Source organism: Marisediminicola sp. LYQ85, from assembly GCF_046600695.1.
GTDB lineage: Bacteria > Actinomycetota > Actinomycetes > Actinomycetales > Microbacteriaceae > Marisediminicola.
The window spans coordinates 1,255,587-1,312,798 of record NZ_JBKIWO010000001.1; the positions used below are offsets into that span (position 1 = coordinate 1,255,587).

Here is a 57,212-nt window from a genome sequence, read left to right on the forward strand (position 1 = left end):
GCGACGGCTGAGCTGAGCCCGCTGCGCTCGCACGACGAGTTCGCGGATGACGGGGTCCCGAGGAAGCGGTCTGGTCATGGTCAACACTCCTTCACATGGGGGTGAGTGATTCGGATCGGCGACGATCCGTGTTGACTGATAGTGGCATACCGCTCGCGGCGGAGGTGGGTGCGGATGACCGTATGCGCCATATCGAAACAAAGATTTCACGAAATCCGCTCTGTGGGCGGTGTTCCACCACGGATTCACGCGTCTCGGGCCGGATCCACACCGTCGGGCGGATTGATGCCGTCGACTGGACACGGATCATCCGTCGGCGGGCCCGGGCAATCGCGCGCGACGGGTTCGCCCGCTCTCGTCGATCGACCAGACCCTCCCCCGCGCGCCGTCGAGGGGAGGCGGCGCGACCGTCGAGCGGGCGAGTGAGCGGTACTCGCTCGACGAGCAGTGATCGAAGACGAGGGTCACGCGCCCGCGCATCGCGCTCAAAACCGCTCCCGCGGCGAACCACTGCTCCGGCTCTCCGATGACGATCGAGTGCACTCCCGCGTGCTGCACGTCGATGTCACTTCCGGGGGCGTCCGGGGAGGCCGTGTTCGTCACGCGCGGCGGGCGAGCATCACGCTCTGCTCCGACGACGGACGCGAGGTCGACGACCCTCACCCCCTCGACGCCCGCGAGGCGCCGACTCATCTCGGCCCGGCGCGTCGTCACGACGGCCGTCGTCCGCGCCCGGTCGAAGGCGATCTCGTGCACATGATGGGCGACCGGGACCGCGGGCGGGCCGTCGTGCACGATCTGAACGGCGTGACCTCGCCAGATTCCCCGGCCGGGGTTCGCACGGCCGTCGTAGTCCTCGCTGCGGCCGCCCCACAGCACGTGTTCGTGAGCTGAGCTCGCGCGCAGCAGGAGGGTCGAGCCGCACAGAGCGACGAGAGCGGAGATCGCGGGACTCGCGCGCTGGGCGCCGAGCGCCACGTGGATCGACCACCGCGCCCCCGACCGGATGACGGTCGCGAGTCTGTCGACGAACTCCGCCTCGTGCTCGCGCCCGAAGGATGCGATGAGGGCGTCGAGGTCGTCGACGACGAGGAGCGCGGGGCGCTGTGACCCCTCGGCGATCGCCGCCGCCAGTTCTGACACGACGTCCCACGCCGCCTCGGTGTCGGTCTCGACCCAGAGCCTCTCCCCGGTCACGGGTCGCAGGGCGCGGAGGGCCGTCGTCTTGCCGGAGCGCGCCGAACCGAGCACGAGGAGCGCGCCGTCCACCTCAGCGTGCCAGCGGGCCGCCGGTTGATCCTGTTCCTCCGGCACGTCGAGGAGCCCGATCGTGCTCGACCCGGCCGGCTCGTCGTCGTGACCCGACCCGAGCGCGCGCACCTCGTCGATCGAGATCCGGCCCGGAAGAGGGTCGCACCACGGCCTCCTCGGCCGCGCCGACCCCGGCCAGGCGGCCCGAGCGCGGGCGATGTCCGCGTCGGAGGTCGAGGCGACGTGCACGGTCTCGGGGGGCTCGAGCGCCGCGCTCACGAGTGCGCGGCCCGCGGGTCTGCGGGGCAGGGTCGCCGCATCCGGAGTGCCGACCACCGCCGAGCTGTCTGCCGCGCTCGTCACGCGCAAAGAGATGCGCAGCGAGCAATTGGCCATGATCGCGTCTTTGAGAGAGTGGGCGGGGCGCTGAGTGCAGAGGATGAGGTGGATGCCGAGCGAGCGCCCCCGTGCGGTCAGATCGGTGAACAGGTCGTGCAACTCGACGAAGTCGCGGGCGAGGGCGGCGAACTCGTCGACCGCGATCACGAGTCGGGGAAGGGCCGTCGACGGCGGCACAGCGTCGATCGTCTTCGCCCCGGCGGCGAGCAGGGCTCGCTCCCTCACGTGGACTTCGGCTCGAAGGCTCTCGAGGGCTCTTTTCGCCGCCACCCGATCGAGATCGGTCACGACTCCGACGCAGTGGGGCAACCCGCGCACGGGATCGAACGCCGCGCCGCCCTTGAAGTCCACGAGAAGCACCGTGACGCACGCCGGCGGATAGCTCGTGCACATCGAGACGATCCACGAGACGAGTAGTTCGCTCTTGCCGCTTCCCGTCGTGCCGCCGATCACGGCGTGAGGGCCGTCGTGCACGAGATCGACGATCCAGGGTTGGGGCTGGCCGTGAGGCGTCGACCGCACACCGATGGCGCACGCGAGGGTCGCGGATGCCGCGGTCCCGGAGCCGGTGCCGGTGCCGGTATCGATATCGGCGGGAATCCCCGGCGCCGCGGCGCGAGCGTCCGCGAGTCCCACGACGGTGGGCAGCTCGCGGATCGCGCTCGCGCCGGCCTCGCTCTCCCACCGTGAGCGCAGAGAGCGCGCGAACGCGACGGCTTCGTCGACGCCCACGAGATCGAATGCGACCTCGGTCGGCGCGTCGCCGCCACCACGTGACGGAACCACCACGACACCACGGTCGATCACGGCGCCCCGGTGAGCGCGGCGCGACTCGAGCAGGATCCGGGCGGCAGTCCGCGGCACCCCGGGCGTCGCGTGCCCGGCACCCGGTCGCGGCACGAACACCGCGACGAGGTCCGCTCCCCCGCCGGACTCGCGTGATGACCGCGCCGTTGCCGTCACGGTGATCACCGTCATCGACAGACCCCGAGTCCGTGTGCCTGTCGGCTCGAACGCCACGCGGTGCGGCCCCTCCCGGAGCCAGTCCCACTCCCCCTCGGTGTCGCCCGAGACGGCGATGACGGCGCTCGCGGGATCGACCCGGTGCAGAATCCGCGCGACGATCGCGCGAGCCACCGCCGTCGCGACGATCGGGCGCGCGAGGATCGCGATCCCCGCGCTCGCGTCGACGACGACGGGAGCGCGTTCGAGCGAGCCAGCAGCGCGCCGGAGCTCGTCGATGAGGGGATCGCCGGTCGTTCGGCGGGCGGCACTCGTCTCGATCTTGATGGTCGATCGGATGATCCCCGCACCCACGGAGACGAGCAGCGGCCCCGGCCTCCCGTCATCGAGCGGCGGGGGGCGGAAGTGATCGAGCGGGGGCCACGCGCCGTCATCGTGCCGCTCGCTCGTGACGACGGCGTGAATGGGAGCGTGCTCCGCGAGCAGTCGTGCCCGCTCGGCGTCGTGAGCGCTCTCGATGTGCTCTCGCGCGAGCTCGGACTCGAGAGCGAAGCGCGCGCGGTCCATCCGACGGGCGCGTGCGCTGGACCACCGGGAGTCGGCGAAACTCGCGAGCGCCACGAGAGGCCCGAGGGCGGCGAAGACGAGCGCGAAGGGCGACGAGGTGATCGACCAGATGACGAGCGATCCCGCAACCGGTGCCACCGTCGCGAGGACCGGAAACGTGTACGGCGCGCTCTCGACGACGGGATCGGGGAGCACGACGGTATCGGCGCTCACGACCCCGGTCGTGCGTCGGAGGGCCGGAGACACTCGCGGCTCCGGCGTCGGACCCGGGCGCGCGAGGCGGGAGTGGGGAGAACGCACTCACCCAGTGGAGCGGATGACGCGGTGCATTCCCTTCGAGTCGCGCCAGCCGGCGGAATCCGTCGACAAGCGCGAGGGACGGGAGGGGAGGTCAGCTGACGATGAAGAACTGCTCGCCGATGTCGATGCGCGTGCCGCGTTCGATCCGGTAGCGTTTTCCCGCGTCACAGCGCACGGCGGGGCGCTCGGGTTCCCGCACGACGGACCCGTTTCCGGAGTAGCGGTCGCGGATCCAGACGACACCGGACTCCTGACCGATCTCCAGGTGTGTCTTCGACACCGACCTCGACGGATCGAGCACCCTGACGATGTGGTCGAAGTGCTCGCCCGGCTCGGGGCGCGGGTTGCGGCCGACGAGCGCGGACCCCGTGATCGTCACACTCTCGCCGGTACTGAACTGCAGGATGAGTCTCTCGCCACCACGCCGGGACGACACGATGCGCGTCGCCTCGAGATCGTCGATGTCGTCTCCGTCGTCGCTCGACGGAACGAACGGGGCCGCTACAGGAGCGACGAACGGTCGAGGGGTCGATCGCGAGGGGAGGGAGGGGGGAAGGCGGGGAGGATCGGCGGGCGGTGGGGGCTGGATGAGCGGTGACCCCGCAGAACGTCGACCGGAATCCGCGCGGGGTGCGCGTTCAGGAGCTGGCTCCGGTGCGGGCTCGGGCGCAGGTGTAGGTGCAGGTGACCGCTCGGACCCGGCCGGGTCGACACGATCGCCTGCCGCCGCGCGGTCGTCTGCCGCCACTCGACGCACCCGCAGCTCGCCGGGGTCGATGATCGCCGTGTCTCCCGCGCGGGACGATCCGAGACTCGACGCGCGAACGACATGACCGCACTCACCGCAGAAGATGTCGTGCACCCCGACGGGTTCGCCGCATCGCGAACACGTGTCGCCCGCGGCGGTGGATCCCGCGTCGTCCGGCGGGCTGAGGATGAGCCCCCCGATCGTTCCCCGTTCGGTGGCGACAGGCGGGCGGCCGACAGCGCGGGAATCGGCGGCGCTCACCGAGCGTCCGCACTCCCCGCAGAACAACGCGCCCTCGGGCACCTCGTCACCGCACGCTGCGCACCTCATCTGCTCCGCCTCGGCTCGTCTGTCGTGCGCGCGCCGCGTCGAGAATCGAATGACCGCAGTGACACCGCCGCGGCGAAACGCTCGCGACGGGTGAGCCCCCGATCCAGATCCGCTCGCAATTCGTCCACCGCGCGCCACACCTGATCAGCATCGATTCTACTCGCCCCGGTGGGCGAGAAGACCGCGCGGTCCGCTGCGGCGGCGACGGCGCCCGCCTGTCCCCCGGGCACGACGGCGGCGAGTTCCGACCGCGTCGCCGAGGCCGGAGGGTCGAACCCGTGATCGACGACCGCGTCTTCGAACTCGCGCCACCCCGCGGTCACCGCCTCGACGGGTTCGGCACTGCGGCGGCGCAGAATCCGCCGGCGCACCTTGGCACCCACGATCGCGAGGAACGGAGCCGCGATGATCGCGGCCGCCACGAGCAACCACGCGAGCACCGTGCCGGCGAAAGCGAGCCACGCGAGCACGCCGTCATCCTCCTCGGTGTCGTCGTCGAGGGTGTCGGGAGGCACCTGATCATCGAGCTGATCCTGGTCGTCGACAGGCGGTTGCACGGGTGACTGCGGCCGAGCCACCTGCGTGGGTTCCTCGACCACTTCGTCGGGGATCTCGCGCTCCAGGGGGGTCGGGTCGAGCGTCACCCACCCGTTCTCGGCCGTATCGACCTCGATCCACGCGCTCACGTCGTCGCCCCGCACGACCGTCGTCGCCGACGTCACCTCGGGAACGAATCCCATCACGACGCGCGCCGGGAAGCCGAGTTCGCGGGCCATGAGAGCCGCCGCGACGGCGTACTGCTCTTCGTCGCCCACCATGGGGGTCGCCGTGAACAGCTCGGTCAGTCGATCGGCCGAATGACCCGATCTGCTGAACGGCTCGTCGTCGCCCACCCCGTGGCTGACGTATCCCTCCGCACGAAGCCCGTCGAGCGCCGCCTCGAGGCGGTCGCCCGCGCTCTCGACACCGTCGACGTAGCGGTCGAGCGCCACGGAGAGTTCGTCGGGAAGGGCGGTAGCCCGAGGCAGCGTCGCGGTTCCCGGCGTGAGGTCCGAGACATCCGCGGACTCGGAGCCCTTGGGGACCACGCCGCTGAGCGCGTACCGGTCGCCGTCGTCGAGCTCGGCGAGCGACGCGGCCGTGCCCGAGTTGTCGTTGTAGTAGAACGAGTCACGGAGCGCTCCCGCCCCCGCGCCCGTGAATCTCACGCTCTCGAGTTGCCCGACGGTCGGAACCCAGACGCCCTCGTACGCTCCGATCGTGACCTCGATGTCGACGGGGTCGCCCTCGACTGCCGACTGATCGAACTCGAACGGCACGAGAGAGAAGGTTCCCGAGGCGCTCGCGACGCGATCGCTCCCGACCGAATAGGTGATGCCGTCGTAGCTGTCGAGGGTCGCGATGCGGAGGCGATCACCCTGCTCGAGCCCGTCGACGCTCGCCATCTCGGTCGACGCCGCACCCGGCTCGAGATACCTCCGGAATGCGCTGAGCGGGCTCGGGTAGTCGCGAGGGTCGAACGGTTGCTCGACCGCGGTGCGCACGACCTCGCGTTCCGCCGTCGGCGGCACGGCCGTCGCGGCGGCGACCGACCCTCCGGCCGCGACCGCGATGATCGCGACGGCCGCGAGGAGAGTGCGCATCGGCACGGGGCGCACCGACGCGGCCGAGTTCTCGCCGGATGCCGCGCTCCGGCCGACGATGGACCGGCGCGCGCGTGACCACGTGAGCCAGAGCAGAGTCGCCGCGGTGAGTGCGAGGGCGAGCACGAACGGGAGGAACGCGACGGCCGATCCGAAGGCGATTCCCGTGAGGAAGAGCACGACGGGACCGAGAGCCGCCCACGCAGGCTTCGTCGACCGGAGCGCGACCGACATCGTGATCGTGACGACGAGGAGGGTGAGGAGGAAGACGGGCACGAGGAGGGCTTCGAAACTGCCCACGGGGAGCGTCACCGTGACGAGCTGCTTCCAGCTCGTGGCTGTTCCGACGGCGAGATCGCGCAGACCCTGCAGGGTCGGGAAGACGCCGTAGAGCGCCCGACTCGGCACGGCGAGGGGCACTCCGAGAACGGCGTAGGCTCCGACGACAGCGAGTCCGACGACGTGGGCCGGCAGCCGATAGACGGCGGCCGTGACGGCGATGACGGTCGCGACGACCGTCGTCACGGCGACGACGAGAACGAACTGGAACGACTCGTAGACGGGCCAGAACGCGGTCGCGGCGATCGCGACGCACAGCCACGCGAACGCTGTGGTCGTCGCGATGTAGGCGCGATCGATACCCCGTCGCCGTCTCACGCCGCCGCCGATCTCGAGAGCGATCGCTGCAGGTCGTCGAGGTAGCCGATCGTGAGCACCGTGAGCCCCGCGATCCGGCGCAGTCCGGGGCTCGCCTCGGGGTCGCACACGACCGCGACGACCTCGACGTCGAGAGCGAAGTGCACGGATGCCGCCCGCAGTTCGCCGACGGTCGGCGTCGACCCGCACACGAGGAAGGCGACGGAGATGCCGGGCACCGAGTCAGCGGCGAGGGCCGCCGTGTCGAGCATCCCGAGCGCGGATTCCTCGCGCTCGACCCCGGAGAGCGAGTCGAGGAGTCGTCGGGGGCTCGCCGCGGGGAGGCTCGTGATTCCGAGGACCTTGCGCTTCGCGAACGCGGGGGTCACGTCGCCGACGACGACCGCGACGTCGCGCGCGTCGCGGATGGCGCGGAGTCCGAGTGACGCCGCCGCGCTCACCGCCATCTCGAATTCGCCGACGTCGGCGTAGTCTCCCGTCGACAGGCTCAGCGCGACGACGAGCCTGCTGCGCCGGGTCTGCTCGAACTGCCGCACCATGTGGGTGCCGGTCTTGGCCGTGCTCTTCCAGTGGATGTAGCGGCGCTCGTCTCCGGGCACATACTCGCGCAAGGCGTGGAACGACACATCGCTGTTGGTGAGGTCTCTCGTCGGTTTGCCCTCGAGATCGCGGATGAGGCCGGTGCTCGTGCTCGGAAGCCGCACGGTTCGCGGGTGCACGTAGAGCTCGCGAGCCCCCTCCCACACGATGTCGCGACGCACGAGTCCGAGAGGGTCGGCTCGAACCGAGCGCACGGGACCGATCGAGACGATTCCGCGTCGGGAGCTCGGAACATCGAAGCGGTGCTCGAAACTGCCGCCGCCCGCGATGCTCGGAGTCGCGACGGCGACGACGCCGTCGCCCACGGGGATCTCTATCTGTGTGCCGAGCACCCGTCGCGACGCGGGGTTGCGCACGACGATCGTGCCCGCCGCGGGATCACCGACGACGACGTGGTCGATCGGCGTCTCGATCTCGATCGTGACGGTCGTGCGACCGATGAGGTAGATCGTCGCGACCGCGAGCAGGATGACGCTCGCGAACCCGATGACGACGAGCTCGAGCCACCCGAGCGCGTATCCGGCGAGGAGGGCGAGCGGGGCCACGACGGCCATCGCCCATCCGAGGGGTGTCACGACATCCGCGATGCCGTGGGCGGCGCGACCCAGGGCGGTGCGTGTCGCGCGAGCCGATCGCACGAGCGCGACGACGATGTCGGCGAGGAGCCCGGTGCGGTCACCGACGATGCGCGATCGCGCATTCGTGAGTCCGGCGGCGCCCCCCGGGGTCGCTGTCGCGCCGTCGACGCGAGAGCGGGTGAGGGGGGCCGGGAGTGCGCTGTCGTCGGCGCGTCGCTGCTCGGTGATGCCCTTCGGCGTCACACCGCTTGCCGATCGCTCGGCGGAGGGGTCTCGAGGAGCAACTGACTCACGATGCTCGCGGTCGTGACCCCGTCGAACTCCGCCTCGGCGTCGAGCACGAGGCGGTGGGCGAGCACCGGTTCGGCGAGCACCTTGATGTCGTCGGGAACGACGTAGTGTCGCCCCGACGCCGCCGCGAGGGTCTTGGCCGTGCGGATGAGCGCGAGCGCACCACGCACCGAGACGCCCAGCCGCACCTCGACGGCGCCCCGACTCGCTTCGACGAGGCGCGAGACGTAGTCGTTGATCGACGGGTCGACGTGCACCGTGCGCGCGAGGGCGGCCATGCTCGTGATGGTCTCCGAGGTCGCGACGGCGGGCACGACGGTGTCGTGGGCGCGAGCGCCTGCCCCCTCGAGGATGCGGATGGTCGACGCGTGATCCGGGTAACCGATCGAGGTCTTCATGATGAAGCGGTCGAGTTGTGCCTCGGGCAGACGGTAGGTGCCCGCTTGCTCGATGGGGTTCTGGGTTGCGATCACCATGAAGGGCGATCCGACGTCGTGGGTGACGCCGTCGACCGTGATCCGCCCCTCCTCCATGACTTCGAGGAGCGCGGACTGGGTCTTCGGGCTCGCCCTGTTGATCTCGTCCGCGAGCACGATGTCGGCGAAGATCGGTCCGCGGTGGAAGTCGAACGACCCCGAGCGCTGGTCGTAGATGCTCACTCCCGTGATGTCTCCGGGGAGCAGATCGGGGGTGAACTGGATGCGACTGTTGACGCCAGCGACGGTCTGCGCCATCGCCCGCGCGAGCGACGTCTTGCCGGTTCCGGGAAAGTCCTCGAGGAGGAGGTGGCCCTCGGAGAGCAGGGCGGTGAACGACAACCGCACGACGAGAGTCTTGCCGAGCAGCACCGACTCGACGTTGGAGACGAGTCTCGTGAAATTCGCTGCGAACCAACCCGCTTGTTCGGGAGTCATCGTCATGAGGCCGTCTTTCGTCGTTCGTCAGGTGCTGTCTTCATCGTCACTGTCGCTGTCGCTGTCGTCATCGGCACTCCGCTTCGTCGTGTCCCTCGTCGCGGAAGCTCTCGCCGCCGTCCACGGTCACGACGGCCTGCACTCGTGCCCGGGTGACCCCGGTTCCGAGGAGCGCCGGATCGGGCACGATGGCACTCGCGTCCGTCGACTCGACCCATGCGCTCCAGTCGCCCAATACTCCCCCGTCGTTGAACTGATAGAGGTAGCGCACCGCCGGGCTCCCCGCGTTCCGGGGGGCCGACGCGGTCGGCGTGCTGCCGGGGCTGCACGAGACGAGGGAGGCACGAGCGTTGATCGGGGTCAGGGTCTCCCCGCTCGAGGGCGCGCCGCAGAAATCGGCGCTGCTGTCACGGCACCCGCGGAACTCCACCGTCTGCGGTGCGCCGTAGACACTCGCGTTCGCGGCCGATGTCAGGAAGCTGCCGGCGCTCACCGACGTCCACGGTCCGCCGCCCACTCGAGCCTCGAAGCGCGCCGTGATGCCCGTCCCGCCCGTGAGTCCGTCGACGCGGATGTCGAGCTGGCCCGCTCCCGGGGTTCCCCCGTTGGCCGCGAGGGCCACCGAAGCGCTCGGGGCGCCCGGAGCGACCTTGCTCTCAACCGCGCCGGAGACCGTCGGCGTGCAGAACAGCCCGTTGTCGGCGTACACGACGTAGACGTATCTCGAACCGTCCCGAGCCGCCGAGTCGACCCAGCCGGACGCCACTCCCGCAGCACCCGAAGCGACCCCGGGGTGGTCCGCTCCCGAGGCACACGAGCTCGGAACGGTCTGATCCGGGGCGAACTGCCCGACGGAGTAGTCCACTCCCGGGGCCCCGTTCGGCGAACTCGAGCCCCACGTGACCCGGATATCGCCGGAGCGGCCCGTGAGGACAGCCGACACCCCGCCGGTCGTCTGCGACGGCGGACCGACGGTCGTGACCGGGGCCGAGGAGGTGCGGCGCCAGTCGGCGTCGCTGATCACTTGCGCCCGGTTGAAGGCGTAGACGGTCGCGACGTATTGCGTGTTCGCCGCGAAGGAGCGATCGCCGCTCGTCGTGATCGACGTCGTCCCTCGCGACGCGGTCGTCGTGTAGTCGACTCCCGGCCCGGTGACGCGCACGGTGTAGCCGTCGACATCCGTTCCCCTGCTCGGTCGCGGCACGGCGGACCAGGAGATCTGCAGCGCCCCACCCGACGGGTTCGACGCTGACGGTCGAGCGGTCACCGACGTCGGCGCAGCGGGGAGGTAGTCGGCCGCGAGGAGCTCGCTCGCGGGGCTCGACTCCGATTCGCCGATCGCGTTCCTCGCGACGACCGTGAAGGAGTAGCGCGCGCCGGGCTCGAGGTCGGTCAGCACGCACCGGAGCGCCGTTCCGCAGTCTCGCGAGTAGCCGCCGTTGCTCGAACTGCGCACCTCGTATCCCGCGATGGGCGAGTTGTTCGATTGCGGCGCCGTGAGTCGCAGGGTCAATTGGCCCTCTTCGTAGCCGCCGTCGGCCCGCGTCGGCGCGACGGGGGCGTCGGGGACATCCTGAACCGAGATCCGCACCCGCCCGAAGACGTACCGGCTCTCGTCTCCCGTGACGTCGGCGACCTCGTACTGCAGGTTCGTATCGATCGGTGCCGCGGCGTCATCGACGGTGACCGAGAGACGGCTGTTGTCCGCGCTCGGAGTCACTCGCACGCCGTCGGGCAGCGCCGCACCCGACAGGCCGCGGATCGAGACGACGCGTAGGGGCTCCCCCGGGAAGGGGTTGGTCGCGGAGTCGTTCGCGAGAACGTCGACGACCGTCGTGCGGCCCCGCGGTGCGACGACCGAATCGGATGCGGGTTGCGCAAGGGGCCGCGTCGATCTCACGACGGCGAGCTCGATGCGCCCCGACCGCCCCTCCGAGACCTCGTCGCGCACGCCGACCGCGAGCGACGCTCGCGAACCCGTGCGGGCGTCGGCATCCGCGGTGATCTCGAGGCTCGACCCGGTGATCCGGAAGTCGAAGCCCTCGGGCGGCGCCGAGACGACGGAGTAGGCGAGTTCGTCTGTGTCGTCGGGGTAGGGGTAGGTCGTGAGCCTCACGAGGTCGAACGAGCGCGATTCGCCGGGTTCGAACTCGAGACTCGCTCCCGCGAATACCGGCGGCTGGTTCTCGCGCGGAGTCACGGTGATAGGCAACACGATCGTCGCCTCGCGACCGTCGGGATCGTCGGCGTCCTCGCCGTCGGTCACCTGGAACGAGATCGAGGCGGGGCCGAAGAAGGTGTCCTCCGAGGTGAACCGCAGGGTCGTGCCGTCGACGACGAGCTCGGCACCGTCGGCGTTCGTCGCCTGCACGGATGCCGCGTCGACGAGCCGCACCTCGCGACCCCCCGCCGCGATGACGTGGTCGTTGATGTCGATCTCGATCGTCTCCTCGCTCACGACCGAGAGGGCGGACGCCGTGCGATCGAGCTGGGGAAGCGAGTCGTCGAGCCCGGGAACCCGAACGAAGGCGTAGGCGACGATCGTCGGGTCGTCGGGGTTCGCGACCGCGAAGGGGATGATCTGGCGCTCGTCGGCCACCTCGACGGTGATGCGGTCCCCGTCGGTCACGACGGCGTTCTGCTCGAACCCCGGGAGGAGTGAGACCTCGAGCGACCGGACACTGCCGTCGGCGAAGAACACGTTGCGCAACACATCCACCGTCACCTCGTCGCGATCGAGGATGTCGGACAGACCGAGCACGGTGTCGCTCGCGACGGGGTACGACGGCGGGGCGTCGGGGTCGACGACGACGGTGATGAAGTTCGACTCCGAACCGCCGAGCTCGTTCTGGGCCGTGTAGACGAGCCCGTAGCGCCCCGGTTCCTCCGGCGGGGTCACGACGACGACGTCACCGTCGATCTCCGCGACGATGTCGTCGGTGTTGGCCTCGACCGCGGCGACGCTCAGAACACCGCCGTCGGGATCGAAGTCGTTCTCGAGGGGGCGGATCGACACGGTCTTACCCGGGGCGATCGTCACTTCGTCCTCCACGGTCACGGGGTTGCGCACCGTGTCGGTCGCCGGGCTGATGCCGATGCGCACGGTTCCCGTCGCGCGAGCACCGAGGGCGTCGATGACCGTGTAGCTGAACTGATCCGTTCCCGCCGAATACTCGCCCGCTAGGTATTCGATGTAGTCGGGCCCGACATCGGTGACCGAGCCCTTCTCGGGGCTCGACTCCTGGCCGAGCAATTGCACGGAGTCGCCGTCGGGATCGATTCCCGCGAGGGGGATGCGCGCCCGCACGGTCTCGCCCGCAGAGACCCGCGCGACGACACGCGAGGGTGTCGGCGCCTCGTTGGTCGACACGACGACCTCGCGCACCGAGATCGCCACTTCCGCTTGAGCCACTTGCCCGTCGGGACCGGCGACCTCGTAGACGACGGTGAAGTTGCCGGTGTCCCCGGGGGCGAGGTATCTCAGCACGCTCCCCGACGCGAAGACGAGTCCCGACTCGCGCGGCAGATCGGTCACGAGCATCGGGTTGAGGGTGAGCTCCTCGTCGTCGGGGTGCTGGTCGTTCGCGAGAACCGGGATGTCGACGACGTCGCCGACCCGAACCGTGATGCTGTCGTCTGCTGCGATGGGGGGCTGGAAGCGCTCGGGGGCGGGGATCTCGACGACCGTGATGGTGCCGTCGGCGCTCGCGAGGCCGTTGGTGATGCTGTAGCCGAGCGTCACGGGGCCGTCGTCGAGAGGCGCCGTGAGGGTCACGCGAACATCGCGCTGATCGATGACCGACGCCGCGACACCGGTCCCCGGTCCGCCACCCGAGGTCTCCGTCACGAGGAGCACACCCCCCGCGGGGTCGATGTCGGTCGAGGCCACCGGGAGCGTGGCGCTTTCGAGGGTCCGCACGAAGACGGTCTTGGGAATCGTGATGGGCGTCGAACCGGCGTCGGGAGGCGCTTGCACGTCGACGCGCACCGTGCCCGTCGCCGTCTCGTCACCATCGGTCACGACGTAGTCGACGATGTGCGAGCGCACTTGCTCGCTCGTGAAGGTGAACGAGCCCGAGTTCGTGGACAGGTCGACCGTCGACCCCGACTTCTCGGGAACACTGCTCAGTCGGAGCTGCCCCGTGCCTCCCCGCACGTGGGCGAGTGGACGGATGCGGAGCTCCTGCCCCGCGTAGGCGACCACCGCGAACGGATCCGCGACGATCGGCACGTCACCGCGATCGCGCACCGTGAGCGCGATCGAACCCGACCCCACATCGGTGCCGTCGGTCACCGAGAGGCCGACGGTCCGCGAGGATCCGGATGCCCCACCCTCCTGGATGACGACGGTTCCCTCGGGCTTGAACGAGACGAGGTCGGGTGCCGCGGTCGTCGCGCCGGCGAGATAGAAGGTGTCGCCGTCGGGATCGACCCAGTCACCGAGCACCGCTCGCGTCACACTCGCGCCGCTCGCGACCGACGCGGTCGTCGAGCGCACTTGCTCCGGGGCACCGTTCTCCTCGGGCGACCTCACGGTCACGGTGACCGTCGCGGTCGCCGTGCCTCCGCGACCGTCGGAGATCGTGTAGCCGAACGTCGCCGATCCTGTCGCGGTGCTCTCGAGGGTGATCTGCAGGCGTTGCCTGTCGTTGATGACGTCGACCCTGCCCAGTTCGGGATCGAGCGGGTCGACGGCGTCGATCACGAGCACGTCGCCATTGGGGTCGTAGTCGTTGAGAAGCACGGGCAGAACGCTCGCGCGGCCCGGGCGCGCTCCGAACTCGTCGTCCACGGCGACGGGCGCGACCTGCTCCGTCTCGAACTCCGGCGGCACCTCGTCGTCGTTCTCCTCGACCTCCCGGTCGTCGGTCGGATCCGCGATGAGCTCGGCCCAGTTGTCGATGAGCTCGCCCGACGACTGCACCGCCCACGACGCCCCGCCCTGAGGGTCGTTCAGAACGAGATGCCGCCCGTTCTCGACGAAGGCGAGAGACGTCGACCCGCTCGGAACCGATGCGAGCGCGAACTCTTCGGCGCCGTCGCCGCAGTCCCGCCACAGCGAGCCGTCGGTCCACGCGGCGAATCGGCATCCGTTCGAGACGACGGGGACGACGGCCGCGCCGGCTCTGTCCTCGACGAGTTGTACAGGGTCACCTCCCGAGAGGGGGATCGAGATCAGCCCCCCGTCGAAGCCCACGAGCACCGCGGAACCCGTCGAGCTCGCGTTCTGCACCACGGCCGTGCCCTCGCCGACGAGCGGCTCGAGGTCGACCTCGCCCGATTCGAGAAGCATCGTGTTCGAGTTCGCGTCGAGGAGGGCCCAGCGGTCGCCCACGGTCGTGAGGGAAAGCTCGCTCGAGGCGTCACCGAAGTCGGCGTCCCACGTCTGCTCGACAGCATCCGTCTCGCCCGCGTCGAGCGTGTAGACCTCGCGCGCGTCGCTCGAGAAAGCCGCGAGGGTGCCGTCGGTCTCGAGTGACACGAGGGAATCGGCGCCGAGACTGAGGTCGGGCTCGACCTCGCTGTCGAAGGAGGCGAGATCGGCGATCGAGCGGATCCACACGCCTCCCGTGGGCGGACTGTGGATGACGATGGTGTCGCCCTCGAGCAGAACCTCGGGTGCTTGCGGCGGCAGCGGAATGCTCTCGACGATCTCGGCGCTCGCGGGGTCGATGATCCCGAGCGTCGCGTTGGCCCCGTCGGCGACGAGCACCGTCGCTCCCGACTGCAGCACATCGAGCTGGTTGCCCGGTGTCTCGACGACGGTGTCGAGCGCCGCGATCTGGGTGTTGGCCCGGCCCACCACGCTCTCGCCCCCGTTCGCGACCCACACCGAGCCGTCGCCGAGGTCGAAGCGCTGGGCCTCGTATCCGTCGGAGACCACGGCGAGGGTACCGACGAGAGCCGCGATGACGACTCCGCTCGCGACCGTCCACCCGAGCGACCTGCTCATGGCGGGTCGCCGCCTATCCATGTTCGCGCCGCACTAGCTGAGGTCCACGCATTTCTCGGCGCTCTCTTCGCCGTTCTTCCCGTCGCGATTGACGGCGACGACGATGCACACGCGGTCTTCGCCCATCGACGCGACCGTGAAGCGCGGGCTCGACTGGATGCTCGACGTCTGATCGGACGTCGTGATCTGGTAGCTGTCCGACGGGCGGAGCCCCGGGTCGTCCCATGAGAACTCGACGGATGTCGCCGTCGTCACCGCAGCGATGTCGGTCACGCGCGGGATGTCGTCCGACGCCGAATCGAGGAGGGTCGCCGTCGTGACTCCGCCGACCGCGAGAACCGCGACGACGACGGCGACGATCGCCCAGGTCACGGAACGAACGCCTGTGCGCCCGAGGCCGGTCTTCGTCGCGGTGCTCCGCGAGGCGGGTCCCGAGACCATCGAGGTGTCGGGGTTCGACTCGACGGCGATGCCTCCGCGCGCGGCAGCGCGACGTCGAGCGCGTCGGTCGGACGCCGCGGGAACGGATGTCGCGGCCGCGCGGATGAGCGTGCGGTCTTCCGAATCGGTGACGGTCGTGAGGGCCCAGTCGTCGACGGCGACCTCGACCGCGGTCTGGTTCACGCCGAGTTCCATCTCGACCGCTTGAAGCTCGCGCACGATCTCGATCATCGCACCGGGGCGGTCTTCGGGGCGTCGCGACATCGCACGGTGCAGCACTCGCTCGAGACTCGCGGGCACATCCGGTCGACCGATCGGGGGCACCTTCGCTTTCGCGACCCGCGCCATGAGGTCCGCGGACTTGTTCGACCCACCCGCGACCTCGAAGGGAGAGCGTCCGGCGAGCAGCGAATAGACCGTCGCACCGAACGACCAGACCTCGCTCGCGATCGTGCCCGCGGTGTCGTCGCGCAAGACCTCGGGGGCCGACCAGGGGATCGACATGCCGATCGCCTCGACCGTGTCGGACTCCCCGAGGGTCGTCGCGATCCCGAAGTCGGAGAGCACGGGGTGGCCGTACGCGGTGGTCAGGATGTTGGACGGCTTGATGTCGCGATGAAGCACGCCCGCGCGGTGCGCCGTCTCGATCGCGCTCCCGACCTTGATGGCGATGCGGAGCACCTCGGGCACGGGGATGGGCTGCTTGCGATAGCGCTCCGTGAGCGACGACGAGCAGAACTCCATCACGAGGTAGGGGCGTCCGTCGGACGACACACTCGCGTGATAGACCGTGAGGATCGAGGGATGCGCGCTCAATTGCGCCATGACGTTGGCTTCGGCCTTGAACATGTCCCGCACGTGGTCGTCGACCACTTCGCTCAGCATGACCTTCACCGCGACCTGACGCCTCGGCATGTTCTGCTCGTAGAGGAACACGTCGGCGAACCCTCCCGAACCGAGGAGGTGCACGTGTGTGAAGCCCGGGAGGACCGGGGGCGTCGACGGCAGACGTCTGGCCATTACGCCCCTCCGCCTCGTGTTGCGTCGGCGCACCACGACGATCGTCGCGAGCACACCGACAGGTCCCTCATTCTACCGACGGTGCGGTTGTGCGACCCCGGTGGAGGGCCGGCGCGACCCGCGCGCCGACCCCCAGAACGGGGGTCGCGACATCCGCGTCCGCTCAGTCCGACGGAGTCTGCTTCGGAAGCGTGTTCTCGAGTTCGAACTCCCCCGTCGAGACGCTCGACACGATGTCGACGACGACGCTCGTGATGTTGTCGCGGCCACCCGACTCGAGGGCGGCGGCCACGAGGGCCTCGGCGGCGTCTTGCGGATCGGGGCCCTCGGCGAGGAGGTCGGCGATCTCGTCGTCATCGACCTCGCGCGTGAGTCCGTCCGAGCACACGAGCAAACGGAGGCCGGCGCGCACGGGGATCATCCACAGGTCGGCGACGGGGAGCGCGTTGAATCCCACGGCGCGCGTGATGACGTTGCTGTCGGGGTGGAACTCGGCATCCTCTTTCGAGATGAGGCCCGCATCGACGAGCTCCTGCACGACCGAGTGGTCGACGGTCACTTGTTTGAGCTCGCCGTTCTCGAACTGGTAGACCCGGGAGTCGCCGATGTTGAAGACGGCCCAGTAGGCCTCTCCCCCGTGCACCGTGAGCACGGCGCCCGTCGCCGTCGTGCCGACGCCCCGATCGTCGTCGTCCGCGGCGAGCGCGATGTCTTCGGTCGCGAGCTTGAGGGCCGTGAAGATCTCCTCAGGTTCGGCGAAGTCCTTCGAATCGACCTGTGAGAGGCGCGTCACGACCGCGCGGCTCGCGACGTCGCCGGACGAGTGCCCGCCCATGCCGTCGGCGACGACGAAGAACGGCGACTGCGCGAGGTAGCTGTCTTCGTTGAGCTGACGTTTGCGACCGATATCGGTGGCGGATCCCCAGGAGAGCGACAACGAGTCGTCGGCCGTTCCCGGGATGGTCAGGGTGTGTCGCCCTGAGCGGCCGATTTGCGTCAAGGAAAGAGCCTTTCGAGCGGGGGGTCTGAGGGTCGGACTCTCTCCATCGGGAGGATCTCGATGACGTTCTCGTCACCGATGTCGATGAGAGTCCCGGGGACGGCGACGATCGAGTCCCCCGGGCCGAGAGCCACTCGCACAGCTCCCGGAGAGGTCACCAGCGTACCGTTCGTCGACCTCAGGTCGGTGACGACGACGGACGCCCCCTGTCGTTCGAGCCTCACGTGGGTCGACGAGACCAGTTTTCCCGGCGACGTGACGGTCTCGAGCACGGGGACCACGTCGTCGACCACGCGGGGCAGACGCGGTGCCCGTCCCACGAGAACAGGGCGATCGAGTGATCGCGCGGGGCCATCGTTGAGACTCCACCGGTACGCGGCGATCGGGGCTCGCGAGTCGTCGATCCTGCCCGGCGGCACGCGGGTCGCAGACCGCGGAACCGGCACCACGGGCGGGAGCGGAAGCGGGGACGGAACCGGAACCGCGGTGGAAACCGGCGCGACGGCAGGTCGGATGACGGTGTCCTCGTCGAACTCGGCGGGGGCACCGGTGCCGCGCTCGGTGCCCGGCGCTCGCGGCACGAGAACGGTGTCGTCGTCGAAATCGGCTGGCCGCATCCGATCAGCCTACGGTCGGCCTACTCGCCGATGTACGACATCACGTGCTTGACGCGCGTGTAGTCCTCGAATCCGTAGGACGAGAGGTCTTTTCCATACCCCGAGTGCTTGAAGCCACCGTGGGGCATCTCGGCCACGAGGGGGATGTGGGTGTTGATCCACACGCACCCGAAATCGAGGCGTTTGGCGAACCGCATCGCGCGACCGTGATCGCGTGTCCAGACCGACGACGCCAACCCGTAGTGCACGTCGTTGGCCCACCGGAGCGCTTGCGCTTCGTCGGTGAATCTCTGCACCGTGATGACCGGGCCGAAGATCTCGTTCTGGATCGCGGCGTCGCTCTGCTCGAGTCCGGTGACGACGGTCGCCTCGAATAAGTAGCCCCTCTCACCCTGCCTCCGGCCGCCGACGGTCACGTCGGCGTGCGCGGGCAGGTCGTCGATGACCGATCGCACGCGACCGAACTGGTCGGCGTTGTTGAGCGCTCCGAAGAACGCCCGCTCGTCGTCGGGGGCGCCCGTGCGCGCGTTCTCGCCGGCCCACGCCGTGAGGGCGTCGACGAAGCGATCGTGCACGCTCTCGTGCACGAGCACTCGCGTCGCCGCCGTGCAGTCCTGGCCGGCGTTGAAGTATCCGGCGATCCCGATCCCCTCGACGGCCCTCTCGATATCCGCGTCGTCGAAGACCACGACGGGCGCCTTGCCTCCGAGTTCGAGGTGAACCCTCTTCAGATCGGATGCCGCGCTCTTCGCGACCTCCATCCCCGCGCGCACCGATCCGGTGATGGAGACCATCTGCGGAGTCGGGTGCTCGATCATCGCCGCCCCCGTCGTGCGATCGCCCGTGACGACGTTGAGCACTCCCGGGGGAAGGAACTCGGCGGCGACCTCGGCCAGGAGGAGCGTGGACTGGGGGGTCGTATCGCTCGGTTTGAGCACCGTCGTGTTTCCGGCCGCGATGGCGGGGGCGAACTTCCAGACGGCCATGTTGAGCGGGTAGTTCCACGGCGTCACTTGACCCACGACGCCGACGGGTTCCCTCCTGATGAAGGAGGTGTGGTCTGCCATGTACTCCGCCGCGGCGCGGCCCTCGAGGTTGCGCGCCGCCCCCGCGAAGAAGCGGATCTGGTCGACCGAGAGCATGATCTCGTCGGCGACGAGGGTGGCTCGGGGCTTGCCGGTGTCGAGCGATTCGAGGTCGGCGAACTCGTCGGCACGGGCTTCGACGGCGTCGGCGATCCGGAAGAGGGCGAGCTGGCGCTCCGCTGGTGTCGACTCGCTCCATCCGTCGAACGCCGAGCTCGCCGCCTCGTAGGCCGCGGCGATGTCGTCTCCGCTCGACACGGGCGACACCGCGTATGCGTCTTCGGTCGCCGGGTCGATCACCTGGAAGGACGACGTCGCCCGCGCCTCGACGTACTGCCCACCGACGAAGTTCTTCAGCTCTCGAGTCATGCGACCAACGATAGCCACGAGCCGCACACGACGCCAAGGTGGAACACCACTGATTTCGTCGTCGAATGGTCTGTGTAGTGCGGATCCGCTTGATGGGCGCCCCTTGCACTGACACAATCGGATCATGCCATCATCAAGCCGCCCGCCGGGACCCAAGCCCGCGCAACTCGACGACGTGTCGAAGGGGATCATCGAGCAACTGCAGACCGACGGTCGCCGGTCGTACGCCGAGATCGGCAAGGCCGTCGGGCTCAGCGAGGCGGCCGTGCGGCAACGGGTTCAGAAACTCACCGACTCGGGGGTCATGCAAGTCGTCGCCGTGACCGATCCCATGCAGCTCGGATTCTTCCGCCAGGCGATGATCGGGGTCCGCGTCGCGGGCGATACGACGAAGGTCGCCGAGAAGCTCAGCGAGATCGACGCCGTCGACTACGTCGTCTTGACGGCGGGCAGCTTCGACATCCTCGCCGAGATCGTGTGCGAGAACGACGACGAGCTCATCGAACTCCTCAACAAGCGCATCCGCAGCATCGAGGGCGTGCGCTCGACCGAGACCTTCGTCTATCTGAAACTGCAGAAGCAGTTCTACAACTGGGGAACGCGATAACCATGACGACGACGGAGACTCCCGCACTGCCCGCAGACGGCACGCCGTCGGACGCGGAAGCAATGCTTCAGCAGAAGGCCAAAGACCACCTGTGGATGCACTTCACCCGGCAGTCCGTGATGGAGGAGGGCCACGGGGTCCCCGTCATCGTCAAGGGTGAGGGACATCACATCTGGGACAGCCGGGGCAAGCGATATCTCGACGGCCTCAGTGGACTCTTCGTCGTCAACGCGGGCCACGGTCGCAAGAGACTCGCCGAGGTCGCGGCCAAGCAGGCGGAGGAGCTCGCGTTCTTCCCGCTGTGGTCCTACGCGCACCCGTCGGCGATCGAACTCGCTGATCGTCTCGCGGGCTACGCCCCGGGCGACCTCAATCGCGTGTTCTTCTCGACGGGGGGCGGTGAAGCAGTCGAGACGGCGTTCAAGCTCGCGAAGTACTACTGGAAGCTCCAGGGTCGCCCGACGAAGCACAAGGTCATCTCCCGTGCGGTCGCCTACCACGGCACACCCCAGGGCGCCCTCGCCATCACCGGCATCCCCGCGATGAAGGAGATGTTCGAGCCCGTCACCCCCGGAGGCTTCCGCGTTCCCAACACCAACTTCTACCGCGCGCCCGAGCACGCCGACGACCTCGACGCCTTCGGCCAGTGGGCGGCGAATCGCATCGAGGAGATGATCCTGTTCGAGGGGCCCGAGACGGTGGCCGCGGTCTTCCTCGAACCCGTTCAGAACAGCGGCGGATGTTTTCCGCCCCCGCCCGGATACTTCCAGCGGGTTCGCGAGATCTGCGACACCTACGACGTTCTGCTCGTGAGCGACGAGGTGATCTGCGCTTTCGGTCGCATCGGCGAGTTCTTCGCGTGCGACGCCTACGGCTTCGTCCCCGACATGATCACGTGCGCGAAGGGGATGACGAGCGGTTACTCCCCGATCGGCGCGACGATCGTGAGCGACAGGATCTACGAGCCGTTCAAGCACGGAGACACCGCGTTCTACCACGGCTATACGTTCGGCGGTCATCCGGTGTCGGCGGCCGTGGCCCTCGCCAACCTCGACATCTTCGAGGAGGAGAAACTCAACGAGCGGGTTCGACAGAACTCGCCGGTCTTCCGATCGACCCTCGAGAAACTCCTCGACCTCCCGATCGTCGGCGACGTGCGCGGAGACGGGTACTTCTTCGGCATCGAGCTCGTGAAAGACAAGGCGACGAAAGAGACTTTCGACGCCGACGAGTCGGAGCGACTCCTGCGGGGCTTCATGTCGAAAGCGCTCTTCGACGCGGGGCTCTACTGCCGTGCCGACGATCGCGGCGACCCTGTCGTGCAACTCGCACCGCCGCTCACGACGGGGCCGGAGCAATTCGACGAGATCGAACAGATCCTGCGGTCGGTGCTCACGGAGGCGTGGGCCAGGCTCTAGCGCAGAGGCACCCCGTGAGGTGATGCGCGCGGCATCCGGGTCACGCGAAGATGCGGGAGATCTCGGCGACGTCGTCCACGGAGGGCGACCACGCCGTCGACGCGGTCGCATTGGCGATGATCTGCTCGGGGCTCGTCGCTCCCGCGATCACGCTCGTGAGGCCCGGCTGGGCGAGCAACCACGCGAAGGTCGCCTCGAGCATCGTGACGCCGCGATCCGCGCAGAACACCGCGTAGGCGTCGAGGACATCCCACGGCGCGTTCTCGAGGATGTGCGGCCGGGTGTGCATGATCCGACTGTCGGCCGGCCCGCCTGAGCGTGAGAACTTACCCGTGAAGAGGCCGTTGTAGAGCGGGAAGTACGGGAGGAAGCCGAGGCCGTATGCCCGGACCGCGGGGAGCACGTCGCGCTCCACCGATCGCTCGAGCAGGCTGTATTCGTTCTGAGCCGAGACGAACGGTGTCGCCCCGCTCTGTCTGGCCACGAATTCGGCTTCCGCGATCTGCCAGCCCGCGAGGTTCGAGTGGCCGAGATAGCGGATCTTGCCCTCGCGCACGAGATCGTCGAGGACCGAGAGGGTCTCGTCGATCGGGGTGATCGGATCGGGCGTGTGCAGCTGGTAGAGGTCGATCCACTCGGTCTGCAGGCGGCGCAGCGATGCCTCGACGGCAATGCGCACGTAGCGACGCGACGCCCGCGCACCCCAGTCCGGCCCGTTCGCCCCCTGCATGTCGAGGCCGAACTTGCTCGCGAGCACGATGTCATCGCGGCGACCCGCGAGGGCCTTGCCCATGAGCGTCTCGCTCAGGCCGCGCTCCCCGCCGTAGATGTCCGCGGTGTCGAAGAGGGTGACCCCCGCGTCGATCGCCGCGTGCACGACCGCGTTCGTGCCCTCCTGGGTCTCGGTGCGCGTCTTCGGGCGTCCGAAGTTGTTGCATCCGATCCCGATCGTCGACACGACGAGGCCGGAGCGACCGAGCGGGCGGTAGTCGATGTCTGGCATGGCTCCAGCGTAGATCGCGCGGGGTCGGTGGGGCAGTGCCGGTGGGGACGTGCCGGTGGAGACGTGCTTCTTCTCCTCCCCGGTCGCCCTCCGCGGTGCACGACTCGCGATGTCCGATTCCCGCGATCCGCTGGTGTCGGGCGCGGCTACAGTCGTGCACATGACGACCACGATCTCCGCTCCCGAAAGCGGCTCCGCTCCCACCACAGGTTCTCCCGGCGAGTTCTTCGTCGCCCGCATGTCGAGCCCCCTCGGCCGCATCGAGGTCACGAGCGATGGTGAGGCTGTGACGGCTCTCGCGATCGAGAGCGGCGGCGCACTCCCCCACGACGGTGTCGACGACATCCCATGCGCGGTGCTCGATTCCGCGATCGCGCAACTCACCGAGTACTTCGCGGGCGAACGCACCACCTTCGATGTGCCCGTGGCGCTCGAGGGCACCCCGTTCCGTCGGGCCGTGTGGGAGCGACTGCAGGCCATCCCCTTCGGGGAGGTCGAGTCCTACGGGAGCATCGGCCGCGCGACGGGCCGTCCGACGGCGGGGAGAGCGGTCGGCGGCGCCATCGGAGCCAACCCGGTGCCGATCATCGTCGGGTGCCATCGCGTTCTCGCGACGAACAAGAAGATCACGGGGTACAGCGCCGGCGACGGCGTGCCCACCAAGGTCTGGCTCCTCGACCACGAGGGCATCGCCCACCGTTAGCGGCGCGCGGTCACCGAGCCGACCCTGCCACCGTGTTCGCGACCGCGAGATTCAGTTCACCCGGGCGGTCACCGAACTCGAGGTCGATTTCCGAGGCTGCCGCCCACGCGAGCAGCGAGTCCGTGTTCGCGTGGTCGATGCCGGCCTCGAGGATGCGCCGCACGAACTGGCCCTTCCCTTTCTTGTTGAAGTGGTTGAGGGCCCGGCCGACCCCGTCCTCCCCGCGAGCGACGACCCTCACGAACCACCGATCGGCGCCGCTTGCGAGCGGACCCATCGAGGAATACGACTCCGACCTCAGGTCGAGCACGAGCCCCGACGTCTGATCGAGGATGTGGGCGAGAGGCTCCCGCCACACCGACGCGAGAGACGAACCGGGCAAGCGCGAGTCGTGCGATAGACGATAGGCCGGAATGGGGTCGAGAGCACCGACGAATCCGAAGAGCGCCGAGTGGATGACGACGGCCTCTCCCGCGAGAGAACGCGCCTCGCTCGAGAGGGATGCCGAGTCGAGCGCGTCGTAGAGAACACCCGTGTAGCGGTCCACAGCGGCCATCGTGGCGCTCGACCCGAGGGCACGATTGCGATCGACCTCGACACGCTGCCCCGCGCTGAGCTTGAGAGCGGTGAGACCGCCCGAAATCGTGCGCGACACCGCGCGCAGACGCGCGATGGTCGCGCGCCGCACCGGCGTCAACTCGCGGTAGCTCAAGGCGTCGAGCGCGAGCCGCCGGTCGACGTCGCCACCGTCGCGCTTCGTCTCCGACGGAGGCAACAGAATGAGCATCGTCGTGCGGCGGATATTCGAGAAAGCGACGGCTCAGTCGGTGAGGAAGGCGAGAGCCGCCTCGGCGTTCGCCTGCACCGGCGCAGAGGTGTCGAGCGTGATGCGCTTGACCGCGGCGCTCGCACCCGTCCACTCGTCGTACTCGTCGAGGCTCTGCTCGACCGCGTGCCAATTGGGCTCGCCGGCGTGCGGCAGATTGCGATTGCGCGCGAGCAGTCGCGTGCGATGGAGTTCGCTGTCGGAACACGTCACCTCGACGAAGCGGAGCTCCGTGCCGTGCTTGCGGGCGAGGTCGACCCACTGCTCCCGAGCGGGCGCGACGGCGTTGACCGCGTCGACGACGATGCTCTGACCCGCGCCGAGCACAGACTCGGCGATCGTCTCGGCGACGAGATAGGCGGCGAGACCGGTCGGTTGGTCCTGCGCGATGCCCGCCTCGAGGATCGCGGCTTCGATCGGATCGACCGACACGACGGCGGCGCGCAATTGCGAGCCGATGAGCCCCGCCATCGTGCTCTTCCCCGTGCCGGGGAGTCCCGCCATCGCGATGAGCATGGGCTATGCCCGAACGAGTGCCGCGTTGCGCGCGACGATCGTGACGACATCCTGGGCCACCGAGAGGAAGCCGTCTTCCGCATTAGCGGTGATCGTGCTCCCGCCGACATCCGACACCCGCACCTCACCGGCCGCGAGGATCGCGAGGAGCGGCTCGTGACCCGGAAGGATCCCGATCTCACCCTCGGTCGTGCGTGCGACGACCATCGTCGCGCGGCCGGTCCAGATCTCCTGGTCGGCCGCGACGACGCTGACAGTCAGTCCGCCGCGAGCGGAGACGTCTGCCATGACTAGTCGTTCTCTTTCTGGATCTGAGCCCACTTCTCTTCGACGTCGGAGATCGATCCGACGTTGAAGAACGCCTGCTCGGCGACGCTGTCGAAGTCGCCCTTGACGATCGCGTCGAACGACTCGATCGTGTCTTTGAGCGGAACGGTCGATCCCTCGACACCGGTGAACTTCTTCGCCATGTAGGTGTTCTGCGAGAGGAACTGCTGGATGCGGCGTGCGCGCGAGACGGTGATCTTGTCTTCTTCGCTGAGCTCGTCGACACCGAGGATCGCGATGATCTCCTGCAGTTCCTTGTTCTTCTGGAGGATCTGCTTGACGCTCACGGCGACGCGGTAGTGGTCCTCACCCAGGTAGCGGGGGTCGAGGATGCGGCTCGTCGAGGTGAGCGGGTCGACGGCCGGGTAGAGGCCCTTCGACGCGATCTCGCGGCTGAGCTCGGTCGTCGCGTCGAGGTGGGCGAACGTCGTGGCCGGCGCGGGGTCGGTGTAGTCGTCCGCGGGAACGTAGATCGCCTGGAGCGACGTGATCGAGTGACCACGCGTCGAGGTGATGCGCTCCTGCAGGATGCCCATCTCGTCGGCGAGGTTCGGCTGGTATCCCACGGCCGACGGCATACGACCGAGCAGAGTCGACACCTCGGAACCGGCCTGCGTGAAGCGGAAGATGTTGTCGATGAAGAGCAACACGTCTTGCTTCTGCACGTCGCGGAAGTACTCCGCCATCGTCAGCGCCGAGAGGGCCACGCGAAGACGGGTTCCCGGCGGCTCGTCCATCTGGCCGAACACGAGCGCGGTCTTGTCGAAGACGCCCGCCTCTTCCATCTCCATGATGAGGTCGTTGCCCTCACGGGTGCGCTCACCGACACCGGCGAACACCGACACACCACCGTGGTCTTGCGCGACGCGCTGGATCATCTCCTGGATGAGCACGGTCTTGCCGACACCGGCACCACCGAAGAGGCCGATCTTTCCACCCTGAACGTAGGGGGTCAGGAGGTCGATGACCTTGATACCGGTCTCGAAGAGCTCGGTCTTCGACTCGAGCTGGTCGAAGGCCGGGGGCTTGCGGTGGATCGGCCAGCGCTCGGTGATCTCGATCTTCTCACCGTTCATGGTGCCGTCGGCGTCGGCGTTGAGCACCTCGCCGATGACGTTGAAGACCTTGCCCTTGGTGACGTCTCCGACGGGGACCGAGATGGCGGATCCGGTGTCGCGCACCTCCTGGCCGCGCACGAGACCATCGGTCGGCTTGAGCGCGATGGCGCGCACGAGGTCGTCGCCGAGGTGCTGCGCGACCTCGAGCGTGATCTCGGTGGCGTCACCGTCGATCGTGATGGTCGTCTTGAGCGCGTTGTAGATCTCGGGGATCGAGTCGTGGGGGAACTCGATGTCGACGACCGGTCCGGTGACGCGAGCGATGCGTCCGACCCCGGCCGGGGTCTCGGTCGAAACCGGCGCGATTGCGGTGTCAGTCATTGCTACTCATCTCTTCTTCTTAGGTCTCTGTCTACTACTTGGACGAGCTCAGGGCGTCGGCGCCGCCCACGATCTCGGCGATCTGCTGGGTGATCTCGGACTGGCGGGCGTTGTTGCGCAACCGCGTGTAGTCCCGGATCAGGGTGTCGGCGTTGTCCGACGCCGACTTCATGGCCTTCTGACGAGCCGCGTGCTCCGATGCCGCCGATTGCAGCATCGCGTTGAAGATGCGGCTCTCGATGTAGACGGGCAGGAGCGCGTCGAGCACGTCTGTCGCGTCGGGTTCGAAGTCGTAGAGCGGAAGCAGCTCGGTGTCGTCGGGTTGCTCGACACCCTCGACGACCTCGAGCGGAAGCAGTCGGACGACCTCGGGAACCTGCGTGACCATGCTCACGAAGCGGTTGTAGACGATGTGGATCTCGTCGACTCCGCCCTCGGACGCCGGCTGGATGAAGCGCGCCACGAGGGCGTCACCGATCTCCTTCGCGGTCTCGAACTGCGGCTGATCGGTGCTCCCGATCCACTGCTGCTCGGACTCACGACGGCGGAACGCGAAATACGCGACCGACTTGCGACCGACGAGGTAGTACACGACCTCTTTGCCCTGGCTGCGCAGGAGAGCCGTGAGCTCTTCGGCTGCCTTGATCGCGTTGGAGCTGAAGGCACCCGCGAGTCCCCGGTCCGACGCGAAGATGACGACCGCGGCGCGCTCGACCTTCTCCGGCTCCGTCGTGAGGATGTGATCGGTGTTGGAGTAGGTCGCGACCGCCGAGACCGCTCGCGTGACGGCACGCGAGTATGGTCCCGACGCGGCGACACGCTGCTGCGCTTTCTGGATGCGCGAGGCGGAGATCAACTCCATCGCCCTCGTGATCTTCTTGGTCGTCTGCGCAGATTTGATCTTCTGCGTGTAGACCCGGAGTTGTGCTCCCATATCAGCGGCGACCCTTGACGATTTTCTCCTGGTTCACGTCTTCTTCGTCGGCAGACTCGAACTCTTCCTTGCCGACCGAGGCGAGGGACTTGCCTTCGCCGGTCTGGAACTCGAGCTTGAACTTGTCGACACCCTCGCCGAGGGCGGTGACCGTCTCGTCGCTCAACACGTTGGTCTCACGGAGCGTCGAGAGCACGTCGGTGTTGCGACCGAGGTAGTCGATGAGCTCGCGTTCGAAGCGCAGGACGTCGGGAACGGGGACCTCGTCGAGCTTGCCGTTGGTTCCGGCCCAGATCGAGACGACCTGCTCCTCGACGGGGTACGGCGAGTACTGCGGCTGACGCAAGAGCTCGGTGAGTCGAGCACCGCGAGCGAGCTGGCGGCGGCTCGTGGCGTCGAGGTCGGAGGCGAACATCGCGAACGCCTCGAGCGAGCGGTACTGGGCCAGCTCGAGCTTGAGCGTTCCCGAGACCTTCTTGATCGACTTGACCTGAGCGTCACCACCGACTCGCGACACCGAGATCCCGACGTCGACCGCGGGGCGCTGGTTGGCGTTGAAGAGATCGGACTGCAGGAAGATCTGGCCGTCGGTGATCGAGATCACGTTGGTCGGGATGTAAGCCGAGACGTCGTTGGCCTTGGTCTCGATGATCGGGAGTCCCGTCATCGATCCCGCGCCGAGCTCGTCGGAGAGCTTCGCGCAACGCTCGAGCAGACGCGAGTGCAGGTAGAAGACGTCTCCGGGATACGCCTCGCGTCCCGGCGGACGACGCAGGAGGAGCGACACGGCGCGGTATGCCTCGGCTTGCTTCGAAAGGTCGTCGAAAATGATGAGAACGTGCTTGCCGTCGTACATCCAGTGCTGGCCGATGGCCGAACCGGTGTAGGGCGCGAGGTACTTGAAGCCCGCGGGGTCCGAAGCGGGGCTCGCGACGATCGTCGTGTACTCCATGGCTCCGGCGTCTTCGAGCGCGCCCTTGATCCCCGCGATCGTCGACCCCTTCTGCCCGATGGCGACGTAGATGCAGCGCACCTGCTTCGAGGGGTCTCCCGACTCCCAGTTGGCCTTCTGGTTGATGATCGTGTCGAGCGCGATCGCCGTCTTACCGGTCTGGCGGTCGCCGATGATGAGCTGACGCTGTCCGCGGCCGATCGGGATCATGGCGTCGATCGCCTTGATGCCCGTCTGCATAGGCTCGTGCACGCTCTTGCGCTGCATGACGCCGGGCGCCTGGAGCTCGAGAGCGCGGCGGCCGGTGGAGGCGACGTCGCCGAGTCCGTCCATGGGGTTTCCGAGAGGATCGACGACGCGACCGAGGTAACCGTCACCGACGGGCACGGAGAGGACCTCGCCCGTGCGGGTGACCTCCATGCCCTCTTCGATCCCGGTGAACTCGCCGAGCACGACGACACCGATCTCGTTCTCGTCGAGGTTCTGGGCGAGGCCCAGGGTGCCGTCGGCGAACTTGATGAGCTCGTTCGCCATGACGCCGGGGAGTCCCTCGACGTGGGCGATGCCGTCCGAGGCATCCGTGACGTAGCCGACCTCGGTCGTCGACGCCTTGCTCGGGTCGTAGGCCTTGACGAAGCCCTTGAGGGCGTCGCGGATCTCGTCTGGGCTGATCGTTACTTCTGCCATCGTTCTTCCTGTCTTATTCACGAGACCTTCGCGGTCTCGAATCCTGTGGGTGTGGACGCCGCAGCGTCCGCGTCAACCTGCGAGCTGGAGCCTGAGGTCGTTGAGTTTCGAGCTCACGCTTCCGTCGATCACGTCGTCGCCGACCTGAACGCGGATCCCGCCGATGACGGCGGGGTCGACTACGGGGTTGAGGCGCAATTGCATCCCGTAGGTCTTCGAGAGTCCCTGCTGCAGTCGCACGAGCTGCTGTTCGCCGATGGGCCTCGCGCTCGTGACCGTCGCGACAGCGAGGCCAGCCTGGTCGGCGACGACGGATGCCGCGTAGCGCACCGCCGCACCGATGCGGCGACCGCGAGGTTGCTGCACGAGCTGGCTGATGATGGCGAGAGTCTGCGGGGAGACTTTGCTCTGCAGGAGCGTCGTCACGAGCTGGACCTTCGATGCCGTGTCGCCGAGCTTGCTTCCGACAGCGAGTTCGAGCTCGGAGTCCGACCGCACCGCCGCGGCGAATGCGAAGAGCTCCGCCTCGATGTGCACCGCGGGGTCTGCCGACACGGCGGCCGCGCGGATGCCGATCTCCTCGATGCCCGCGAGCAGGTCGTCGTCGCTCGACCACCGCTTGCTCGCGGCCGAAGCCAGGAGACCGAGGGCGGTTGGCGCGAGAGACGAGGAGAACACGCGCTCGGCGATCGTGCGCTTGTCAGCGGCCTCGGTCGCCGCATCCGCGAGCAGCGCCCGCAGTTGAAGCGAACCACCGATAGCCCGAGCGGCTGCGAAGAGCTGCTCGGCAGTGGCCAGATCGACGCCGTCGCTGAGCGCGGAGAGTTCCGCTCTCGACGATTCGAGCGCTTGCCTGGTCGCTGACCCCATGACTACCTGCCTGTGTTCTCTGACGCCGTAGCGCTGTCGGATGCTTCGAGTTCGGCGAGGAACCGGTCGACCATCGCCGTCGACTTGGCGTCGTCGGAGAGGTTCTCCCCGATGACACCGGAGGCGAGGTCGATGGCGAGCGAACCGATCTCCGCACGGAGCGAAACGAGGGCGGCTTGACGCTCGGCCTCGATCTGCACGTGCGCGTTCGCCGTGATGCGAGCCGCTTCGTTCGCCGCTTGCTCTTTGAGCTCGGCGAGGATCTGCTGACCCTCGACGCGAGCCTGCTCGCGGATCTTCGCGGCCTCGGCGCGCCCCTCGGCGAGCTGAGTGTTGTACTCATCGAGTGCGGCAGCCGCCTCGGCCTGAACCGACTCGGCTTTCGCGATGCCGCCTTCGATCACGGCGGCACGGTCGTCGAGGATCGTGTTGACGCGCGGGATCACGAACTTCCAGAAGAAGACCATGATGAGCGCGAACGGCACGAGCGACCAGATGATGTCGTAGACCGCGGGGAAGAAGATCGCGATGCCCTCGGGCACCTCGCCTTCTGCGTGACTGGAGATGATCATGGGTCGGATCAGCCGATGAAGAAGAGGGCGACACCGATGAGGCCGAGGAGCTCGGCGAACGCGATACCCAGGAACATCGTGACACGGAGCTGGCCGGCCATCTCGGGCTGGCGCGCCATGGCCTCGACGGTCTTACCTGCGACGATACCGACACCGATTCCGGGGCCGATCGCGGCGAGGCCGTAGCCGATGGTGTTGATGTTTCCGGTGAGCTGGGCGAGGGTGACTGGATCCACTGTGGATTTCCTTTCATAGGGCGAGAAGACCGGTCGGTCTTCTCGTCGGTTCAGTGCTCTTCGGCGACGGACTGCTGGATGTAGACGGCCGTGAGCAGAGTGAAGACGTAGGCCTGCAGGATGGCGATGACGAATTCGAACAGGGTCATGACGACGCCTGCTGCGAGGGTGACGACACCGAACACGCTCAGGATGCCGAGGTCTTCGCCGGTGACGAAGAAGAAGTGGGTGGCGGAGAAGCACAGCACCATGAGGAGGTGACCGACGAGCATGTTGAGCATGAGTCGGAGCGACAGCGACAGCGGCCTAACGATGAACACGTTGATGAGCTCGACCGGGGCGAGGATGAAGTGCATCGGCCACGGCACACCGGGCAGGAAGAGCTGGTTGCGGAAGAACGAGAATCCGCCGTGCTTCTTGATGCCCGCGTAGATGAACGCCACGTAGACAGCGAGGGCGAACGTCAGCGGCATGATGAAGATCGACGTGCTCGCGATGTTGAGCGCCGGGATGATCCCGGTGAGGTTCATCGCGAGGATGCCGAAGAAGGTTCCCGTGAGCAGCGGCATGTAGCGGCGACCCACTTGTTCGCCCAACACGTCGTCGGCGAAGTTCGTCTTGACGAACCCGACGGCGAGCTCCACGAGCCCCTGACGCCGTGTCGGCACGCGACGCGCCTTGCGCAACCCGATGTAGAACAGGAGCAGCAGTACGGCGACGGCGAGGATGCGGACGAGAACGATCCGGTTCATCTCGAAGGGGGTACCGACGAAGAAGATCCCGGCCGGGAAGAACTCTTCGAGCCCCGGAGGATAGAAACCGTCGCCGCCAGCAGCAGAAGCCGCCAGCGCAGTTGATGTCGCGGTCATGAACAGAACCAACGGCAATGTCTCCTGTTGTGGCGGGCGCGGGCCTCGGGAGGCTTCGCGGAAGCTGACGGGGGAATGTAGGCCACCTCGTGAGAGGAATTTTGCGGCCGTGTAGAGCCTATCAATACTTGGGGTTGGTCATCGACCCGCGGGGTCTCCGGAACCCGCCGACTGGTCGACGTAGGGCATGCGCGATTTGAGCACGACGATGACATCCACGGCAAGGGTTCCCGTGACCGCCGCGACGATCGAGAAGAACAGCACGGGGCCGTTGACGAAGGGCTGGTCGCGCAAGAGCGCGAGGATGGCGATGAAGACGATCGCTTTGACGATCCACGCCCCGAGCACGGTCGCGAAGAACATGTTGACGCTCCCGTTCGAGGCGATCGCGATGCTTCCGATCGTGATGGCCGAGAGTGCCACCGTGATGCCGACACCGATCCCGGCGCTGATGAGCCCCGGCATCCCCGCGACGAGGTAGCCGACCCCTCCCCCGACGACGAGGATGGCCGCCGCGATGATGAGCGTGTAGGTGAGGATGCGACGGAATACTGTCGACGAGTTCATGGTGTCTCCGGGGTCGTGGTCGTCATGGTCGGTTCTTGCGCCGCAGGGCGTCGAGCACCGTCGAGGCCTCGGGGTTGTCGCGCACGACGTCGTCGAGCTCCCCCGTGGCATTCGCGGCTTCGTCGAGCGGGTCGAACTGTTCGGCGTGCGCTGCCGCGGTCTCCTCGGCCCCCGACCGCTGCACGGCTGCCTCGATCGCCTTGCGGCGCGTGAGCGGGGCGAGAGTGATGAGGGTGCACACGATGAACCCGACGACGATGAACGTGATCGACAGCCACGGCGGCAGGAACAGGAACGACAGGAAGCCTATGGAGACGACCGTCGTCCACGCGTAGAAGATGAGCACGGCGTGGAAGTGGCTGTGCCCCATGTCGAGCAACCGGTGGTGCAAGTGTTTGCGGTCGGCACTGAACGGTGATTTGCCCGCGCTCACGCGCCTCGAGACGGCGAGGGCGAAGTCGAGGAGCGGCACGACGAGCACGGCGAGGGGCAGCAGGATCGGCAGGAAGGCCGGGAGCAGTTGACGGCCCGACGTGATGATGCCCGTGTCGATCTGCCCCGTGACCGCGACCGCGGAGGCCGCCATGAGGAGCCCTACGAGGAGCGCGCCGGCATCCCCCATGAACATCTTGGCGGGGTGCCAATTGAGCGGCAGGAATCCGACGCATGCGCCGATGAGCACGGCACTGATGAGCGAGGCGAGGTTGAAGTACTCGGATTGCGTCTGGAGCGACGTGTTGAGGATGTAGCTGTAGACGAAGAACACGGCGTTGGCGATGAGCACGACGCCCGCGACGAGACCGTCGAGACCGTCGATGAAGTTGACCGCGTTCATCACGAGCACGACCGCGATGACGGTGAGCCCGAGCCCCAGGAGCGGCGGCACGATGAGCACGCCCTCGATGGGGAGGGTGACGAGCTGCACCCCCTGCGAGACCAGGATGCCCGCGGCCACGAGTTGTCCCGCGAGCTTCGTGAGCCAGTCGAGGTCCCAGACGTCGTCGGCGACGCCGATGAGCACGATCATGAACGCCGCGATGAGGATTGCGATGACGGGGCCGGGGTCGGAGAAGATGAGGTCGAACTGTCTGAGCTGCGACGCGACCCAGAACGCCGTGACGATGCCGAGGAACATCGCGACTCCGCCGAGCCTGGGGGTGGGGCGCGTGTGCACGTCGCGCTCGCGGATCTTCGGGTAGAGCCGGTAGTGCTGGCTCAGCTTGAGGATCGCGATGGCGAGAGTGAAGGTGATGACGGCGGAGATCCCCGCCGCGAGCACGTAGTAGGTGATGCTCACGAGGGCGATTCCGTCGACGGAGCCGAGCGCGCGAGGACCTCGAAGATCTTCTCGTCGGGGATCGCCCCGTGGCGCACGATCGTGACGGTGCCCCCCGGCTCCCCGAGACGCGTCGCGTCGACGATCGTCGACCCCGTCGCCGCGGTGCTCGCGGAGGCATCGCCTCCGTCGCGCGCGGCGGCGCCCGAGACACCGCTTGCGCCGCGCTCGAGGTAGACCGCGACGGAGTCGCCGAGCATCCGCTCGGCTTCGACGGCGGACATCGCCGCGGGCTCACCCGAGATGTTCGCCGACGAGACCGCGAGTGGTCCGGTCTCGGCGAGGAGTTCGAGGGCGAGCGCATCGTCGGGCATGCGCAGCCCCACGGTCCCCCCGGTCTCGCCGAGGTCCCACGCGAGGGAGGAGCGGGCGGGCACGATGACGGTGAGCCCGCCGGGCCAGAAAGCATCGACGAGAGCGCGGACGTCGTCGTGCACTTCCTCTGCGAGAGCATCGAGAGTCGCGACGCTCGGCACGAGCACGGCCACGGGGGCGGCGCGCGTGCGTCCCTTCGCGTCGAGGAGCCGTTGCACGGCCGCGGGCGAGAAGGCGTCGGCAGCGATGCCGTAGACGGTGTCGGTGGGGAACACGACGAGCTCCCCGCGCCCGAGCGCGACTCGTGCGAGGCGCATGCCGGTGAGGAGCTCGGAGTTGTCCGAGCAGTCGAAGATCGTCGCCATGTCGAGTACATCGTAGCCGCCGAGGGACGGACGACCGCGGAGCGCCGCCCCCGCGACCGGTCGACGGCGTGCGCGCGGGTGCCCGGATACACTCGGATCGCGCCGGACATCCCCGATTCGCGCTCGACTGCGAGGTCTCCGTGCTCCTGTTCATCTTCGACATGGACGAAGTGCTCTACCGCTACGACTGGCGCACTCGGATGGCGGCGCTCAGCCGGGAGGTCGGCCTGAGTGTCGACGAGCTCAAGGCCCGGTGGTGGCACGACACCGGGGAGCGCGCGGCCGAAGCGGGAGCCTGGACGACCTCGAGCGACTATCTCGCCGCGTTCGAGGCGGCGATCGGGCGTCGAGTCGACGAGCAGGCGTGGGTCGCCGCGCGCGCGAGCGCCATGGAGCCCATTCCGGCGTCGCTCGACGCCGTGCGTCTCGCCGCGAGGCTCGGACGCGTGACACTTCTGACCAACAACGGTGCTCTCACGGCACACCACCTGCCGACCATCGCTCCGCACCTCGTCGAGCTCTTCGGCGACCACTTGCACACGACGAGCGACTATCGGGCCCGCAAGCCCGATCCCGTCGTCTTCGAGAGGGTGCTCGAGGCATACGGGGTCGACGCGACCGACGCGTTCTTCGCGGACGACCTCGTTGAGAATGTCGCGGCGGCCGAGTCGGTCGGCATCACGGGGCACGTCTTCACGACCGGCGAGGAGATGTCCACCGCGATCACGGAGTTCGCCCGGGCGAGACCGGGCGACGAACGCGCCTAGCGGATGGCCGTGGTCGCGCGGTCGCGGCCGAGCAGGTCGGTGTGGGTCGCCGCCGCATTCCAGCCGTCGACGGTGAGGAGCTCTCGGATGTCCGCTCCCTGCACTTCGCCGTGCTCGAGCACGAGGGTGCCGCCGGCGCGCAGGAGGCGCCTCGCCGTCGCCGAGACGCTGCGCACGACGTCGAGCCCGTCGGCGCCGCCGTAGAGAGCGTGCTCGGGGTCGAAGAGCCTCACCTCGGGATCGCGGGGAACGGCTCCGAGGGGGATGTACGGCGGATTCGAGACGACGACGTCGACGGCGCCGTCGAGCTCGGGCAGCGCCTGCGCGAGGTCGACGAAGACAGGGGTCGCGTTGTCGGGTGCGATGCGCCGGAAGTTCTGTTTGGTCCACACGAACGCGCGCGCCGAGTTCTCGACCCCGTAGACGCGGGAGTGGCCGACCTCCGTCGCCATGGCGAGAGCGATGGCCCCCGACCCGGTTCCGAGGTCGACCCCGACAGGGTCGGTCGTGGCCGCTGCCGTGAGGGCATCGATCGCGTATTGCGCGACGGTCTCGCTTTCGGGGCGGGGCACGAAGACTCCCGGCCCCACGCGCAGCTCGATGGATCTGAACGGAGCGAGGCCCGTGATGTGCTGGAGGGGTTCGCGCGCGGCGCGCCGTTCGACGGCACTGCGGATGCGCGCACCCTCGGCCTCGGTCACGGCGGCACCCGCGAGTGCCGCCGCTTGCACTCGGCCGCGGCTCGCGTCGAGCACGTGGCCGATGAGCAGCTCGGCGTCGACATCGGGCGTCGCGATGCCCGCGCGCGTGAGAAGGGAGATCGCCGCCGAGCGCACCGCGGCGAGCTCGTCGCCGCTCACGCCGGGGAGTCTCCGAGTTCGGCGAGTCGCGATTCCTCGTCGGCGAGGATGCACGACTCCACGACGGGTTCGAGAGCCCCGTTCATGACGGCGTCGAGGTTGTAGGCCTTGTATCCCGTGCGGTGGTCGGCGATCCGGTTCTCCGGGAAGTTGTAGGTGCGGATGCGCTCCGAACGATCCATCGTGCGGATCTGGCTCTTGCGCACGGCGCTCGCCTCGGCATCCAACTCCTCCTGCTGGCGCGCGAGCACGCGGGCTCGAAGCACGCGCATTCCGGCCTCGCGGTTCTGCAGCTGGCTCTTCTCGTTCTGCATCGCGACGACGATGCCCGTCGGAAGGTGGGTGATGCGCACGGCGGAGTCGGTCGTGTTGACGGACTGACCGCCGGGGCCGCTCGAGCGGTAGACGTCGATCTTGAGGTCGTTGGCGCTGATGTCGACCTCTTCGGGCTCATCGACCTCGGGGAAGACGAGAACGCCTGCCGCCGACGTGTGGATGCGGCCCTGCGACTCGGTCGCGGGCACGCGCTGCACGCGATGCACGCCGCCCTCGTACTTCAGGTGCGCCCAGACTCCCTCGGCGGGGTCCGACGACGACCCTTTGATCGCGAGCTGCACGTCTTTGATGCCGCCGAGGTCGCTCGAGGTCTGCTCGATGATCTCGGTCTTCCAACGCTTCGACTCGGCGTAGTGCAGGTACATGCGCAAGAGGTCGCCCGCGAAGAGGGCGGATTCGGCTCCCCCCTCCCCCATCTTGATCTCCATGATGACGTCGCGTCCGTCGTTGGGGTCACGCGGGATCAGGAGACGCCTGAGCGTCTCCGACGCGCGCTCGTGCTCGGTCGTGAGCGCGGGGATCTCCTCGGCGAACGAGGTGTCCTCCGCAGCCATCTCCGTCGCGGCGGCGAGATCGTCGCCGAGCTGCTGCCACTGGTGGTAGACCGCGACGATGCGCGCGAGTTCCGCGTATCGCCGATTGACCTTCTTCGACCGAACCGGATCCGAGTGGAGAGCAGGATCAGCGAGCTGCTCCTGGAGCTCGTCGTGCTCGGTCAGCAGGGTCTGCACCGACTCGAACACGACTCAGTCCTTGTCTGTTCCCGGTGCCGCGGGCATCGACTTCTGAACCTGCATGAGGAACTCGACGTTGCTCGCGGTGTCCTTGAGCCTCGTGAGGACGAGCTCGAGGGCCTGCTGGGTCTCGAGTCCGGCGAGCGCGCGGCGCAACTTCCAGTTGATCTTGGTCTCGTCGGCGCCCATGAGCATCTCTTCGCGACGGGTACCTGAGGCGTTGACGTCGACCGCGGGGAAGATGCGCTTGTCGGCGAGCTGGCGCGAGAGGCGCAACTCCATGTTGCCCGTGCCCTTGAACTCCTCGAAGATCACCTCGTCCATCTTGGAGCCCGTCTCGACGAGAGCGGTCGCGAGGATCGTGAGCGAGCCACCGTCTTCGATGTTGCGGGCCGCGCCGAAGAAGCGCTTGGGCGGGTAGAGCGCCGACGAGTCGACACCGCCCGAGAGGATGCGCCCCGACGCGGGAGCCGCGAGGTTGTATGCGCGACCGAGCCGCGTGATCGAGTCGAGCAGCACGACGACATCGTGGCCGAGCTCCACGAGTCGCTTCGCGCGCTCGATCGCGAGCTCGGCGACCGTCGTGTGATCTTCGGCCGGGCGGTCGAAGGTCGAGGCGATGACCTCGCCCTTGACGGTGCGCTGCATGTCGGTGACCTCTTCGGGTCGCTCGTCGACGAGAACGACCATGAGGTGCACCTCGGGGTTGTTCTTGGCGATCGCGTTCGCGATGGCCTGGAGCACGAGGGTCTTGCCCGCCTTGGGCGGCGAGACGATGAGGCCGCGCTGACCCTTGCCGATGGGCGAGACGAGATCGATGATGCGCGTCGTGAGCTTGCCCGACTCGGTCTCGAGGCGCAGTCGCTCCTGCGGGTAGAGCGGGGTCAGGTTGCCGAATTCGACACGCTCAGCCGCTTCGTCGACGGGGAGACCGTTGATCGAGTCGATCTTGACGATCGCGTTGTACTTCTGGCGACCGTTGTTGTCGTTCTCGCGGGGCTGGCGGATCGCGCCGACGACGGCGTCGCCCTTGCGCAAGTGGTACTTCTTCACCTGTCCGAGGGAGACGTAGACGTCGTTGTTGCCCGGCAGGTATCCGCTCGTGCGAACGAACGCGTAGTTGTCGAGCACGTCGAGGATGCCCGCGACGGGGATGAGCACGTCGTCGTCGCTGATCTCGGGCTCGAAATCGTCTCCCGAACCGGGGCCGCGGCGCTTGCGGTCGCGATAGCGTCCGCGGCCTCCACGCTCGTTGTCACCCTCGCCCTGCTGACGGTCACGGTCGTTCTGGTTCTGCTGGCGGTCACCGCGATCGTTCTGCTGGCGGTCGCCCTGTTGGCGGTCGTCGCGGTTGGAGTCGCGGTCGCCGCGACCGCGGCCACGGCGACGTCCGCCCTCTTCCGGCTGTTCGTCGGTCGCGTCGTTCACGGCGGCATCGTTCTGCTGGCCGTTCTTCTGCTGGCCGGCCTGCTGGCCGTTCTTCTGCTGGCCGTCGTTCTGCTGGCGGTCGCCGTTCTGCTGGCGGTCGCCGCGGCCACGGCCACGACCACGACCGTTTCGCTGCGGCTGCTGGTCGTCGGAGTCACCGTTCGACGAGTCCGACGAGGTCGGCCCCTCGGGGAGCTCGACGGGCACCTCGACGTTCGTGGCGCGGCGGCCGCCCTGGCGCGAGCGACGCGGAGGCAGTTCCACCTCGGGGATGGTCGAGCCCGACGCCGAACCCGCGCCCGTCGAGGCGTCCGATCCGGACGTTGCAGCGGAGTCGGACGTCGCCGTCGAGTCGGAGGATGCAGCGGAGACATCCGAGTCGGAGAGGCCGTCGAGGATCGCGGATGCGGCGCCCGCGTCGGCCGAACGGCCGGCATCGGTGCGGTTCACGTGGCCGAGTGCCGGGAGGCGCTCGTCGGACTGGGCGGGAGCGGCACTCGTCGCGGGCGCGACGTCGGCCGCCGGCTGCTCGGCGGTCACGATGACTCCCGCCGCGGCACTCGCGCGGCGCGGGGCGCGCTTGCGGGCGGCCGGCGCGGAGACCGCTGCGGCGTCTGCCGCGTCGGTCGTGGCGGGCACGCTGTCGACGCTCACGGGGATCTCGGTGGGCGCCGGGGCGCCCGACCCGGCCTCGGTCGACGACGTGGTCGACGGAGCTGAGCCGGGGTTCTGGTTCTGGATCTCGGTGATCGCGGCGACGAGGTCACCCTTGCGGAGTTTGGAGGTTCCGGCGATGCCGAGGCTCGACGCGAGGGCTTGCAGTTCGGGGAGGCGCATGGCGCTCAGAGGGGCACGGTCGTTGACGTCAGACACGGAGTATGGTCCTTTTCTCCCGCACGAGAAGGTGACGGGGGGAAGCTCATCGCGAGCAGCGACTGGGCGTGGTGCACAGTTCTGACTGCGCCGGCGGGATCCGCCGAAAGCGATTGCTGATGGAAAGTGCTCCGGGCGAGGCGGTTGGTCTGATGGACCGACATGGCCGAGCTGCGGGTTAGGGCAGTGCTGTTGGCTAGGCCAACGCCCCCGCCGGGTGCGCATTTACTGTAGCACCTTTGAAGTCGACGGCCAGCATGAGGGACTCCCAGCGAGTCGCCGGATGCGCCGCGACGACCGCCGCCGCCTCGAGCCTCTGGGCGGGGTCGCTGCACAGCACGAGGATCGACGGCCCGGCCCCCGACACGACGGCGGCGAGGCCGTGCGAGCGCAATTCGGTGATGAGCGAATCGGTGCCGGGCATCGCCGCGGCGCGGTAGCTCTGATGCAATCGGTCCTCCGTCGCCGCGAGCAGCAGTTCCGGACTCTGGATGAGCGCGGCGATGAGGAGCGCGGAGCGGGAGACGTTGAAGATCGCGTCTTCGTGTGGCACCGACGCCGGTCGGAGGCTGCGGGCGAGAGCGGTCGACATCGTGCTCTCCGGCACACAGATGAGCGGCGAGACACCGCGGTGCACCATGAGCTTCTTGTACTGCGGGCCGTCGACACCGGTCCACGCGATCGTCAAACCGCCGAAGAGGGCGGGGGCGACGTTGTCGGGGTGCCCCTCGAGATCGGTCGCGAGGGCGAGCAGGGCGCGGGAGTCGATGTCGACGATCGACTCGAGGAGGCCCTTGGCCGCCATGATGCCCGACACGATCGCCGCGCCGGACGACCCGAGTCCCCTCCCGTGCGGGATCGCGTTGCGCGCGACGAGATCGAGCCCCGGCGACGGAACCCCGTAGGCGTCGAAGACATGGCGGATGGCCCGAACGACGAGATTGTCGTCATCCGTCGGCACCTCTCCGGCACCGACACCGACGACCGTCACGGTCGACCCCGGCTCGTCACGCACGGTCACCGTGAGCTCGTCGTAGAGGGAGAGCGCGAGGCCGAGGGTGTCGAACCCCGGTCCGAGGTTCGCCGTCGTCGCGGGGACCTTGACGGTCACCGCGAGGCCGCGCGCGAGCGGCGAATCGGTCATGTCAGGCTGACACCTTCTGGAGGCCGAGGAGCCCGGCGATCGCCGCGGTGTCGACGGGGACGCTCGTGGGCGTGACGTCCGACCCGTCGGGCTGGCGCAGTGCCCACTGGGGGTCCTTAAGTCCGTGGCCGGTCACAGTCAGCACGACGCGGGAGCCCTTCGGGATCTCGCCGGCCTCGGATCGCTCGAGGAGACCCGCGACGCTGATCGCCGACGCGGGCTCGACGAAGATGCCGACCTCGGCCGAGAGGATGCGGTGCGCCTCGAGGATGCGCTCGTCGGTGATCGCGCCGAAGTAGCCGTCACTCGTGGCGTGGGCGTCGAGGGCGAGCTCCCACGACGCGGGGTTGCCGATGCGGATGGCCGTGGCGATCGTGTCGGGGTTCTTGACGACCTTGCCGAGCACGAGGGGTGCGCTGCCCGCGGCTTGGAAGCCGAACATGCGCGGGAGCTTGGTCGAGGCGCCGCGAGCGAGGTCTTCGCTGTAGCCGCGGTAGTAGGCGGTGTAATTGCCGGCGTTGCCGACGGGGACGATGTGGAAGTCGGGTGCGTCACCGAGAACCTCGACGACCTCGAACGCCGCGGTCTTCTGGCCGGCGATGCGGTCGGGGTTGACCGAGTTGACGAGGTGCACGGGGTAGTTGAGGGCGAGGTCGCGGGCGATCTCGAGGCAGTCGTCGAAGTTGCCCTGCACCTGCAGGATCTCGGCGTTGTGCGCGACGGCCTGGCTGAGCTTGCCCATCGCGATGTTGCCCTCGGGAACGAGCACGACGGACGTGATCCCCGCGTGCGTCGCGTAGGCGGCGGCCGACGCGGAGGTGTTGCCCGTCGACGCGCAGATCACGGCTTTCGCCCCGTGCTCGACGGCCTTGGAGATCGCCATCGTCATGCCGCGGTCTTTGAACGACCCCGTGGGGTTCATCCCCTCGAACTTGACCCAGACATCCGCTCCCGTGCGCGCCGAGAGTGCCGCCGCGGGAATCAGGGGGGTTCCGCCCTCACCGAGCGTCACGATGGGCGTCGCGTCGGTGATGTCGAGGCGGTCGGCGTACTCGCGGAGCACACCCTTCCACTGGCGGCTGTGCGGTGCGCCCTCGGGCGGCGTGGAGTGCATCACTCGGATCCCTCGACTCGTAGAACGGATGTGACGGAACTGACGACCCCGCTCGCGTCGATCGCGAGCACGGTCGCCGAGAGATCGGCTTCTGACGCCTCGTGGGTTCCGATCACCAGGGTAGCGCCGGGCGCCCCCTCGGTTTCTCCCGTGACGGGGTCGGGGCCGACGACGCTCTGCTCGACGGTCTCGATCGAGACGCCGTGCTCGCTGAAGAGAGTCGCGATCGCCGCGAGCACCCCCGGCTGATCGACGACCCTGAGGCTGATCTGGTAGCGCGTCGTGACGCTCGAGATGGGGAACACCGGGAGGTCGGCGTGGGTCGACTCGGCGACGCCGGGGCCGCCGATGACGTGGCGCCTGGCGGCCGAGACGAGGTCGCCGAGCACGGCCGAGGCCGTCTCGATTCCGCCTGCGCCGGCACCGTAGAACATGAGATCCCCCGCGGCCTCGGCCTCGATGAAGACGGCGTTCTTCGCACCGTGCACGGCGGCGAGAGGGTGCGAGCGGGGCACGAGAGCCGGGTAGACGCGAGCGCTCACGCCCTCCGTGCCACTCTCGCGGTCGGTGACCCTCTCGGCGATCGCGAGGAGTTTGACGACGTAGCCGGCCGCGCGGGCGGCATCGACCTGGGCGGCGGTGACCTTCGTGATGCCCTCGCGGTAGACCCGGTCGATGGGCACGGTCGTGTGGAACGCGAGGCTCGCGAGGATCGCGGCCTTCTGCGCGGCGTCGTAACCCTCGATGTCCGCCGTGGGGTCCGCTTCGGCGTAGCCGAGCTCGGTCGCGGTCGCGAGCGCCGACTCGAGACTGTCGCCCGAGGTGTCCATGCGGTCGAGGATGAAGTTGGTCGTGCCGTTGACGATGCCCATGATGCGCTTGATGCGGTCGCCCGCGAGGCTGTCGCGCAGCGGACGGATGATGGGTATGGCCGCGGCGACGGCAGCCTCGTAGTAGAGCTGGGCTCCGACCTGCTCGGCCGCCTCGAAGAGTTCGGGACCGTGCGTCGCGAGCAGCGCCTTGTTGGCCGTGATGACGTCGGCTCCCGAACTGAGCGCCTTGAGGATGTAGCTCCGTGCGGGTTCGAGGCCGCCCATGAGCTCGATGACGATGTCGGCTCCGACGATGAGGCCCTCGGCGTCGGTCGTGAGCAGGTCGCGGGGGATGTCGGCGGTGCGGGGGGCGTCGACGTCACGCACGGCGACCCCGACGAGCTCGAGTCCCGCGCCGGAGCGCTGAGCGAGCTCGTCACCGTGCTTCTGCAGGAGCGACGCCACTTGGGCGCCGACCGAACCGGCACCGAGCAGGGCGACGCGGAGGTTGCGGTATTCGATCATTCGGTTCCATTCTTCGCGGCGGTCTCGGTGGCGCGCTCCCCCGACGGGGGCGGCGCGTCGAGACCGGCATCTCGGGAGAGCACATCGGCTTCGGTCTCCCCGCGCACGATCACGCGGGCGGCACCGTCGCGCACGGCGACGACGGCGGGGCGACCGACGAAGTTGTAGTTGCTCGCGAGCGACCAGCAGTAGGCGCCGGTCGCGGGCACGGCGAGGAGGTCACCGGGCGCGACATCGCCCGGGAGGTAGTCGGCGAGCACGACGACGTCACCGCTCTCGCAGTGTTTGCCGACGACGCGCACGAGAGCCGGGTCGGCCGCCGATTCACGGTCCGCGACGCGCACGGAGTAGTCGGCGCCGTAGAGCGCGGTGCGCGCGTTGTCGCTCATACCCCCGTCGACGCTCACATATCGACGCGCCGTCGGAACCGCCTCGGTCTCGGGCGCTGCGGCGGCGCCGGCATCCTCGGATTCGACGGTGACCCCGACGTCTTTGATCGTGCCGACGCTGTAGAGCGTGAACGTCGACGGCCCCACGATCGCGCGACCGGGCTCGATCGCGATGGCCGGAACAGGGATGCCGCGCGCGCGACACTCGGCTCCGACGATGTCGGCGAGTCCCGAGGCGAGCACGTCGAACCCCGGTGCCTCATCGGCGCTCGTGTAGGCGATGCCGAACCCGCCCCCGAGGTTGAGTTCGGGAACGGGGCCGTCGGCGAGCAGCCCCGCGTGGACGTCGAGGAGGCGGCGTGCCGCCTCGGCGAAACCGTCTACCCCGAAGATCTGCGACCCGATGTGGGAGTGCAGCCCGAGGAAGTCGAGCTGGGGGTGCGAGCGGATGCGTGCGACGACCGCGGGGGCATCGGCGAGGGTGATCCCGAACTTCTGGTCTTCGCGCGCCGTCGCGAGGTAGTCGTGGGTCGCCGCGTGCACTCCGCTGTTGACACGAACGCGCACCGATTGAACCCGGCCGGCTCGAGCGGCGGCCGACGCGACGCGCTCGATCTCGAGCAGGCTGTCGATGACGATGACGCCCATGCCCGCATCGACCGCCCGCTCGATCTCGGCGATCGACTTGTTGTTGCCGTGGAACCCGAGGCGCTCGGCGGGGACCCCCGCGGCGAGGGCCACGGCGAGCTCCCCTCCCGTGCACACGTCGATGTTGAGTCCCGCCTCGACGACCCATCTCGCGACCTCGACCGAGAGGAAGGCCTTGGCGGCGTAGTAGACCTTGACGTCGGCACCCCACCGTGCGAACTCCCGCTCGAAGGTCGTGCGCACGCTCGAGGCGCGGTCGCGCACATCCGCCTCGTCGCACACGAAGAGGGGGGTGCCGTAGGTCTCGGCGAGCTCGCGCGCACCGACCCCCGCGACGGTGATCTCGCCGCCGCGGCGCTCGACGTTCGACGACCACACGGCGGGGTCGAGCGCGTTGGCATCGGAGGGGTGGGCGAGCCACGGCGGGGCGAGCGGACTAGCGGCCACGGAGCACCTCACGATGGATCGACGGCGGAACGGAGCCGGCCGCGGTGTCGCGGTCGAGCCCTGGGAAGTGTATCCGCACCCTCATCACTACTCCGGGCATGTGCCGGTCGTCGCGAGGGCGTCTTCGGTGAGAACGACACCGTCGGCGGTGAGCGCGAGGTCGACGACACCGTCGCCCACGGTCACGTCATCGAGCACGACGCTCTCGGGCAGCGACGCCGCGATGCAGAACGAGCGGGTCTCGGTGAGCCCGTCGGCCGCCGCCCCGAACAACTGGCCGACCTCGGCGAGCCCCACGACACCACCGTTGACCGACACGGTCGTGGGGGTGAAGTCGATCGCGCCATCACTCGCCCCCGGAACGAGGCCGAGGCCGAGCGGGATCTCGAGTCCGAAGACGTCGATGGTCGCCGAGACGAGAATCTCGCCGTCACCGATCTCGACCGAATCCACGGGAAGAGTGGTGAGGGTCGCGGTCAGTGCGGCGACGGCCGCCTCATCGGTCGTGATGACCGCGTCGACCGTGTCGACGGGCTGCGACGTGTCGATCGGCACTCCCTCGGCCACGATCCTCGCCGAACCGACGAGACCGCCGAGGTCGACGCGATCGGTCGTCACGACGACGCGCTCGAGGTCGCCGACCGCCAACTGCTGCAGCGCCGAGAAACCCTCGACGTCGGCGTCGATCGCGACCGACTCGTCGACCTCGAGACTCGACCGCACCGACGACTCGATCTGCGACGCGATGAGCGACCTCGCGACGACATCCGCCGCGATGACCGCCGCGACGAGCACGACGACCACCACGAGGAGCGCGATGAGGCCGCGACGACGACGACGACGACGTCTCGGCGGTGCGGATGCGGCGGGACTCGCGTCGAACTCCCCCACGACTACATCCGCTCCGGGGCGCTGACGCCCAGGAGCGCGAGGCCGTTGCGGAGCACGACTCCCGTCGCGTCGCTGAGCCACAGGCGCGTGCGGTGCACGTCGCCCACGGCCTCGTCGCCGAGCGGGGTCACGCGGCACGCGTCGTACCAGCGGTGGTACGACCCCGCGAGCTCCTCGAGATAACGAGCGACCCGGTGCGGCTCGCGCAGCTCTGCGGACTGCGCGACGATGCGCGGGAACTCGGCGAGCAGGCCGAGCAGCGCGCTCTCGGTCGGGTGCACGAGGAGCGAGGCCTCGAACGCCGACCGGTCGACTCCCGAGGCCGCGGCGTTGCGCGCGACCGAGAAGGTGCGCGCGTGGGCGTACTGCACGTAGAAGACGGGGTTGTCGTTGGTCTTCTTGCGCAGCAGTTCGGGGTCGAGGGTGAGCGGCGAGTCGGCCGGATACCGCCCGAGGGAGTAGCGCAGAGCATCCGTTCCGAGCCAGGCCTGGAGGTCGTCGAGCTCGATGATGTTGCCCGCGCGCTTCGAGAGCCGCGCACCGTTGATGCTCACGAGCTGCCCGATGAGCACCTCGATGTCGCGATCCGGATCGTCACCCGCGGCGCCCGCGAGCGCTTTGAGCCTGTGGACGTAGCCGTGGTGGTCGGCGCCGAGGAGGTAGATCTTGTGCGCGAAGCCGCGATCGCCCTTGTCGAGGTAGTAGGCCGCGTCGGCGGCGAAATAGGTGAAGACGCCGTTTCCGCGGCGGATGACGCGGTCTTTGTCGTCACCGAAATCGGTCGTGCGCACCCACACCGCGTCGCCCTCGTCGAACACGTGCCCCTGGGCACGGAGGCGGTCTATGGCCCGGTCGATCGCGCTGAGGCCCTCGGCGTCGGGCGAGTGCAACTCGCGTTCGCTGAACCACACGTCGAAGTGCACGTTGAACCGCTCGAGGGACTGCTTGATCTCGCCCAGTTGCAATTGATAGCCGAGCTCGCGCGCGTCGGCGAGAGCCTCGGCGTCGTCGAGGTCGAGGAGGTCGGGCTGCACCTCGAGCACGCGCTCGGCGAGAGCGGCGATGTACGGCCCGGGGTAGCCGTCTTCGGGAGTCGGGAGACCGCGTGCCGCCGCGAGGATCGACGCCCCGAAGTTGTCCATCTGGTTGCCCGCGTCGTTGATGTAGAACTCGGTGGCCACCGTGGCTCCGGACGCCGCGAGAACTCGCGCGAGCGAGTCGCCGAGTGCCGCCCACCGCGTGTGGCCGATGTGCAGGGGTCCCGTGGGGTTCGCCGAGACGAACTCGAGGTTGATGCTCTGACCCGCGAGGGACTCGTTGCGGCCGTACTCGGTCGCGGCCTCGACGATCGTCTGGGCGAGCAGCCCGGCGGCGGCCGCGTCGAGCGTGAAGTTGATGAACCCCGGACCGGCGACATCGACGCCCGCGACCCCGTCGATCGCGCGCAGCTCCACCGCGAACTCCTCCGCGAGATCCCGGGGCGATACTCCGAGGGGCCTCGCCAGTTTCATCGCGATGTTCGACGACCAGTCTCCGTGGTCACGATTCTTCGGGCGCTCGAGAGTGACATCGGCGAGGGTCACATCGGGGGTCGTGTCGCTGCGCCTCGCGAGCACCGTCCCGATCGCGGCGAGAACATGGGTCGACAATTCGGCTGGGGTCACGATCGACCATTCTATCGTCGCCCGCCCGCGCGCCCTGCCGAGGGTCGGGGCGCCCCATGGGCGAAGATGAGGCTTCGGCCAACCACCGGAGGACACCATGGATCTCGCTCCCGCTCGCCTCGCGAAGGCGGCCGTCGTCTCGGCCGTCACGCTCGCTCTCGCGTCGTCCCTGAGCGGGTGCGCCTCACCCATCACGATCGTCGGACCCGTCGCGAGTCCGTCCCCGTCACCCTCGGCCTCGGCCTCCCCGACCCCGAGTCCGACCCCCTCGGAGCCGCCCGTCGAGGCGAGCCCCTCACCGACGCCCTCGCCCTCGGCCTCGGCGAGCGCGCCATGGGCTCCCGTCGCGGTCGGATGTCTCGATCTCGTGTCTCTCGACACCATGTACCAGTTCGACCCCAACTTCGCCCTGCAACCCGACGCCTCACCCGCCGGCGGGTCGCCGCAGGCCACCGCTGCCTCGAACGGCGGAGTGTATTGCGGTTGGGTGCAGTCGACGAGTGGCGCCCTCATCGAGATCTCTGCGGCGTCGCCCGATGCGGCAGCCGTTGCCGAGCTCGAGTCGCGCGCCGGCGATCCCGTCGGCGAGGGCACCTACTTCTCGGTCGTCGACGGCGCGGGTGTCGTGCAGGTCTTCACAGGCGGCTCGTGGGCCGTGCTCTCGTCAAGCTACTTCGGCTCGGTCGCCGACGCGCAACCGCTCACCGATTCGGTCGTCGCCGGGCTCGGGTAGAAGCGCCCCGACTCGAAGCGACCCGATCCCGCCGTCGCGTCAGCCGAGCTGCACGAGGGATCGCACGTCGTCGACCGGTAGCTCGTCGGCGACGGCGAGCACCGTCATCTCGGTGAGATAGAGATCGGCCCAGTGGTTGGTGAGGAACGCCGTGTCTGCCGCATCGCGGCCGGTCGAGATGCGCACGAGACTCTGCCTGGGCGCGAGAGCGGTTGCGTCGACGATGTTCCAGCGACCGTCGACGTAGGCCTCGCACACCGCGTGGAAGTCCATCGGGTCGAGACCCGGGGCGTACACCGCGACCATGCGGGCGGGGATGTCGAGCGCGCGCAAGAGGGCGATCACGAGATGGGCGTAGTCGCGGCACACCCCGCGGCGGGCGAGCAGCGTCTGCTCGGCGCCATCCGTCGGGAGGCTCGATCCGGGAACGTAGCGGAGGCGGCTGCCCACCCACGACCCGACGGCGTCGAGCAGCGCGAGCCCCGAGAGGCCGGCGAACTCCGACCTCGCGGTCGGGGTGAGGCTGTCCGACTCGCAATAGCGACTCGGGCGCAAGTAGACGATCTGGTCGAGCTCGCTCTCGTCACTCAGCCCCGACGTTGTCGGATCCGGCGCTCCCGTCGTCTCGGCGCGATAGTCGACCGTCATGGTGCCGGCGTCGGCGACGAGTCGGTGCAGCCTCGTGCCGTGGCGGTCGACGATCTCGGTCGGCTCGACACGGCGACCGTCGAGAACGATGTCGAGGCTCTCGCTCGACAGGGTGTTGGTCTGCGCTACGGCGAGACTGAACACCATGTTGGTGCGCCCGCGGATGTCGAGCTGGAGGTGGGCGGAGACAGAGCGCAACATGGTCCGATAGTGCCACGAGATCGTGTCGGCCTCGTTACGTCGGCGGGAGCCGGACACTCTGTCCGGGCGCGCCGTTACGAGCACCATCGCGCGGGCGGTCGGGCCGCGCGCGGGCTGGTAACCTGTATCTCGCTCCGGGCCCCCATAGCTCAGGGGATAGAGCACTGCCCTCCGGAGGCAGGGGCGGAGGTTCGAATCCTCCTGGGGGCACACTATGCGCACTCGCGCCACGTCAGCCGAGCTGCGGTGAGCACTCCCATCGGCCCTGGTCTGACGCCCGTCAGGCCGTGGACGGTCGGCGCGGGTCGCCGTAACGCGAGCGCCAGGCATCCCGGTGTGCGGTGACAGTCTCGACGACGCGCGTCGGCGGGCCTGCGAACAGCATGGGTGAGAATGTGAGGTCGAAGCCCCCCGACTGTTCTCGCGCCCACGCGAGCTGCGCGGCCATCCCCTCGCTCGCATCGGGAAGCGACCCGAGCGCGCCGGAACCGCGACCGCGCGCGAACGACCGTGACGCGACTCCGAAGAGGCGCGCGCCCGAGGAGAAACGCAGCGCCCGCGTGACCTCGGCCTCGCTGAGCGAATCGATGTAGGCGTCGGGAGAGCTGAGGCGGATGCCGATGACCGTCGTGCCCGCGGTCGAGCCGAGCCCGACGTCGTCGACATCAGACCACGGCACGAATCCTCCCGACACGGGGCGCAGCCCGTCGGGTGTGAGCGTCAGAACGGTTCTCCGCCGCACAGACTGCACGCCGAGTGCGAGCCCGCCGAGCCCGAAGAACACAATCGCGGCGGCTGCGGCGACGATCTCGACGATCCCCGGGTCGGCTCGCAGGATCGCGAATCCGATCAGCACGAACACCCCGCACACGACGAGCATGAGTGCTGTCTTCAGCCACGACCCCCCGAGGGTCACCGTGGGAAGCTCGGCGGAATCACGATCGTCGCGGGCGAAACTCATGATGGAGGTCTCTCACTCTGCCCCTCACGCTGGTCTGCGGGCGGATCATGGGCGTCGGTGACCCACTATGGCATCCCCGCGTGCACCGCTCGGGTCAGCGCGCTTCGATCACGCGAGCCGAGACCACGATGACGACCTCGTCGCGATTCGGGTGCACGAGGGACGCGAGCCGGCCGAGCTCGGCGGCGACCGCCGCGAGCACGGCCGGGGCCGGCGTGAGGATGTCGGTCGCCACGTGCGCGGTGAGGGTGACGGACCCGGGCGCGCGCGCGACGTCGATGAGCCCGGGTGGGCCGGGCGCATCCGTCGTCACCGCATCCACGACGACCGCGAGGGGCGTGCGCGCCGCGAAGACGTCGACGACGCCGGGAACCTCGCGGACGGCCGCCGTCAGTCGCCTCGAGAGGTCGTCGCTCACGATGCCCCTCCCGCGTAGATGTCGTCGATGACCACGTCGATCGACTCGACCGTCAACTCGGTGTGCTCGGCGAGTGCCGCCCCGACGAGACCGCGCAATCGCTCGGCGACCGCGTCGAGATTCGATCCGAACCTCGCCGCCGCCGTCACCGTGACCGCGACCGGGGCCCCGGGTGTCGTGACGTCACCGTCGAACCTCGTCGAACCGAGGATGACACCGTCGGTCGAATCACCCACACGACGGATGAGTCCCTGCACCGCGGCTTCCGTCACCGTCAACCGAACCGTCGCGTCCGGGTGACCGACGGGGATCTCCCGACCACCCGAGACCTCCCCCCTGATCGAGTCGAGCAGCCCCGAGATCCACGAGTCGTCCCGATGCGGATCGGCGACGGCATCCCGCTCGAGCGATGCCCACGCCGCCGCGTGGACGCTCTCGAGGGCGTTGAGGGCGAGTCGGCACTCCGGCGAGGCCTCGATCGCCGCATCGCGCGGAGTGCGGCCCCGGAGCAGATAGTCGCTCAGGTCGTCGAGGCTGTAGCCGTCGATCGACTCGTCGGGCTCGGGAGAGACATCGCTCGCGGTCTCGTCGTTCGAGGCCTGGTCGTTCGTGATTCGGTCGTCGGAGGGTGTCATCGCCATGCCTCCATCTCGTGAAGCAGAAACTTGCGCGCTCGAGCGATAGATCCCCGCACCGTCGAGACCGAGAGACCGAGCGCCTCCGCGATCTCGGCGTACGAGTGTCCGCCGGTCTCGCGGAGCAGCCAACACTGTCGCTGCTCGGTGGGGAGCTTGTCCAGTGCGAGCCAGACGGCGTCGAGCTGCAACCTAGCCTCGACCACGCGCTCGGGACCGTGCGCGTGCGACGTCGTCGGAGTCCACGCCCCGATCGAGTCGTGGTCGCGACGGGAGCGCAACCGATCCATGCTCTTGTTGCTCACGATCGTCATGAGCCAGCCGCGCACCTGACCAGGCGACTCCAGATCGCCGAGCCGCCTCCAGGCGGTCAGGAAGGCGTCCTGCACGATGTCGTCTGCTTCGGGATCCCCCGCGAGAAGTCGGGCGGCGTAGGCCCTCATGAGGGGTCCGTGGCGCCGAGCGAGCACCTCGAAGGCGTCGATGTCCCCGTCTCGGGCCCGAGCAACGAGGGTCGCATCGCCCGCGTCGACGAGAGGGTCGGAATGGCTCACGACGACCTCCTCTCGAGACATCGAGGCGGGTCACCTCGATCTCCCCTGGGTACCACGAGCCGTCGCGGGGGGACGCGGCGCTGGCCGATTGTCGAAGACGCCTCGAGAGGGCGACGGATGCCTCTGGCCCTCGTTTTGGGGGTCGGCCGCGGCCTTCTCCGGCCCAACCCTTCTCACGACGGCGACGAAACAGATACGACGACTGAGGGATTTTGTGACATCCGTGGGGCTCGACTCGTCCTACTAGTGGCGCCCTCGTGTTCTCACCCGAGCGGACAGGGGCGCTGGGAAAGAAGGAAAGCAATGTCACAGCACACACCACAGCCGTCACGAGCGGCCCGATGACCGCCCTGGCCGGACCGAACAGGTCTGCAGACGAGGTCGGCACCGTCGAATCGAACGACGTCGCGTCGGAGATCGCCCGAGCCCGCTACCACCGGTTCGAGTCGACGGCGACCGACTTCGACGAAGCCTGCGCGAGCTACGAGTCGATCTTCACCGGTCGGCACTTCCGAGGGTCACCCGTCGACGGCGCGTTCGCCTTCCGCTACGCCTCGATGGGCGACGCGAACATGACGCTCCGCACGTCGACCTTCCCGGGGCAGCTCCGAGGAGAGATCCCGCACCTCGCCGACTACGTCGTGACGTGGTTCCGCGAGGGGCTCAGTCACGTGTCCCACCGGCACGGCGACCACGCGAGCTCAAGATCCGACCCGTTCCTGCTCCCGACGGAGCGGCCGTTCGACTTCGAGTTCTCGCCCCACCGGGTGAATCTCATCCACGTGACGCCGTCGTTCCTCGAAGACACCGCGACCGAACGACACGGTGGTCCGTCGCAAGCGATCGTCTTCGATCACACGGTGCATCCGACGGAATCGGCGGTGCAGTCCTGGCGACGAGACCTCGGAGGGGCGATGTCGTCGCTCGCGAGCGCCGCGTCCTCACCGCTCCTGAGACTGTCGGCACAGCTCGCGCTCGTGCGATCGATACTGACCCTCTTCCCCTGGCGCGCGATGGAGATCCCTCAGGCCATCAGAACGTGGCGCACCGCACGCGTGCGTGACGCCGTCGAGTTCATCCACGAGCACGCGCACGAACCGATCAGTCCCGCGGACATCGCCCGCGCGGCTCACGTTCACACGCGCACTCTGCAGATGGCCATGTCGACCCATCTGGGGGTGTCTCCCGCGGCATACGTGAGGCAGGTCCGCCTCGACCGCGTGCGCACCGAACTCGCGGAATCCGCCCCTCGGGACACCTTCGTCTCCGATGTCGCCGCCCGTTGGGGCTTCGGCAACCTCGGCCGTTTCTCGGCGGCATACGTGACGCGATTCGGGGAGTATCCCCGCACGACCCTCGCCCGATGAGGCGCCTGCCGGCTGCTGTCCGTTTAGTGAGCAGACAGATCAGAACAACTGGCAGAAACCTGAATGGCCGTGACAGTTTGACTTCCCGCAGCGTCTCACCTGTGTGACCCGATGCGGGCACCCGGGCCTCTCGGCCCCCCAACCACAAACAAGGAGAATCACATGAGCAACATCGCCAGCACCACCCCCTCGGCCAAGGCCTCGTCCTCCGCGTCGAGCCACGCGACCGGCAAGAACACGATCGCCGACGGCGTCGTCTCGAAGGTCGCCGGCATCGCGGCCCGCGAGGTTCGCGGAGTGCACGACCTTGGAAACGGCGCCGCCCGCGCCATCGGAGCGATCCGCAACGCCATCAACCAGCAGGACCGCGGCCAGGGCGTCTCGGTCGAGGTCGGCGAGAAGCAGGTCGCTGCCGACATCACGATCGTCGCCGAGTACCCCGTCGAGCTGCAGAAGGTCGCCGACGACGTTCGGTCGGCCGTGACCGACGCGATCTCGCAGGTCGTCGGCATGGAGGTCACCGAGGTCAACGTGACCGTCTCCGACGTCTACATCCCGTCGGACGACAACGACGACAACGACGAGAGCCGCGTTCAGTGACCCCGACGACGACAGGAATGGCCATCGGCGCGATCCTCGCGCTCACGGCGGTCGCCTTCGACTTCGGAGCCCTGCTCCTCGTCGCCTTCTTCATCGCTGTCGGCTACGGCATCGGGCGATTCGTCGAAGGAAAGCTCGACGTCCGCGGCCTCGCAGACGCGTTCCGCGGCCGGCGGTCGTCGTGAGCGCGGCGGTGATGGCCGAGCGCACGCTTCACGGCCGCAACACGATCGCTCCGCGCGCAGTGCGTGGCGTCGTGTCGGCCGTCACCGCGGATGCTCTGGAGGTCACGGCGTCCGATGTGTCGGTCGACGTGACCGACGGCTACGGCTCCATCACGGTGGTCGCGAAGACCGCCGTGCGCGTCACGCCGCTCGGCGTCGAGACACGCTCCGCGGGCACGCTCGTCGAGCGCCTCGCCTCCGCTCAGTCCACCATCCGTCAGCGGGTGCTCGACCTCACCGGATCGACCGTCGAACGCGTCGATCTGCGGGTCACGTCCGCTGACATCCGAACCCGAAAGCGAGTGTCATGAGCACACCAGCGCTCTACCGTCGCGTCGTACGGAGGGAGACACACTCCTCCCGATCGACGCCCGCCATCACGCTCGCGGTGGTGCTGATCGTCGTGCTCGCGTGGCTCGGTACCGAGTCGGTGCTCGCCGCGCTCGGCCAGGCCCCACTGCTCGTCGCCCCGAGCGACGCGGCCGCGGCTGTTCTCGGCGCGGCGTCGGCACCCGCGGGGATCCTCACCGCGGGAGCGATCGTCGTGGCGCTCATCGGGCTCGTGCTCGTCATCCTCGCCATCTCTCCCGGGCGACGCGGCCGTCGCAGCGCGTCGATCGACCGCACCGCGGCCGTCATCGACGACCGCGTCATCGCTCGCTCGCTCGCTCGCACGGCGAGCTACGCGGGCGAGGTCGACCCCTCGCAGGTGAGCGTGAGCGTCGGAAAACGACGCGCGGTCGTCGAGATCGCGCCGACATCCGGTCGACGAGCGGATCGCGCCGCGGTCGATGAGGCGGTGCGTCGGGAGCTGGCGTCGTATGACTACTCCCCCGCCCTCCGTCACACCGTCAAAATCGCAGCGAAAGGCAAGGTGAGGTCGTGAACAACACCAATAGAGCACTGAACCGCATCGTGCTCCTGCTCGTCGGGCTCATCTTGCTCGCCGCGGGTGCCGCGGTCGCCGTCGGGGCACTGTGGCCCGGCGTGCTCGAGACCGTGTCTTCGGCCTCGAGCAACGCGGCCGAGCCGGTGTCCGCCGCACTCGGCGGTGACCAACTGTGGATCCTCTGGGTCGTCGCTGTTGCGAGTCTCGTCCTGATCGTGGTGCTCGCGTGGTTCGCCCTGCGTCAGGGCCACGGCTCGACGTCGACGCTGCTGCAGCTCGACGAAGGAAGCGGACAGGGTTCGCCGACCGGTGGCCGTGTGGTCGTCGACGCGAAGGTGGCCGAGCAAGTGCTCGAGGAAGCGCTGTCGCAGAACCCCGGCCTCGCCGCGGTCGACGTGACGGCCTTCGATGTGCGGGGCACCACGGTTCTGCGCATCTCTTCGGACGCTCGTCGTGGGGTGTCTCCCGTCGACATCCGTCGCAGCGTCGACGACACCGTGAAGAAGTGGGACGAACTGCTGGGAACTCAGATCCCCGTCGTCATCGAGATCAACGGGGGCCTTCGCACCCGTCTGGCCTCGCCCACCCGACTGGCCTGATCGACACAGCGACAGCGACAGCAACACCGCGTGGCCCTCGACCTCGACCGAGGCGGGGGCCACGCGTCGTGACGGCGACGCCGCCCCGAATCACCACCTTCTGTTCATCCTGAAAGGACGACCCTCATGACCGACTCACGACACCGCGTCACCCCCATCGACCTCGGCCCTGCCGGCTCAGCCGACAGCGTCTCGCCCCAGCTCGCGCTCGAGCGCGCGATCGCCGTGACCGTGCTCGGCACGACGGGCGTGTACACCCTCGGAACCCCCTTCGCCCGTTTCGCCGGCTCACTCGCCGGTCGCGTCGGGGCTGACACCATCGCGGGAGTGCGCACCTCGACTGACAAGACGGGCACGGTCGTCGACGTCGCGATCGTCGCCGAATATCCCGCGAACGTCACCGAGCTCGCCGACACCGTGCGCACCCAGATCGAGCACACCGTGCGCCAGACCGAGGGCGATCACGTCACCGTCAACGTCGAGGTGACCGACGTGCACGGACCCTTCGACCCCATCGAGACCGATGAAGACCCCGAGGCCGAGGCGGCTGACACGGAAAAGACCGACACGGAGAAGACCGACACAGACTCGACCTCCGCCGACGAGCAGGATCGCGATTCTGCCGACGAGGCGCAGGATGTCGACTCGCGCGAGGCACCCGCGGAGGACGTCTCGATCACCACGGGAGGGGCAACCGCCACGGATTCCCCTGTCGACGCCGATGCCGTGGTCACGACCGATGCCGACGGCCGGGCGCACATCGACATCGTCGTCGTGACCGATCCCGACTCCACGGCCGACGCCGACGTCGACGCCGATGTGGCTCCCGAGCGCGGGAGAACCGACTGATGGTCGGTAGGCGCACGTCGACCGTCAGCAGACCGAGACCTCGGGCGGTGTGGGCGGCGATCGTCACCTCGACGATCGTGTGCGGCCTCATCGTGCTCGGCGTGCTCCTCCCGATCCTCGGTCTCATCGGCGCCGCCGACGCGGGAACGGCGGGAGCATTCGATGTCCCCGTCGGTCAGATCGCCGCAGCGATCGCCATCGGGTACCTGCTCGCCCTCGTGCTGCTCCTCCTTACCCTGCGAACCCGCAACGGAGCGATCGCGTGGGTGCTCGGGGTCGCCGCCGTGATCTCGACCCTCGTCGTATCGCTCTGGCCCCTCGCCGCCGCCGCGATGTCGGGAACCGAGCAAGTGAGCGGTCTCATCCCCTCGATCCAGAACCTCCTCGAGCAGATCCCCGGCAACTGACCCTGCGCACGCGACATACCGCCGTCAGGACAGGATCCGGCGGCGTCAGCCCGCCCTCGTGCGAACCCAGCGGACTCCGTCCCAGCGGATCGCGCCGCCCGCGGCGAAGGCGTCGATCCACCCTGACATCGGCCACACACCCCATCGCTCGGCGAAGAGGTGACCGTTGCGCAGGATGTCGTCGAGGTGCTGCCACGGGGGCGAGGATGTGGCGTGGTACTGGTGGAGGGCGTGCGCTCCCCCGACCCAGTGCAGCGGGATGCCTGCAGCCCGCGCGCGATATGCGAAATCGGTGTCTTCGCCGCCGTAGCCCTCGAACGCGGCGTCGAAGCCTCCGATGCGCTCCCACGTCGCCACGGTGAGAGCGAACGAGAGCGACCAGAAGAGGTCGTACTCCCGCGCGGTCGCCACCGACAACTCCCCGGAACGCGGGTCGGGCCGCGCAGGGTGGGGAGCGACGAGAGCGGGCATCTCGGCGACCGTGTCGGGCGTCGTCCCCTCGGCGAGATAGCTCACCGGCCCACACAGGAGTCCCGTGGCCGGCTCGCCCGCCGCCTGCTCGTATCGCGTGAACAGGTCGGGAAGCGGGAGACAGTCGGCGTCGAGGAAGACGAGGAGCTCCGCGCCGCGATCGCGCGCGGCATCCGCTCCGGCGTTCCGGGCCGACGCGAGACGGAGTCCGTCGACTCCCGGGGCGTGGTGGATGAGGTGCGCCGACGACGAGAGCTGCGGTCGGGGTGTCGTGTCATCGAGCCAGACGATGATGCGATCCGCTCGAGGGTCGACGATCTCCGCGAACCGCTGCTGACGTTCGGCGTGCGCCCGACGGCTCTCCGACGCGAGGGTGACGAGCGCGCGCTTCACGAGGCAACGCCAGTCACGACGTCGGCGGCACGCTGGGCCGCACCCGAGGTGCCCCACTCGCTCCATCGCGGTTCGAGCGCGGAGGCGGCGACGAGGAGCGAGCGCCATTCCGGGCCAGACGGCCACGAGGCGGCGACGACCGCGAGCCCGCGTTTCTCGAGCACCGTCGCCGTGGCGCGCTGCTCGTCGAACGGTCGTTCCTGAGGGATGACGATCGCCGCCGCCCCGGCGGCCGCGATGTCGGCGACGCTGTTCTGCCCCGCCGCGGTGACGACCACCTCCGCACTCCGCAGAAGAGACCACGGGTCGTCGACCTCCGTGCCCGCGACGAAACCGACGCTGCGCCACCGGAGGTGCGGCACC

General features: G+C 68.6%; 54 protein-coding genes and 1 tRNA gene (2 of these 55 cut by a window edge). 14 read left to right on the plus strand and 41 right to left on the minus strand.

What is annotated here, in order from left to right; all coding sequences use genetic code 11:
• From ACLHG5_RS05855 to ACLHG5_RS05905, 11 genes are all read right to left on the minus strand, one after another.
• A protein-coding gene (locus ACLHG5_RS05855) for an ABC transporter substrate-binding protein (RefSeq protein WP_411318098.1) crosses the window boundary here: on the minus strand, positions 1-78 show its start. 1,131 nt of this gene lie to the left of the window's left edge; the window shows 78 of its 1,209 coding nt (coding positions 1-78); it begins with the start codon at positions 76-78; its stop codon lies beyond the left edge, outside the window.
• Between the two features lie 228 nt (positions 79-306).
• Complete coding sequence (locus tag ACLHG5_RS05860) at positions 307-3,426, minus strand: FtsK/SpoIIIE domain-containing protein (protein ID WP_411318099.1); 3,120 nt, start codon at positions 3,424-3,426, stop codon at positions 307-309.
• 145 nt (positions 3,427-3,571) lie between these two features.
• Positions 3,572-4,558 carry a double zinc ribbon domain-containing protein gene (locus ACLHG5_RS05865; RefSeq protein ID WP_411318100.1) on the minus strand — a complete coding sequence of 329 codons (987 nt, stop codon included), beginning with the start codon at positions 4,556-4,558 and terminating at the stop codon, positions 3,572-3,574.
• Positions 4,555-6,858: a transglutaminaseTgpA domain-containing protein gene (locus tag ACLHG5_RS05870; RefSeq protein WP_411318101.1), complete on the minus strand. Its 2,304-nt coding sequence runs from the start codon at positions 6,856-6,858 to the stop codon at positions 4,555-4,557. The genes ACLHG5_RS05865 and ACLHG5_RS05870 overlap by 4 nt, the downstream gene beginning before the upstream one ends.
• A complete protein-coding gene (locus tag ACLHG5_RS05875; protein WP_411318102.1) occupies positions 6,855-8,279 on the minus strand; it encodes a DUF58 domain-containing protein in 1,425 nt (474 codons plus the stop codon). The genes ACLHG5_RS05870 and ACLHG5_RS05875 overlap by 4 nt, the downstream gene beginning before the upstream one ends.
• Complete coding sequence (locus ACLHG5_RS05880; protein WP_411318103.1) at positions 8,276-9,247, minus strand: AAA family ATPase; 972 nt, start codon at positions 9,245-9,247, stop codon at positions 8,276-8,278. Before ACLHG5_RS05880 ends, ACLHG5_RS05875 begins: the two co-directional genes overlap by 4 nt.
• 61 nt (positions 9,248-9,308) lie before the next feature.
• Entirely contained in the window at positions 9,309-15,194 is a 5,886-nt protein-coding gene (locus ACLHG5_RS05885; RefSeq protein ID WP_411318104.1) for an Ig-like domain-containing protein, read from the minus strand.
• 33 nt (positions 15,195-15,227) lie between these two features.
• Positions 15,228-16,655, minus strand: a complete 1,428-nt coding sequence (locus ACLHG5_RS05890) for a serine/threonine-protein kinase (RefSeq protein ID WP_411318105.1) — start codon at positions 16,653-16,655, stop codon at positions 15,228-15,230.
• 163 nt (positions 16,656-16,818) lie between these two features.
• Complete coding sequence (locus tag ACLHG5_RS05895; RefSeq protein WP_411315081.1) at positions 16,819-17,655, minus strand: PP2C family protein-serine/threonine phosphatase; 837 nt, start codon at positions 17,653-17,655, stop codon at positions 16,819-16,821.
• On the minus strand, positions 17,652-18,272 hold the full coding sequence (locus tag ACLHG5_RS05900) for an FHA domain-containing protein (RefSeq protein ID WP_411318106.1): 621 nt from the start codon (positions 18,270-18,272) through the stop codon (positions 17,652-17,654). Before ACLHG5_RS05900 ends, ACLHG5_RS05895 begins: the two co-directional genes overlap by 4 nt.
• A 20-nt stretch (positions 18,273-18,292) precedes the next feature.
• The gene (locus ACLHG5_RS05905) at positions 18,293-19,726 is read right to left on the minus strand and encodes an aminobutyraldehyde dehydrogenase (protein WP_411318107.1); all 1,434 of its coding nucleotides are present in this window, start codon (positions 19,724-19,726) and stop codon (positions 18,293-18,295) included.
• A 124-nt stretch (positions 19,727-19,850) separates the two neighbouring features.
• On the opposite strand from ACLHG5_RS05905, the gene ACLHG5_RS05910 reads away from it, so the two are divergent.
• Positions 19,851-20,333, plus strand: a complete 483-nt coding sequence (locus ACLHG5_RS05910) for an Lrp/AsnC family transcriptional regulator (protein ID WP_411315078.1) — start codon at positions 19,851-19,853, stop codon at positions 20,331-20,333.
• A 2-nt stretch (positions 20,334-20,335) separates the two neighbouring features.
• A complete protein-coding gene (locus ACLHG5_RS05915; RefSeq protein ID WP_411318108.1) occupies positions 20,336-21,751 on the plus strand; it encodes an aspartate aminotransferase family protein in 1,416 nt (471 codons plus the stop codon).
• A gap of 40 nt (positions 21,752-21,791) precedes the next feature.
• On the opposite strand, the gene ACLHG5_RS05920 is transcribed toward ACLHG5_RS05915, so the two are convergent.
• Positions 21,792-22,754: an aldo/keto reductase gene (locus ACLHG5_RS05920; protein ID WP_411318109.1), complete on the minus strand. Its 963-nt coding sequence runs from the start codon at positions 22,752-22,754 to the stop codon at positions 21,792-21,794.
• A gap of 160 nt (positions 22,755-22,914) precedes the next feature.
• On the opposite strand from ACLHG5_RS05920, the gene ACLHG5_RS05925 reads away from it, so the two are divergent.
• Positions 22,915-23,457 (plus strand): methylated-DNA--[protein]-cysteine S-methyltransferase, encoded by a 543-nt coding sequence (locus ACLHG5_RS05925; protein ID WP_411318110.1) that lies wholly within the window; start codon positions 22,915-22,917, stop codon positions 23,455-23,457.
• 10 nt (positions 23,458-23,467) lie between these two features.
• Here the strand turns inward: ACLHG5_RS05925 and ACLHG5_RS05930 are convergent, their stop codons facing one another.
• From ACLHG5_RS05930 to ACLHG5_RS05990, 13 genes are all read right to left on the minus strand, one after another.
• Positions 23,468-24,244, minus strand: coding sequence for a YaaA family protein (locus ACLHG5_RS05930; protein WP_411315074.1), 777 nt, complete (start codon positions 24,242-24,244; stop codon positions 23,468-23,470).
• Positions 24,245-24,277: 33 nt separating this feature from the next.
• Positions 24,278-24,799 carry an AAA family ATPase gene (locus ACLHG5_RS05935; RefSeq protein WP_411315073.1) on the minus strand — a complete coding sequence of 174 codons (522 nt, stop codon included), beginning with the start codon at positions 24,797-24,799 and terminating at the stop codon, positions 24,278-24,280.
• 3 nt (positions 24,800-24,802) lie between these two features.
• Positions 24,803-25,087, minus strand: coding sequence for a F0F1 ATP synthase subunit epsilon (locus ACLHG5_RS05940; RefSeq protein ID WP_411315072.1), 285 nt, complete (start codon positions 25,085-25,087; stop codon positions 24,803-24,805).
• Between the two features lie 2 nt (positions 25,088-25,089).
• Positions 25,090-26,565, minus strand: a complete 1,476-nt coding sequence (gene atpD / locus ACLHG5_RS05945) for a F0F1 ATP synthase subunit beta (protein ID WP_411315071.1) — start codon at positions 26,563-26,565, stop codon at positions 25,090-25,092.
• A gap of 34 nt (positions 26,566-26,599) precedes the next feature.
• The gene (locus tag ACLHG5_RS05950) at positions 26,600-27,499 is read right to left on the minus strand and encodes a F0F1 ATP synthase subunit gamma (RefSeq protein ID WP_411315070.1); all 900 of its coding nucleotides are present in this window, start codon (positions 27,497-27,499) and stop codon (positions 26,600-26,602) included.
• A 1-nt stretch (position 27,500) separates the two neighbouring features.
• Positions 27,501-29,138, minus strand: a complete 1,638-nt coding sequence (gene atpA, locus ACLHG5_RS05955; protein WP_411318111.1) for a F0F1 ATP synthase subunit alpha — start codon at positions 29,136-29,138, stop codon at positions 27,501-27,503.
• A 72-nt stretch (positions 29,139-29,210) separates the two neighbouring features.
• Complete coding sequence (locus ACLHG5_RS05960) at positions 29,211-30,008, minus strand: F0F1 ATP synthase subunit delta (protein WP_411318112.1); 798 nt, start codon at positions 30,006-30,008, stop codon at positions 29,211-29,213.
• A gap of 2 nt (positions 30,009-30,010) precedes the next feature.
• Complete coding sequence (locus ACLHG5_RS05965; RefSeq protein ID WP_411318113.1) at positions 30,011-30,580, minus strand: F0F1 ATP synthase subunit B; 570 nt, start codon at positions 30,578-30,580, stop codon at positions 30,011-30,013.
• 8 nt (positions 30,581-30,588) lie between these two features.
• Positions 30,589-30,816, minus strand: coding sequence for an ATP synthase F0 subunit C (atpE, locus tag ACLHG5_RS05970; RefSeq protein WP_411315066.1), 228 nt, complete (start codon positions 30,814-30,816; stop codon positions 30,589-30,591).
• Between the two features lie 50 nt (positions 30,817-30,866).
• On the minus strand, positions 30,867-31,685 hold the full coding sequence (gene atpB, locus ACLHG5_RS05975; RefSeq protein ID WP_411318114.1) for a F0F1 ATP synthase subunit A: 819 nt from the start codon (positions 31,683-31,685) through the stop codon (positions 30,867-30,869).
• A gap of 138 nt (positions 31,686-31,823) precedes the next feature.
• Entirely contained in the window at positions 31,824-32,252 is a 429-nt protein-coding gene (locus tag ACLHG5_RS05980; RefSeq protein ID WP_411315064.1) for a hypothetical protein, read from the minus strand.
• 22 nt (positions 32,253-32,274) lie between these two features.
• Complete coding sequence (locus ACLHG5_RS05985; RefSeq protein ID WP_411316288.1) at positions 32,275-33,543, minus strand: MraY family glycosyltransferase; 1,269 nt, start codon at positions 33,541-33,543, stop codon at positions 32,275-32,277.
• A 2-nt stretch (positions 33,544-33,545) separates the two neighbouring features.
• On the minus strand, positions 33,546-34,268 hold the full coding sequence (locus ACLHG5_RS05990; protein ID WP_411315063.1) for an L-threonylcarbamoyladenylate synthase: 723 nt from the start codon (positions 34,266-34,268) through the stop codon (positions 33,546-33,548).
• Between the two features lie 140 nt (positions 34,269-34,408).
• Here ACLHG5_RS05990 and ACLHG5_RS05995 point away from each other — a divergent pair, with 140 nt between their 5' ends.
• Complete coding sequence (locus tag ACLHG5_RS05995; protein WP_411318115.1) at positions 34,409-35,035, plus strand: HAD-IA family hydrolase; 627 nt, start codon at positions 34,409-34,411, stop codon at positions 35,033-35,035.
• On the opposite strand, the gene prmC is transcribed toward ACLHG5_RS05995, so the two are convergent.
• The 9 genes from prmC to ACLHG5_RS06040 all read right to left on the minus strand — a co-directional run bounded on the left by prmC (position 35,032) and on the right by ACLHG5_RS06040 (position 46,900).
• The gene (gene prmC, locus ACLHG5_RS06000; protein WP_411318116.1) at positions 35,032-35,895 is read right to left on the minus strand and encodes a peptide chain release factor N(5)-glutamine methyltransferase; all 864 of its coding nucleotides are present in this window, start codon (positions 35,893-35,895) and stop codon (positions 35,032-35,034) included. The genes ACLHG5_RS05995 and prmC overlap by 4 nt on opposite strands.
• Positions 35,892-36,974, minus strand: coding sequence for a peptide chain release factor 1 (gene prfA / locus ACLHG5_RS06005; protein WP_411318117.1), 1,083 nt, complete (start codon positions 36,972-36,974; stop codon positions 35,892-35,894). Before prfA ends, prmC begins: the two co-directional genes overlap by 4 nt.
• Before the next feature lie 3 nt (positions 36,975-36,977).
• The gene (rho, locus tag ACLHG5_RS06010; RefSeq protein ID WP_411318419.1) at positions 36,978-39,230 is read right to left on the minus strand and encodes a transcription termination factor Rho; all 2,253 of its coding nucleotides are present in this window, start codon (positions 39,228-39,230) and stop codon (positions 36,978-36,980) included.
• A gap of 232 nt (positions 39,231-39,462) precedes the next feature.
• Positions 39,463-40,410: a homoserine kinase gene (gene thrB / locus ACLHG5_RS06015; RefSeq protein WP_411318118.1), complete on the minus strand. Its 948-nt coding sequence runs from the start codon at positions 40,408-40,410 to the stop codon at positions 39,463-39,465.
• 1 nt (position 40,411) lies between these two features.
• On the minus strand, positions 40,412-41,524 hold the full coding sequence (gene thrC, locus ACLHG5_RS06020; protein WP_411315058.1) for a threonine synthase: 1,113 nt from the start codon (positions 41,522-41,524) through the stop codon (positions 40,412-40,414).
• Positions 41,524-42,861, minus strand: coding sequence for a homoserine dehydrogenase (locus tag ACLHG5_RS06025; protein ID WP_411318119.1), 1,338 nt, complete (start codon positions 42,859-42,861; stop codon positions 41,524-41,526). The genes thrC and ACLHG5_RS06025 overlap by 1 nt, the downstream gene beginning before the upstream one ends.
• Entirely contained in the window at positions 42,858-44,345 is a 1,488-nt protein-coding gene (gene lysA / locus ACLHG5_RS06030; protein WP_411315056.1) for a diaminopimelate decarboxylase, read from the minus strand. The genes ACLHG5_RS06025 and lysA overlap by 4 nt, the downstream gene beginning before the upstream one ends.
• An 87-nt stretch (positions 44,346-44,432) precedes the next feature.
• Positions 44,433-45,236 carry an LmeA family phospholipid-binding protein gene (locus tag ACLHG5_RS06035; RefSeq protein ID WP_411318120.1) on the minus strand — a complete coding sequence of 268 codons (804 nt, stop codon included), beginning with the start codon at positions 45,234-45,236 and terminating at the stop codon, positions 44,433-44,435.
• A gap of 2 nt (positions 45,237-45,238) precedes the next feature.
• On the minus strand, positions 45,239-46,900 hold the full coding sequence (locus tag ACLHG5_RS06040) for an arginine--tRNA ligase (protein ID WP_411315054.1): 1,662 nt from the start codon (positions 46,898-46,900) through the stop codon (positions 45,239-45,241).
• Positions 46,901-46,997: 97 nt separating this feature from the next.
• Here ACLHG5_RS06040 and ACLHG5_RS06045 point away from each other — a divergent pair, with 97 nt between their 5' ends.
• Complete coding sequence (locus ACLHG5_RS06045; protein WP_411315053.1) at positions 46,998-47,633, plus strand: arginyl-tRNA synthetase; 636 nt, start codon at positions 46,998-47,000, stop codon at positions 47,631-47,633.
• A 39-nt stretch (positions 47,634-47,672) separates the two neighbouring features.
• Here the strand turns inward: ACLHG5_RS06045 and ACLHG5_RS06050 are convergent, their stop codons facing one another.
• Positions 47,673-48,482: a transglutaminase-like domain-containing protein gene (locus tag ACLHG5_RS06050; RefSeq protein ID WP_411315052.1), complete on the minus strand. Its 810-nt coding sequence runs from the start codon at positions 48,480-48,482 to the stop codon at positions 47,673-47,675.
• Between the two features lie 138 nt (positions 48,483-48,620).
• Between ACLHG5_RS06050 and ACLHG5_RS06055 the strand changes: the two genes are divergently transcribed.
• A tRNA-Arg gene (locus ACLHG5_RS06055) sits at positions 48,621-48,692 on the plus strand.
• Positions 48,693-48,762: 70 nt separating this feature from the next.
• Here the strand turns inward: ACLHG5_RS06055 and ACLHG5_RS06060 are convergent.
• The 4 genes from ACLHG5_RS06060 to ACLHG5_RS06075 form a co-directional block, all read right to left on the minus strand.
• Complete coding sequence (locus tag ACLHG5_RS06060) at positions 48,763-49,443, minus strand: STM3941 family protein (RefSeq protein ID WP_411315051.1); 681 nt, start codon at positions 49,441-49,443, stop codon at positions 48,763-48,765.
• 94 nt (positions 49,444-49,537) lie between these two features.
• Positions 49,538-49,861 carry a hypothetical protein gene (locus tag ACLHG5_RS06065; RefSeq protein ID WP_411318121.1) on the minus strand — a complete coding sequence of 108 codons (324 nt, stop codon included), beginning with the start codon at positions 49,859-49,861 and terminating at the stop codon, positions 49,538-49,540.
• Complete coding sequence (locus ACLHG5_RS06070) at positions 49,858-50,502, minus strand: hypothetical protein (protein WP_411318122.1); 645 nt, start codon at positions 50,500-50,502, stop codon at positions 49,858-49,860. Before ACLHG5_RS06070 ends, ACLHG5_RS06065 begins: the two co-directional genes overlap by 4 nt.
• The gene (locus tag ACLHG5_RS06075; protein ID WP_411315048.1) at positions 50,493-51,050 is read right to left on the minus strand and encodes an RNA polymerase sigma factor; all 558 of its coding nucleotides are present in this window, start codon (positions 51,048-51,050) and stop codon (positions 50,493-50,495) included. The genes ACLHG5_RS06070 and ACLHG5_RS06075 overlap by 10 nt, the downstream gene beginning before the upstream one ends.
• 341 nt (positions 51,051-51,391) lie before the next feature.
• On the opposite strand from ACLHG5_RS06075, the gene ACLHG5_RS06080 reads away from it, so the two are divergent.
• The 8 genes from ACLHG5_RS06080 to ACLHG5_RS06115 all read left to right on the plus strand — a co-directional run bounded on the left by ACLHG5_RS06080 (position 51,392) and on the right by ACLHG5_RS06115 (position 55,985).
• Positions 51,392-52,417 carry a helix-turn-helix domain-containing protein gene (locus ACLHG5_RS06080; RefSeq protein WP_411318123.1) on the plus strand — a complete coding sequence of 342 codons (1,026 nt, stop codon included), beginning with the start codon at positions 51,392-51,394 and terminating at the stop codon, positions 52,415-52,417.
• Between the two features lie 162 nt (positions 52,418-52,579).
• A complete protein-coding gene (locus ACLHG5_RS06085) occupies positions 52,580-53,017 on the plus strand; it encodes an Asp23/Gls24 family envelope stress response protein (protein WP_411315046.1) in 438 nt (145 codons plus the stop codon).
• Positions 53,014-53,202, plus strand: a complete 189-nt coding sequence (locus ACLHG5_RS06090) for a hypothetical protein (protein ID WP_411315045.1) — start codon at positions 53,014-53,016, stop codon at positions 53,200-53,202. The genes ACLHG5_RS06085 and ACLHG5_RS06090 overlap by 4 nt, the downstream gene beginning before the upstream one ends.
• Positions 53,199-53,552 carry a hypothetical protein gene (locus tag ACLHG5_RS06095; RefSeq protein ID WP_411318124.1) on the plus strand — a complete coding sequence of 118 codons (354 nt, stop codon included), beginning with the start codon at positions 53,199-53,201 and terminating at the stop codon, positions 53,550-53,552. Before ACLHG5_RS06090 ends, ACLHG5_RS06095 begins: the two co-directional genes overlap by 4 nt.
• Positions 53,549-54,127: a DUF6286 domain-containing protein gene (locus ACLHG5_RS06100; RefSeq protein WP_411318125.1), complete on the plus strand. Its 579-nt coding sequence runs from the start codon at positions 53,549-53,551 to the stop codon at positions 54,125-54,127. The genes ACLHG5_RS06095 and ACLHG5_RS06100 overlap by 4 nt, the downstream gene beginning before the upstream one ends.
• Positions 54,124-54,729, plus strand: coding sequence for a hypothetical protein (locus ACLHG5_RS06105; protein WP_411315042.1), 606 nt, complete (start codon positions 54,124-54,126; stop codon positions 54,727-54,729). The genes ACLHG5_RS06100 and ACLHG5_RS06105 overlap by 4 nt, the downstream gene beginning before the upstream one ends.
• A gap of 126 nt (positions 54,730-54,855) precedes the next feature.
• Positions 54,856-55,578 (plus strand): Asp23/Gls24 family envelope stress response protein, encoded by a 723-nt coding sequence (locus tag ACLHG5_RS06110; RefSeq protein WP_411318126.1) that lies wholly within the window; start codon positions 54,856-54,858, stop codon positions 55,576-55,578.
• Positions 55,578-55,985, plus strand: coding sequence for a hypothetical protein (locus ACLHG5_RS06115; protein WP_411318127.1), 408 nt, complete (start codon positions 55,578-55,580; stop codon positions 55,983-55,985). The genes ACLHG5_RS06110 and ACLHG5_RS06115 overlap by 1 nt, the downstream gene beginning before the upstream one ends.
• A 45-nt stretch (positions 55,986-56,030) precedes the next feature.
• Here the strand turns inward: ACLHG5_RS06115 and ACLHG5_RS06120 are convergent, their stop codons facing one another.
• Together ACLHG5_RS06120 and ACLHG5_RS06125 are read right to left on the minus strand one after the other, a co-directional pair.
• A complete protein-coding gene (locus tag ACLHG5_RS06120) occupies positions 56,031-56,849 on the minus strand; it encodes a glycosyltransferase family 2 protein (RefSeq protein ID WP_411318128.1) in 819 nt (272 codons plus the stop codon).
• Positions 56,846-57,212: the final stretch of a glycosyltransferase gene (locus tag ACLHG5_RS06125; protein ID WP_411318129.1), read on the minus strand. It continues 662 nt past the right edge of the window; only the last 367 of its 1,029 coding nucleotides appear in the window; the start codon falls outside the window, past its right edge; it ends in the stop codon at positions 56,846-56,848. Before ACLHG5_RS06125 ends, ACLHG5_RS06120 begins: the two co-directional genes overlap by 4 nt.

Excerpts from the sequence above, each read along its gene's own strand:
- ACLHG5_RS05865 (WP_411318100.1), bottom strand. The coding sequence starts at position 4,558 with ATGAGGTGCGCAGCGTGCGGTGACGAGGTGCCCGAGGGCGCGTTGTTC.
- ACLHG5_RS05880 (WP_411318103.1), bottom strand. The coding sequence starts at position 9,247 with ATGACGATGACTCCCGAACAAGCGGGTTGGTTCGCAGCGAATTTCACG.
- ACLHG5_RS05885 (WP_411318104.1), bottom strand. The coding sequence starts at position 15,194 with ATGAGCAGGTCGCTCGGGTGGACGGTCGCGAGCGGAGTCGTCATCGCG.
- ACLHG5_RS05890 (WP_411318105.1), bottom strand. The coding sequence starts at position 16,655 with ATGGCCAGACGTCTGCCGTCGACGCCCCCGGTCCTCCCGGGCTTCACA.
- ACLHG5_RS05900 (WP_411318106.1), bottom strand. The coding sequence starts at position 18,272 with ATGCGGCCAGCCGATTTCGACGACGACACCGTTCTCGTGCCGCGAGCG.
- ACLHG5_RS05905 (WP_411318107.1), bottom strand. The coding sequence starts at position 19,726 with ATGACTCGAGAGCTGAAGAACTTCGTCGGTGGGCAGTACGTCGAGGCG.
- ACLHG5_RS05910 (WP_411315078.1), top strand. The coding sequence starts at position 19,851 with ATGCCATCATCAAGCCGCCCGCCGGGACCCAAGCCCGCGCAACTCGAC.
- ACLHG5_RS05915 (WP_411318108.1), top strand. The coding sequence starts at position 20,336 with ATGACGACGACGGAGACTCCCGCACTGCCCGCAGACGGCACGCCGTCG.
- ACLHG5_RS05920 (WP_411318109.1), bottom strand. The coding sequence starts at position 22,754 with ATGCCAGACATCGACTACCGCCCGCTCGGTCGCTCCGGCCTCGTCGTG.
- ACLHG5_RS05925 (WP_411318110.1), top strand. The coding sequence starts at position 22,915 with ATGACGACCACGATCTCCGCTCCCGAAAGCGGCTCCGCTCCCACCACA.
- ACLHG5_RS05930 (WP_411315074.1), bottom strand. The coding sequence starts at position 24,244 with ATGCTCATTCTGTTGCCTCCGTCGGAGACGAAGCGCGACGGTGGCGAC.
- ACLHG5_RS05935 (WP_411315073.1), bottom strand. The coding sequence starts at position 24,799 with ATGCTCATCGCGATGGCGGGACTCCCCGGCACGGGGAAGAGCACGATG.
- ACLHG5_RS05940 (WP_411315072.1), bottom strand. The coding sequence starts at position 25,087 with ATGGCAGACGTCTCCGCTCGCGGCGGACTGACTGTCAGCGTCGTCGCG.
- atpD (WP_411315071.1), bottom strand. The coding sequence starts at position 26,565 with ATGACTGACACCGCAATCGCGCCGGTTTCGACCGAGACCCCGGCCGGG.
- ACLHG5_RS05950 (WP_411315070.1), bottom strand. The coding sequence starts at position 27,499 with ATGGGAGCACAACTCCGGGTCTACACGCAGAAGATCAAATCTGCGCAG.
- atpA (WP_411318111.1), bottom strand. The coding sequence starts at position 29,138 with ATGGCAGAAGTAACGATCAGCCCAGACGAGATCCGCGACGCCCTCAAG.
- ACLHG5_RS05960 (WP_411318112.1), bottom strand. The coding sequence starts at position 30,008 with ATGGGGTCAGCGACCAGGCAAGCGCTCGAATCGTCGAGAGCGGAACTC.
- ACLHG5_RS05965 (WP_411318113.1), bottom strand. The coding sequence starts at position 30,580 with ATGATCATCTCCAGTCACGCAGAAGGCGAGGTGCCCGAGGGCATCGCG.
- atpB (WP_411318114.1), bottom strand. The coding sequence starts at position 31,685 with ATGACCGCGACATCAACTGCGCTGGCGGCTTCTGCTGCTGGCGGCGAC.
- ACLHG5_RS05980 (WP_411315064.1), bottom strand. The coding sequence starts at position 32,252 with ATGAACTCGTCGACAGTATTCCGTCGCATCCTCACCTACACGCTCATC.
- ACLHG5_RS05990 (WP_411315063.1), bottom strand. The coding sequence starts at position 34,268 with ATGGCGACGATCTTCGACTGCTCGGACAACTCCGAGCTCCTCACCGGC.
- rho (WP_411318419.1), bottom strand. The coding sequence starts at position 39,230 with ATGCGCCTCCCCGAACTGCAAGCCCTCGCGTCGAGCCTCGGCATCGCC.
- thrB (WP_411318118.1), bottom strand. The coding sequence starts at position 40,410 with ATGACCGATTCGCCGCTCGCGCGCGGCCTCGCGGTGACCGTCAAGGTC.
- thrC (WP_411315058.1), bottom strand. The coding sequence starts at position 41,524 with ATGCACTCCACGCCGCCCGAGGGCGCACCGCACAGCCGCCAGTGGAAG.
- ACLHG5_RS06025 (WP_411318119.1), bottom strand. The coding sequence starts at position 42,861 with ATGATCGAATACCGCAACCTCCGCGTCGCCCTGCTCGGTGCCGGTTCG.
- ACLHG5_RS06045 (WP_411315053.1), top strand. The coding sequence starts at position 46,998 with ATGGATCTCGCTCCCGCTCGCCTCGCGAAGGCGGCCGTCGTCTCGGCC.
- ACLHG5_RS06050 (WP_411315052.1), bottom strand. The coding sequence starts at position 48,482 with ATGTTGCGCTCTGTCTCCGCCCACCTCCAGCTCGACATCCGCGGGCGC.
- ACLHG5_RS06060 (WP_411315051.1), bottom strand. The coding sequence starts at position 49,443 with ATGAGTTTCGCCCGCGACGATCGTGATTCCGCCGAGCTTCCCACGGTG.
- ACLHG5_RS06070 (WP_411318122.1), bottom strand. The coding sequence starts at position 50,502 with ATGGCGATGACACCCTCCGACGACCGAATCACGAACGACCAGGCCTCG.
- ACLHG5_RS06080 (WP_411318123.1), top strand. The coding sequence starts at position 51,392 with ATGACCGCCCTGGCCGGACCGAACAGGTCTGCAGACGAGGTCGGCACC.
- ACLHG5_RS06085 (WP_411315046.1), top strand. The coding sequence starts at position 52,580 with ATGAGCAACATCGCCAGCACCACCCCCTCGGCCAAGGCCTCGTCCTCC.
- ACLHG5_RS06100 (WP_411318125.1), top strand. The coding sequence starts at position 53,549 with ATGAGCACACCAGCGCTCTACCGTCGCGTCGTACGGAGGGAGACACAC.
- ACLHG5_RS06110 (WP_411318126.1), top strand. The coding sequence starts at position 54,856 with ATGACCGACTCACGACACCGCGTCACCCCCATCGACCTCGGCCCTGCC.
- ACLHG5_RS06115 (WP_411318127.1), top strand. The coding sequence starts at position 55,578 with ATGGTCGGTAGGCGCACGTCGACCGTCAGCAGACCGAGACCTCGGGCG.